Origin of the sequence: Pseudomonas putida W15Oct28 (assembly GCF_000708715.2) — a bacterium.
Classification (GTDB): domain Bacteria; phylum Pseudomonadota; class Gammaproteobacteria; order Pseudomonadales; family Pseudomonadaceae; genus Aquipseudomonas; species Aquipseudomonas putida_R.
In genome coordinates, this window is the sequence record NZ_JENB01000038.1 from 1 (window position 1) to 46,970 (window position 46,970).

The window sequence follows — 46,970 nt, forward strand, 5'->3', positions numbered from 1 at the left end:
GTCGGAAACCCGCGCCATCGCGCCATCGCGTTAGCGGGCTGGCGGGCTGGCGGGCTGGCGGGCTGGCGGGCTGGCGGGCTGGCCACCAGGTTGCTGAAATTTCAATGATTGAAAATCTATCGCACGGCTGCATGAGAGCAGATTCTTGCCGGTGCGGTAAGGATAAGGTTCGGTGTTCAAGAAGCTGCACAATTCACCCCGGTTCACCTGATTCACCAGTTCACTAAGCTGGGCGCCCTGCCGCTAACAAAGAGCCGCGGGTTTCCTGCCCCGTATGCTGCCCAGACTCCCAGGGTCCCCCGGCTGGTTTCAGAAAATGGGAGATCGGGACTACCTCTACCGCTGAAGGCTTGAACATATAGGGGCAGGGGGTTCCTAGCTAGCCAACTCTATCCAGCGGTGTAACAGGTGTAATCCGTGTAACAAGAGCTACTAATCTATTGATTTTAAAGGCCGAAAGCATAGTTACACGCTAGTTTGTCCGCTCGTGCCTAGCAGTGTAACGGTCGGATCGGTGTAACCGCCGACAATGAGGTTCTGTGACTGAGCACTGACAATAGATCGTTACCATTCTATTTTCCGTGAACACCACGGCACGCGGGCATGTAAGCTGTTCAGGAGGCCCACTGCCTACTCTCTCAGGATCGTTCGCGATTCATCACCAATCCTGACAGAGAGCACCATGACTACATCTATCCGCCGAGCAACATCCCTTCGCCCTGGACAGTTCAGGCACCTGATCCGCGTAGCATCCGTGACTAGCCGCTTACCAGAGCGCGACGTGATGCTTTTGTGGCTCACACACACGACGGGCATGCGCGTCACCGAGCTGGCCTTACTAGAGGTCGCAGACGTTCTGTATCCCAGCGGTGCCATCAAACCCGAAGTGTATCTACGCGCAGAAATCACCAAGGGCTGCCGACCGCGCAATGTGTACCTTACCCATCCACGATGCCTTTCCGCCCTGGAAGGCTGGATCGCCGTTCGCTTGCGGCGCCGCTGGGGCATTTCCGGTGCTGACGAATACCGGGGGCTGCGCCCAAGCTCAAAGCTGGTCACCACACACAAGGGCCAGGCCTTTGAGCTGGCGTTCAAGCATCGTGAGCTGAGCACCGGGCCTCAGGTGCACCAGGCTTGTGATTCGCCGCAACAAACGATCAGCAGGCTCTATCGGCAGGCTGGTATCAAACAAGGTTCGTCTCACAGCGGCAGGCGTTCTCTTGCTGCAAAAGTCTTGGCCGCGACCGGAGACGTGGAGACGTGGAGACGTGGAGACGTGGAGACGTGGAGACGTGGAGACAGTACAGACGATCCTCAGACATCCGAAGCTTGACCACAGCAAACCCTACTTGAACGTTGATCGGGTCGTAATCAGGCGAGCTTTTGAGATCGCACTTTAGGTTGCTAATTATTCGCAACGCTTGGGAAAGGGATGGTATATTTTTGGCAATCTAACCGGCAAAAATTATTGCCGAAAAAAGGTATCGCCCTTTATCTATAAGGGCTCACGTCAGGTAGTTAAACGGCAAATGTCATTCACACCGTTCATTCTTCAAGACACGGCCCCCGAGGAGCTTCAGGACCAGATCGTCAAGGTCATGCTTCTCGATGCCGAACTCAACGCCAAGATCCCGCGCCCGCTGCTCGTGCCGATGACCAACCTGCTGCGCGTGGTGAACTCTTACTACTCCAATAAAATCGAGGGCAACTCCACGGTACCGGCAGACATCCTCCGGGCCGAGCAGGCCCAGGACGCGCCGCGAGAGGTCAAAGCTAGCAAGGACTTTTTGGAGATCAAGCGCCATATTGAAGCCCAGCGCCGCCTCACCGATGACCCAATCGACCCGGTTGCGGTCTGCACTCGGGACACCATCTCTCGCCTGCACCGCGAGTTCTACGTCGGTGCGCCCGAGGAAATGCTGGATATCCAGCTGAACGACAAGGGCGACGTGGTCCGCATGGTGCCTGGCGTATTCCGCGAGTACGGCGTCCGCGTCGGCCACCACACCCCGCCGACCGTCGAGCAGATGCAGGGCCACCTCGCCCAGTTCGAGCGCGTGTACCGGCTGGACTGGATCCATGGCCTGTCGAAGTTCCTCGCCGCCGCTGCGTCGCACCACCGGCTGATGTGGATTCACCCCTTCATGGATGGCAACGGCCGCACAGGGCGTCTATTCACCGACCAGTACCTCAAGGCCGCCGGATTCGGCGGTTATGGGCTGTGGTCGATGAGCCGTGGCTTCGCTCGCAACACCGCCGCGTACTACGACATGCTCAATGCAGCCGACCATCCCCGCAAAGGTGATCACGAGGACGGTCGGGGCATCCTGTCGGATAGTGGCCTGCTACGCTGGACCCGGTACTTCACCGAGACCGCGCTGGACCAGGTGCAGTATTTCAGCACACAGCTGGACCCGGATCAGCTCAGCAAGCGGATCGATGTGTACTTTGAGATGCGCAGCCGTGGCGCGCTTTCGGACGGCAAGGGCAACCCCCTACCCGAGCTGCGGATCGAGGCCCGGCACGTCTACAAGACGCTGCTGTACATGGGCGACCAGCCGCGAGCCGAGCTGCAGGCCAGCCTTGGCGTCGGTGAGCGCACAACCCGGGGCCTGTTGAGTCAGATGTCAAAAGAGGGCTTGATCACCCTCGACGGCCGCAAGCCGGTATCTCTGAACCTCTCGCGACACTCAATCGAGTTTCTGTTCCCCTACCTCTGGTAGGGTGCGGAATAACTGATCCAAATTAAGGGCAAAAATCCACATGTCTCAACCCCAACACGCAGCACACCCCGGGGACTGCACATTTCTTGGCACCCTGGGGCGATTCGACCTTTATTTGGGCCCTCAAGGGCTCCCAGTTTCAGTTGTGATCGCACGATGGGGAAATGGTGCCAATTTTTACCAGTGGCCGGTTGATCGTGAGCCGCGGTCGACTGTGCACCTTGAGGCTTTCGACCATGCCGTAAGCCTTGCGCGCAAGAAGGGCTACTTGGACTGATGCGGCTGATCGGCTGTGAGCATCACAGGCCAGCAAGCGCGTAGTGCTGAGGCCGTAGCAGCAGGGGAAATTTTTGAGCTTGCGAAATCGAAGAGGGAGCTTAGATGCGGGTTATCGGATGGATACTACGGGTGTTGGCGTGCGTATGGCTCTTATCTGGAGGGCTGCGTGTTGTGCTTGCATTCGTGGGGGCGAGAGCGCTTGGGCCAGGTAATCACTTGTTGATGGGGACTATCACCCTGGTTCTCGCGGTTGTGACTTTCTGGGCAAGCGGCAAGCTGTTAGATCGAGCAGACAAAGCAAAACAGGCAGTCCAGCGCAGAACGGAATAGTAGGGGAAAACGCTCATCTGCACCCAAGCCCCGGCCTAAAAACCGGGCCGAGGACGTAGAAGTGTCGTTTCCCCATAGGCAGGAGTTTCAAGATGCAGCACGTAGGCGATTTGATTGTTACCGATACCCAAGAGACTTCTGGTCAAGTTACTGGCACCACTTACGTGCGCGCTGGAGGGGTTTTGATTGCCCGTGGACAGCTATCAGGCGGGTTAATTATCGAAGCTGGCGGCCACGCCATCGTTCATGGCCTGGTTTCTCGCAACGTGTTGAATCAGGGGTCACTTGAACTGCTAGGCCAGGTTTCAGGCAAGGTAATTGGGAATCCGCCGATCAACCCAGTAAAGCCGGTCCAAATCGTCGGTAATGATCTTGAAGTTCCGTGTCGCGGCAAGACCACCTCATGGACGTACACCGTCTAGCTCGAGGAAAACGCTTAGCTGTACCCTTAAGCCCTGGCCTAGTAATCCGGGGCCAAATGAGTATAAGGGCGCCCATTTAGCGTCCTAGCATGGGAGAGAACATCGTGACGGACTACTTCAGTGATCGCGAGAGCGGGCCTGTTCCTCGTATAGATCAGGAGATATCGCCGGTTGCTTGGGCCGGTATTGTGGCTGTGGTTCAGGCATATATAGCCAATGGTGGTTTTGGCTTCCGCTTTCCGGTGAATTGTCCCGATGGAGCCGCCCCTTATGGCACTGATGAGAAAGCCCTAGGGGCCAATGTGAGGGCCTTGATGCCAGGCTTAGAATGGCCGCTTCAAACTACTCAGACAGATCCTGATTTTAGCTTTGCGCCCCCAATTCCAATGGCTCCAGCAACACTGCTAATTCTGGATTTCGTAGAGTATGTGCATGCTGTGGTAGCGAAGCCTTTTGTAGTCAAATATCACGATTATCACAACCATAATCACTTGGCTTTTAATAAAAGTGAAGGTCAGCTTGAGTTCATGGTGGACGTTAACAGTGTATTTGCACGATGCGGAGTAGCCTACGAGTTGCAATCCGATGGGCGAGTCGTACGTCTATTGCCTCTGATTTTGCGTGAGACGCTTAGTAGAGTAGTCTTCCGAACAGGGGATAAGATCTTGGATAATGGTCTCGAAGAATCTCGTGCGAAGTTTTCCTCACCAGATCCAATCATTCGCCGGGAAGCACTTGAGCGCTTATGGGACGCATTTGAACGGCTAAAATCGCTTGCTGATGCTGATAAAAAGAAATCAATTTCGTTGATTTTGGACGCTACTGCTAGCGAACCCACCTTCCGTACAATGCTTGATTTAGAAGCGAAACAACTGACTGATATAGGCAACAATTTCCTCATTCGCCATTACGAAAAGCGTCAAGTGCCGGTTATCCATACAGACCATGTTGATTACCTGTTTCACCGGCTGTTTGCGTTTATTCAACTCCTACTCAGTCGGGGTTGGGTCAACGGCATCGTACGATAGGAAAACGCACCAGGTACACCCAAGCCCCGGCTAAGACTGAGGCCTAGCACGTAGAAGGACGCTCATTTGACGCTCGTGAAGTAGGGAATCGATCTATGGCAACCATTTATGCAAAGATCTCGCATCACCCAGGCGGAAATCGGACATTGATGGTCAGCGAAAAAAACTCACAGGTTATAACCACGTTCATTCACCATCAGGGCTGATTGTAAAATGGCGATGCATTGGCGCTCTACCGAACTATCACCACCTATATTGCTCAACTTTCTAAAGAAGGGCACCCGGTTGAGTACACGGATAACAGTCCCTCGCCCTAGAAAATCCACATGACAAACTATCTTGGCTGGGGGACAGCGTAAGAATGGTGCGATTTCGCGCCTACAAACCAAATTAGGAAAACCCAATGGCGACTTACCTGCTTGTAATTACTCCAAAACCAATAGCAGACCATGACTACGAGAAGGCATTCCTGGGCCTGATAGGCTGTAATCCGGCCTATGAAGATATCGATTGGAAAGGGGTAAGCACGTTTTTCAAGGTGCCGGTTGGTGATTTTTGGGCATCGCTGATCCAAATGAAGGATCAAGCAGTCCGCGACGATAGGATGCTAACAGTTGTTTGGGCATTCGATCCCTTCGACCACCTGCAGGATCGCGATCACCATGTGTATAAAAAACTTCGTCAAGAGATCCACAATTATGTTGACGACTGGGCAAACGAGCTAGGGTCTGAGCGCACCGTGGGGTTGTACTATCACGGCCATGTTTGTTGGATTTTGGAAAACGCAAGCACTGACTTATTAACTGAAGACTTTGCTGGGTCGTTGCGTTCCCACTTCCAGGTGGTCTCTACAAAGGCCCAAGAGTAGTTATGAAGCACTATCTTGGGCAAATTCACCTCAGTCCCGACCAGAATCCCATTTCGCAGGGTGCCGCCTTGGGCTCTGTAGCAGCAGACAGTTACTGACCTCACGGAAATCGTTGGCGTCACCTTCGATAGCGAATCAGGTTTTGCCCTCATTCCTAACGTAGGGGATGTAGTCAATGCTCCCGAAATGGAAGGGCGCTGTGGGGTGTACGGCGTAGTTAAATCCCGCCTTTTTACCTACCTGCGCTCAGGTGAAGAAATCTATTGCGGCATCAACATCGCCGTTGAAGAGGTTGGCATTGATCACGGCGCGTTGATCAAAGAATAGTGGTCGCAGGCTCGCTTAGCGGGCCTGTCGAGAGTCGATTCAGCGAGTCGGCTGCCGAGAATCGCAGACAAAATGGAAATAACATGACGCAACCTGGCAAGCCGCACCCCGCGCCGGTCCGCTGATCGAGCCGCTGACCGTCACTCTAGACGGTGAAATGCTGAATCGCCTAAACGAATACCGCGAAGCGGTGTTTCGACTCTCTGACGAAGGTTGGCCGGAGGATGCGAAGGCGCACAATGGTCCGGATCTGAATCGTAAGAAGTATCGCCCTCAGCGCAAGAGGGCTGGGCACGAGCTGCTGGATTTTCTTTGCGAACAGGCGGCCACCCAGCAGCGCACCCGCACTGCCGGCTGATCCGTCTTCCATCATTTAAAAGGAGTTCCAGGTAAATAATCTCTGCACGAAAGCGCAGCCCCAGCGTAAAGCGCGTGACAGAGGTTTGAACATTTCTATTAGCAAACAGCCCGCTTATGCGGGCTGTTTCGGGGTTAGGCTTTGAGCAGGTCTGCTAGGGTGATGCCTTGAGCTCGGCCTAGCACATCGTCTCGCTGGAGCTCACTGGCAGAAGGGCCGAAGCCTGGAAGCGATAGCCTTGATAACACCATGCCAACCCCGCCGCGATGACGGTTTGCGGCCAGGATCCGAGCACCCACGGATACGAGCTGCTCAGCCAGGTGATTCCACTCATCACCGAGGGCTATCTCAGTTGCTGCCAGAGCCGCGCTCTGTGCATCGCGTCTTTGTTTCTGTGCATTGGCGATCTGAGTGTCGAGCGAGTCAATCTCTGCCTGCAAAGCACTCGTCAGCAGCTCTTGGCGCCTTGCGTGTTCATCAGCCTCAATGAGCAAGTTGCTAGCTCTCTCCATCGCGGTGCTTGCAGCCTTTTCACCCTCACTGTTACCGGTTGCTACGTTGCGAGCGTAGAGGTTAGCAGCCTCAATCTCAGCTTGCTGTGCCCTCTCGATGCCTAGATTTGATTCTTTTTGGATCGCTTGCAGGCGTTCAAGAACAAGCGTGCGAGTGCTCTCCAGTGAAGTTACCGTGTTAACTGAATCGGACATGATTTGACGAGCCTTTGTCTTGGTCTGCTTCGCATTCGCCAAGCTCTCCTGATAGCTGATCTCGTGGTCGATTCGCTCAATAGCACTGGGAATACTGCGCAGACGAGCTTCTGCATCGGACAGCTTATTCATGGCCGCCCTTCCCTCTGAGCTACCAATGCAATTGCCATGACGGTCCCAGTTACTCGGTGCTGCCTTCCACGCGGCTGTCAGACCCGGAATGCTATCTTCAAGAGAGTCACGCTCTGCAATCAATTCGTCACGCTGCTTTTTCAGTTCTTTCATGATCAACACCTAATGATTGGAAGTGGTTATGTGCGAGGCAGGCAAGGCCCCATGTTGCCGACACTACCTCGTGGGTTTAGAGGTAGTGGTTCAAGCGGCCTGTGCTTCGTTTTCAGCCGGTTCAGGGATCGTAACTACGACGTAGCAGCGCTGTAGCCCGAGGCCGGGCAGGCGCACAGAGGTGGAGGCCTTGCCATCTTTGCCTGGCTCTAATACCCGACGCCTCAGCAGCTCTTTGTTCACCGCATTGAGGTTCATGCCTCGGAAGATTTCAGAGCGCCAAGCTTCGGGAAGTACGTAATAGGTTGTCGTCGTGTGCGACGTGTCACCCATGCCGTGTTCCATCGACTTGCGAAAGCCGAGCCGGTCAATAGTGCGGGGGCCGTGTTCATCTACCTTGGCAGCCGTCGATTCCCAGCGCGTAAAGCGGCTCTCTCCAAAACGCTCAATCACCTGGCGCAGGCGTGCGAGAATCGCATCACCTTCCATGTTTCCAGCGCCACCTCGCTCAGCTAACCAGGCATTCAGGCATACGCGAGCGGAGTCGAGCGCCAGGCCGTCTGGCCACCCCGTAACGCCCAAAGCGGTGGCCAGCTCTCCCGCAGCCGCTGCCAAACCGAAGCGGGTTGCGGCCCGCTGGGCCTGGCCGCTAGCACTGACCGGGAGCGCTTCAGAAGTGAAACGCTCCACAGTGCTGCGTACCATGGCTGTATAGGCGCGCAACTTGGTCGGGTCGCAGAGGGCCGACAGGAAGGCAAGTGCAGGCGAGCCGTAAAACTTGGTCACCCGAGCCTTGAGCGCGTCTGAAAGAGCGGCGGCATCGTCGAAGCCATGCAGTTCCTCGAACAGCCCAAGCCCTTTGCTGGCATCAGCAGGGACAGCAAGCAGACGTATCTCCATACCTGCTTTCAGATCCTTATTTGCCTCGGCCATGTGCTGCGCAAGGGTCTTTTCTCCGGTGGAGAGGAACAGCAAGCGCCACTCTTGAACTGGGCGCCCGCTCATGCCCCGATCATTGGCGCGCGCCTTGCCGGTGCCGTTGCCGAGCATGTAGACCGTTTCACCGATGATCCGTGGGTCGCACATCCCGATCTCATCGAGCACCAGCAATCCGTCCGAGTGCGCCGCCGCGATACTTTCCAGGGCGTTGTCCGTAGAGCGCCAAGAGCGCACCAGACGCGGCCCACCCCAAACCGAGGCCGCCACCTGCAAATGGGTGGTCTTTCCGCCCGAGCTGTCACCGTACAGGTGGAAGCCGCCCGATTCATGTCCAAGCAGGTGCAGTACCGCTCCAGCGAAAGCCACGCACACGACGAACGCCAAGCGGTTGTTCCCAACGCACAGTGCGCCGATATGCTGCTGCCACTGTTCTAGCGTGCCTATTTGGGTAATGGGTGGGAGCTGGGCGCCGGCTTCGTAGAAGTGCAGGTATTCAGTGCTAGCACCGATCTGCCGATCAGGCACCAGGTAAGCATCCCCATGCCAGCCCAGGCGAGTGACCAAGCGGGCGCGCTCGGAGCCGTCATAGCCTTGCAAATAGCTTTGCAGGTCGTTGCGCGAGTTGCGAGCAGTCCGTACGGGCGCAAGGCGTAGCCCCATATCAACCAGTGGCGCGAGCACTTCCTTGCCAAAGTCGCCCGCCATCGCCCTGGCCGGAATGTTGAGGCGCTTGTTGGCACCATCCGGGTCATCGAACTCCACCAGCAGGCCCCAGCCGTGGCCCTTTTCGTCACGGGTGCGAGCCAATATCTCTAGCCGTGAACAAACTGGGCGTGCTTCGCCATCCTCACCGGCATAGAACACCCCATCCTTTGTGACACGAAAGCCGCTCGGGGCCGGGGCGGTTTTCTTCTCGGATTGGGGCTTGGCCTGGCCAGTGGCCTTACTCTGCTTGGTGGGTGTGGGCGTGGCGGCAGGCGCTAGTGCAAACAGCTCCCCGGTGCGTTGCAGCTCCGACAAGTGTTGGGCTGTCCAGCCTTTGGATTGGGCATCCGCTGCATCGTCACCTTCGCGCCACTCACCGCCCGGCGCGAAAGTGGGGCGATCACCGTCCATCCCTGGGAGTTGCCCGAACACCGCCAAGGCTACTGTCTGCACCGAGGCAGCTCCAAGCTTCCGCAGGTGATTGGCCAAGGCATCCATGCACTTCAAACCTGGGGCGTCGTTGTCTGGCCACAGCAATACGTCACGCCCGACTAGCGCTGCGAAATCAGCCTTCTGCCAAGAGTTCGTCCCGTTAGGCCAGCAGGTGGCAACATGCTCGGGCAACAGCTCGGCAGCGGCATCAGCGGCCTTCTCACCCTCGCACAGTACAACTGGTGCCGTGGGACATTTAGCCAGGTCATCAAGGCGCAGAAGCGGGCGTGGCTCCGATAAGCCCTGCCAGCGCCAAGCCAGCGAGCCGTTAGTAGAGTGTTTACACCAAGTGAGGGGCGCGAAGACTTTGCGCGACCTGCCGTTCTCATCCGGGTCGAGGTCGAAGCGATACAGCACCATAAGCGCCTGACCGCTGGCCTCACGGTAGATCCAAACTTTGGAGGGTTTACCGTGCTGTTTGTGTTTTTGCAGCACCCTCTGCATTGCTTGGTCAGGAATGGGTAACACTGGCACCCACTCTGACATTTGAGCGTGGCCAGTGGATGGTGCGAAATTGGTGCTAATAGACGCCTTAACGCCGAGGAAGGCCGCTAGTTTGTTGCAAGACTCTACATCGGTGCCGCGATCAAGGTAGCGCACCAGGTCAATCAGATCACCGCCTTTGTCGCCGGTTGCGAAGTCGCACCAAGTGCCTTTAGCCAAGTTGATCTTAAGCGAGCCTGCATGTTTGTCAGCTCGTGTAGGGTTGGGGGCTGTGTATTCCTTGCCACCATCTACCCGTTTGCCGCCTGGCAACCAATTAGAAAGGACTTGCTCGATTGACTGGAGGGAGGCGTGTTTAACTTCGGCGAAGCTGGGGCGCTTGCTCATTTCCCCCCTCCATGCACCAATTGGTACGTGGTCCTATCGCCATGCAAAGCCAACGACCGAATCAGTCCCACGGTGCCTTGGACGTCCCAAATAACATTCGCTATTACTGAGTCAGACAGCCTCTCAACATCCGGACCGGAATTGAACTGCGCCATGAGTAAGTGCAAAACGGCGTCGACGCGGGAACAAGCCGCAGTGATGGCATCAATTGGCACACCGGCAGCATTGGTGGCGCATACGGATAGAAGGTCTTCAGGTAGACGCCCCTTGAGTCCCTTGGACGCAGATTTCATTGCGCACCCCCGACGGCTTCCAGGGAGCGGGCAATGCTCATATGTCGGTTGTAGCGTGCGAGGCGGGTAGCAAGGCTGGATTTTGCGTGTAGAGCGGCGAGAGCCATTGCCCGGTGGGCGGTGGCGCGGATTTTGGACGGATTGAGGGCGGGCATGTGTGGTACTCCAAGTTAGCTGGAGCTGCCACTGATCGTCGCCAAACGATTTTGGGTGGCAGCTGTGCGCAGGTTGGCGAACCGGGAACTTGGAACCCGGCAGGCCCGAAGGCCTCCCACGCACAGCCGCCATAACACGAAACGGCAGACACAAAAAAAGCGCCTGCTGTCGGATGGGGCGCCTATGCGCCAAGTATATCGGATCGCCAAACCCGGTCACTGAATTTGCAGCGACGGACGGAGCATAGCTTGACGATTTGATAAGAGCAATACGCAAGGCTTGCGCGATCACGCACGACGCCATAGATTGAGGGGGCATACGAATGTACCTCTAACGCCTCCGGTTGCACCCGGGGGCGTTTTCGTTAGTGCTTAGCGACGACGGGGCGGACCAGAGACAGCCAACTCAGATGCTGGCCATTGCGAGACTCTGAGCGCATGTGCTCCAAGGCGGCGGGATTGGCCAGCAGGTTGGGGATTAATTGCCGCGCGTCTTCGATCACTACGCCCGATGGCACCTCGACGGCCAGCATCACCCATTCCAGCGACGGCCAAGCCAAGAGCAGAACGTGGGCACCCTCGGCTACAGCACGATCACGCAAGGCGCGTAGGCGATCACGGCCCATGGCAGCTGTAGGCCGAGCACCTTCTAGTACTCCGGCAGCATCGAGAACTGTGTGTGGTAAGAAGATAGGTGTCATGCCGCCACCTTATTGCGAGCGGCAATGCGGGCACGAGTCCAATCCAACACCTCAGACAAAACCCAGGCAACGGGTGCACCGCGAGCGGTGCTATCAGTAAGTTTGACCGGCTGCGGAAAACCGCTTTCAGGCTGGCTCATCAGCTTATAGATCGTCGGGCGCGCAAGACCTACCAGGGCGACCACATCGGTTATGCGGATCAGCCGAGTCGCTGGGTCAAACCCAAGTGAGTTCGTATCGTCGAGGTTGGCGCTTGGTTTTGAAGGAGAGAGAGGAGCAGCATTTGCGATGCTACGAGCTGTCATAGCTAGTTCCCTGTATTGGTATGAACAGGGCCCACTATTTATGCCGATTCACTGGGGAAAGAAACAGGGGAATTTCTAGCCGTCTGGAGTTATCCCCATATCACTCCTATGGCGCACCGACGACGTAGCTTGATGACATTCCTCTCCGACGAACGGTAGTGGTCGATGCCAGCGCGATGCTTTGCTTTCAAAGAGGGGTCAGTTACCACCCTGATCAAGCCAGGTAGCCAGATCATGAAGGTAAACCACGCGCTGAATGCGTCCACCCCAGTCGCCTTTCACCACCCGCAACGTTAGCCGCCCTTTGCCTAGCTCCCTTAGAAGTGCAGGTGTGCCCAAATGCTGTAGATAGTGCTGTCGCACGATCTCAAGCGGTAAGTACGTGCTGCCGTAACGTTTCAAAAGCATGTCGTATGTTTGGCTATCAACCATTTGCCCTCCCCCCGCGCCCCATGCCTGAGGGCTGAATCCCGCGCCAATCGGAGATTATGTGTCCAAGCGAAGAGCTGCCAGCAGGAAGAGCTGGGCTTTTCGGCTGTTACACTGTTCCGCCGTGTTACACCGGGTGTAAGCCGAGACTACGCAAGGTGTAACAACGATATTGCCAAAGAATTTCAACAAGTTGTCGCCTGCCGCTACACCAGTTACACCTGCTACACCGCCATTGAAGAGGGCGAGCATCGTCCCCGGTCGCATGCCATCTATTTCATGATTGGTAACCGCCCATGGGCGAAATCGTAGGGGGTAATTGCATCCTTGCGATTGGCATCCAAGTAATCGGCCCACCACTGCACCATAAGCCTCCGCTCTTGTATGTGCTCAGCCTTGTGGATGTAGGCGGCACGCACCGTATTTCTCTCCTGGTGGCTCATTTGCCGCTCGACAGCGTCTTTACTCCAAAGCCCAGACTCAACCAGTGCGGAACAGGCCATTGTCCGAAAGCCATGGCCGCATACCTCTGCTTTGGTGTCATACCCCATTCGGCGCAGCGCTTTGTTCACGGTGTTCTCGCTCATGGGTTTCCAGTGATTGTGGTCACCCGCAAACACCAGATCGAAACGACCAGTGAGGTTACGAATTTTCTCCAGTACCTCTACAGCCTGTCGGCTGAGCGGCACCAGGTGTGGAGTGCTCATCTTGGAGCCTCGATGGGAGTTCTTCACACCCTCAATAGCCACCCTTTCGCCAGGGATTTCCCACATCAGCCTCCCCATGTCTATCTCTCCCCAGCGAGCGAAGCGGAGCTCGCTGGAGCGGATGAACACCAACATGGTCAGCTGCACCGCGAGCTTGGTCAGGCCGCGCCCGCTGTCGGCATCTATCCGCTGAAGAAGCTCAGGTAAGCGTTCGAATGGCAAAGCAGGCCGGTGCGCTGTTTTGCGGGTGGCCGTGGCGCCTTGCAGGTCGATTGCAGGGTTGAAATCCAGATGGCCATGCTGGACCGCCATGCGGAGGATGCCCGTCATGTACTGCCGTAGGCGTGCAGCCGTATCCAAGGTATCCCGCTTTTCTGCCGCTTTCAGCGGAACAAGCAGATCTCGTGTTTTCAGTTCCGCGACAGGACGATCAGCGAGAGAGGGCAACAGGTGGGACTCGATACGTCGCCAAACGGTGGAGGCATGACCAGGTGTCCATTTACGAGCGCAGGCCGCGTGCCATTCCTGAGCCAGCAAACGGAATGTATTCGCCCGAGCGTTCGCCGCTTCCTGTTTTTCCAAGCGCGCCTGCTCGATAGGGTCTTTCCCAGCAGCAAGAAGCTCAAGCGCTTGAGCGCGTCGCTCCCTGGCCGCCTTCAAGCCGAGCGCCGGATAGTTGCCAAACGTAGCTAAACCATCACGGCCATCAGGTTTGGTGTATTTCATACGCCAGGTCTTGACCCCTGACGGCTTCACCAGCAGGTAGAGGCCTTTGCCATCGAACAGCTTGTAATCCTTCTCCCGAGGCTTGGCCGCATCACATTTGGGATCGGTGAGAGGCACCACTGTGCGCGCCATAGGGATACGTTTCCTTGTCGAACCGAGATATCCCTAACCATATCCCTAAATCGCGTAGATGCCCAGAGACAAAACGAGACAGGCAGAAACAACAAAGCCCGCGCTAGGCGGGCTTTTCGGGGTGTTTCGTAGACAGTCATAGACTTCTGGAAACTGGTCTCTGGTGCCGGAGACAGGAATCGAACCTGCGACCTTCGCGTTACGAGTGCGCTGCTCTACCGACTGAGCTACACCGGCGTGTAGCGCAACGTACCACTGCTCACACCCGCAACGCAAACCCCTGTTTCCGCTAGTTTATTGCCCTGCCCTCAAGCCCCCTTGCACCCCTTGGGCGCCAGGTCTTCCTCGATGTCGGTGGTGCACGCCCAGCCGCTGGCCGAACGCGTCAGGGTCAGTGCCTTGCCCATCACATTGGCCGGTGCATCCACCAGCGTGCAGGCAATCTTCCCGCTGCCATCCGCCGCCTTGCCCTCGGCCGTAATCGCGCAATGCGCCGTCGCCGGCTGGCCACCCAGTTCGGCCACGCCCGCTACGTCTTTCCCGTCATTCAACCGCAAATCCATCGCCGTTTTCAGCGCGCTGATTTCCAGCAATCCGGCCGCTGCCTTGGAGCGGGCCTGGTGGTTGGTGTACATCGGTAAGGCGATGGTCGCCAGAATGCCGATGATCGCGACAACGATCATCAGTTCGATCAGGGTGATACCGCGTTGCCCTTTCATGAACGTATTTCCTTTTTAATTCGCTTACACATTGAGGTCAGTTGCGCCCCAACCGGCAGCGGCGCAGTAGGCCTGAACAGACACCTTTTGTCACCCCTGCCCGCTTGGGCGTCATCTTCGCTGAACTACTCTAGTGAGCATCATGGACGCGTGCCCTTGCATGGACGCGGCAAGCTGTTTCCAGGCTTGTCGCCGGGGCAATAAAAGGACCTTTGCATGGCTTCGACTTCACTGCTTTACCGCTGGCACGGCACCGACGCCAACGGCACGCCGGTCAGCGGCCAAACGCCTGGGCGCAGCCCGGCTTATGTACGCGCCGGGCTGATTCGCCAGGGCATCACGGTGGCCAGTTTGCGGCCGGCCAGCGGGCTGACGTTGAGGTTGCCGAAGCGGCGGGCGAAGGCGGACCCGGCAGGGTTCAGCCGGCAGTTGGCGACGTTGCTCAAGGCCGGGGTGCCGCTGTTGCAGGCGTTCGAGGTGATGGGGCGCAGTGGTTGCGATGCGGCGCAGGCGGCATTGCTGGGTAGATTGAAACAGGATGTGGCGTCGGGCCTGGGGCTGGCGGATGCGTTGCAGCGGCACCCGGCATGGTTCGATGCGTTGTACTGCAACCTGGTGCGGGTGGGTGAGCAGTCCGGCACGCTCGACCGGCAGCTGGAGCAACTGGCGGGCATGCTGGAGCAGCATCGGGCGCTGCACAAGAAGGTGCGCAAGGCGATGGTCTACCCGCTGCTGCTGTTGCTGACGGGGTTGGGGGTGTCGGCGATATTGTTGCTGGAGGTGATCCCGAAATTCGAAAGCATGTTCGCTGGCATGGGCGCGGCGTTGCCGGCATTTACCCAGTGGGTGATCGACTTGTCCACAGGGCTGAGCCGGTTTGCCCCGCTGTTGCTGGTGATGGGGGTGGGGCTGGGTTTGGCCGTGCGCCAGCTTTACCGGCAGCATGCGCCAGCGCGCCTGTGGATATCTCGGCGGGTGCTGGGCTTACCGGTGTTTGGCAAGTTGCTGAGGGAGGCGGCGCTGGCGCGGTTTGCGCGTAGCCTGGCAACGTCGTACGGCGCCGGGGTGCCGTTGCTGGATGCGCTGGGCACGGTGGCCCGGGTAACCGGGGGCGAGCTGCATGAGCAGGCGGTGTTGCGGCTGCGCCAGGGCATGGCCAATGGGCAGGGGCTGAACCAGGCGATGGCGGGTGAGCCGCTGTTTCCACCGTTGCTGGTGCAGCTGACAGCCATTGGGGAGTCCAGCGGCACGCTGGACCAGATGCTGGATAAAGCCGCCAGCCATTACGAGGAACAGGTCAGCCAGGCGCTGGACCAGTTGACCAGCCTGCTGGAGCCGGCCATCGTGCTGATCCTGGGCCTGCTGGTGGGTGGCCTGGTGGTGGCGATGTACCTGCCGATCTTCCAGTTGGGTAGCTTGATCTGAACATGACTTTATGGACTTTGCTGGCTGAGCAGCCGGCGTACTTCCTTACCCTGGCCACGGTGCTCGGCCTGCTGGTGGGCAGCTTTCTGAACGTGGTGGTGTATCGCCTGCCGATCATGCTGGAGCGCCAATGGCAGCGTGAAGCGCAAGAGGTATTGGGGCTGCCGGTTGCGCAGCACGAACGCTTCGACCTGTGCCTGCCGGCATCCCGCTGCCCGCATTGCGCGCATCAGATTCGCGCGTGGGAGAACATTCCGGTGCTCAGCTACCTGGCGTTGCGCGGGCGTTGCTCATCCTGCAAGGCCCGTATCAGCCCGCGCTACCCGCTGGTGGAGGTGGCCAGCGCGCTGCTGTCGCTGGTGGTGGCCTGGCGCTTTGGTGCTTCGGCCGAGGCCTTGCTGGCACTGCCGCTCACCTGGTGCCTGCTGGCCCTGAGCCTGATCGATGCGGACCACCAATTGCTGCCGGATGCGCTGGTGTTGCCGATGCTGTGGCTTGGGCTGATCGTGAACGCCTTTGGCCTGTATGTGCCACTGGCCGACGCGCTGTGGGGCGCGGTGGCCGGGTACCTCAGCCTGTGGACGGTGTACTGGGTGTTCAAGCTGGTCACCGGCAAGGAAGGCATGGGCTATGGCGATTTCAAGCTGATGGCGCTGATCGGGGCCTGGGGCGGCTGGCAGGTGCTGCCGTTGACGCTGCTGCTGTCGTCGGTGGTGGGGGCGGTGGTGGGCCTGTGCCTGCTGCGTTTGCGCCGGCATGCGATGGGCACGGCGATACCGTTTGGCCCTTATCTGGCGATTGCGGGGTGGATTGCTGTGCTCTGGGGTGATGAAATATACGCCTCTTACATGCAACTGCTTGGATACTGATGGCCACTGCAGCCTTTACCCCCTGGATTCTCGGCCTGACCGGCGGCATTGGTAGCGGCAAGAGCGCTGCTGCCGAGCGCTTCGTCGAGCTTGGCGTGCACCTGGTCGACGCCGACCAGGCGGCGCGCTGGGTTGTCGAACCTGGCCGCCCGGCCTTGGCCAGCATCGTCGAACGCTTCGGCCCGGGTGTGCTACAGGCGGACGGCCAGCTTGATCGCGCCGCCCTGCGCCAGCTGATCTTCGCCGACCCGGCGCAGCGCAAATGGCTGGAGCAACTGCTGCACCCGCTGATCGGGCGGGAGATTTTCAGCTACCTGGCCAAGGCGCAGTCGCCGTATGCGGTGTATGTGTCGCCGCTGCTGATTGAATCGGGCCAGTACCAAAAGACTCAACGCGTGCTGGTGATTGATGCGCCGCAGGAGCTGCAGATAGCCCGTACCCTGGCGCGCGACAACACCAGTGCCGAACAGGTGCAGGCGATTTTGCAGGCCCAGCTGGCCCGTGAGGAGCGCCTGCGCCATGCCGATGATGTGGTGGTCAACGACGGCGACCTGGCCGCGCTGCATGAGCAGATTGACCGCCTGCACCACTTTTACCTGACTTTGAAAGGAGGCCAGCCATGAGCCAGCCGTTGACCGTCGATTGCCCTACTTGTGGCGCACCTGTGGAATGGGCTGAGAAAAGCGCGTTCCGGCCGTTTTGTTCGGACCGCTGCAAACTGATCGACCTGGGCGCCTGGGCGGCCGAGGAGCACAAGATTGCGGGGTCGGAAGAGTCCGAAGATGAGCTCTATTCGGGGGACCTGGAGCCGCGGCACTGAGCTGATTGCAAGGTGGCTGTGCCGGGCCTCTTGCCCCAGACCAAATCCTTGAGACTGGCGCGGTACCTGTAGGAGCGGCCTTGTGTCGCGATGGGCTGCAAAGCAGCCCCAGCAATTGTTGCTCCAACGCCAAAAACGGGGGCCGCTTTGCGGCCCATCGCGACACAAGGCCGCTCCTACAGGGTCCCTCACTATTTTCTAGACCGCGTGCTCACCGCTCATCTTCTTTCCAGGGCGCCTGCAGATACCGTGTGCGGTTGAAGGTTTCCAGCCATTCCGGGCAAAACACCACCAGCGCACTGATCACCATGCCGTTGATGAACGCCTCGGGGAACATCATCAGCCACAGGTAGCCGACAAAGTCGCTGAGCCACTCCGGCAGGGCAAAACGCCCATCCAGCCACAACAACCCTAGCGCCGCAGGCACGCAAACCAGTACGGTCAGCGCTGCCGGGAAGAACCCTGAACAGAAGATATAAACGAACAGGTTTCGCGGCTGGGCGCGCTCGACCGCTATCGCGCACACCTCGGTAATCAGCACCGGCAAGCCAACCAGCAACAAGCCATTCACCCCCAGCGCCGCCAGGTCCTGGCGCCCCAGCGCCAGCAAGCCAAGCTGGGCCATGAACCCGCCCAGTACCGCCAGCGGCCAGTCCAGCAACAGGGTGACCGCGGTCATGCCAATGAAGTGGTACGACACCCCGGTATCAAAATCGCGCCTCACCAGCCACAACGCGAACAGGCAGAACACGGTGCCAAACAGCAAATGCTGGCGGCGCCGGTCGGTGAACAGTTCAACCCAGCGAACCCGGCTTACCGCCCAGATCAGCAACGGCACAAAACCCAGCCAGCCAAGGGTAAGGGTGGTGCCGGACAACACCTGCGCGCTGATCACCTGAACAATACCCTTTGCAGCCATGTGGATAAGATCGAGTCTACACCCATTCTCCCTTTCTTTCGGCTGCGGTAGGCTGGCGCCCTCATTCGATGCAGGAAGCATTGGCCATGCCGGAAGGAATCAACCCCGCCCTGCTGCTGGCAGCGGCACTCAACGCCATCATCGGCGTACTTCACCTGGCCGTCATCGCCGTCGGGCCGCGCTGGTACCGTTTGTTCGGGGCTGGCGAGCGCATGGCGGTGGCCGCCGAAAAAGGCCGCTGGTACCCGGGGCTGATCACGGCTGCCATCGCCTGCGTGTTGCTGGCCTGGTCGGCCTATGCACTGTCGGCTGCCGGGGCAATCGGGCGGCTGCCGCTGCTACTGCCAGCCATGTGCCTGATCACCCTGGTGTACCTGCTACGCGGCCTGCTGGGGCCCAGATTGCTGGCGGGTACCGGGCGTTCGCAGCGGTTTATCGTGGTCAGTTCGCTGATCTGCCTGGGCTTCGGCCTGGTGCACCTGGTCGGGCTGGTGCAGCAGTGGCCGGTACTGGGCTGATTCCCACGCTTAAACAGCATCTTACCGTCATCGATTAGCGGCTAAGCTTGTCTGCATGGATGACTCAGACTACCTGCGCCTGCTTACCATCCAGGCCGAACAAGCCAATGCCTTTCTCTCCAACGCCCGCAAGTGGGAGCGGGAGCGTTGGGTGTGCCAGCGACTGTTGCAGGGGTTGAACATCCCTTACCGCAGCGAGGACTTCACCCCGGCCGGGCAGGAGCCGCCAGATGTGCTGTTTCGCGATGCGGCCTTCGAGGTGTTTTTCGTGCTCGACGAGGGCCGCCGGCTGAACGATGAGTGGCGCGAAGAGCTGCAGCGCCGGCGCAGTGCGTTTTCCCTGGCGCAACTGGTGCGCCGTGAAGCGCGCCCGCGGCGCATCAGTGCCACCGAGCTGCTGGCGCGCCTGGCGCCGACCTTGCGCAAGAAGGCGCACAACTACCGGGAACGCGGGCTGGAGCTGAACGAGCTGGACATCATCGCCTTCGCCAGCCTCAAGCGTGAAGTGCTCGACCTCAATACCCACTTCCCGCCGCCCACCGAATACCTGCGCCAGGGCTGGCGCTCGCTGTCGCTGGTGGGGCCGACGTTTGCCCGGGTGCTGTTCGCCCACCCCGATGCGCCAGACTTCCTGCGTGGCAACCTGGGCCGCAGCATTGTTTTTGATGTAGGCATCAGTCTTTGATCCAGTGCAGCGAGTGTTTGCGATGGCGTACACTCGGCGCCAGAGATAGAAAGCATTATCATTTGTTCCAAGCGCCTGCACGAACGCTGTAGCGTTTGCGCAGTCACAAACGTCTACCTGACGAGGCCCACCATGACCAGCCGCCTGAATCCAGAAGATCAGCGTCGTGTCGATGAGTATCTGCGAGCCCCCCAGCACCAAGTCGAGCGCAGGCCCTTCCGGCCGTGGCTGCTCCTTGTGCTGGTGGTGGCCGTGACCATCGGGTTGGGTCTCATCAGCCGCCTGCTGAGTGGACTGGTGCTATGAGCTGCTTTGCGCTCGCCCTCCCCTCGTGCAGTTTGCGGCCGGCCCCCAGGGCCACGAATTCCGTAAACCTTATGAGATATCCCCATGACTCATCGCATCGTGATTGTCGGCGGCGGCGCCGGCGGCCTGGAACTGGCGACCCGCCTGGGTAAAAGCCTGGGCAAGCGCAAGCAGGCCGAAATCACCCTGGTCGACGCCAACCTCACGCACATCTGGAAGCCACTGCTGCACGAAGTGGCCGCCGGCTCGCTGAACTCCTCGGAAGACGAACTGAACTACGTGGCCCAGGCCAAGTGGAACCACTTCAACTTCCAGCTGGGGCGCATGAGTGGCCTGGACCGTGAAGGCAAGCGGATTCAACTGGCCGCCACCCTCGATGATGAGGGCCGCGAGCTGCTGCCTGCGCGCACCCTGGGCTACGACACGCTGGTCATTGCCGTGGGTTCCAACACCAACGACTTCGGCACCTTGGGCGCGGCGCAGCACTGCTTGTTCCTCGACACGCGCAAGCAGGCCGAGCGCTTCCATCAGCAGTTGCTCAATCACTACCTGCGCGCCCACGCCGGTGACGTGGCCAGCGAGCAGATCAGCGTAGCCATCGTCGGCGCCGGTGCCACCGGTGTAGAGCTGGCGGCCGAGCTGCACCACGCCGCCCACGAACTGGCGGCCTATGGCCTGGACCGCATCCAGCCTAAGGACATGCACATCACCATCATCGAGGCCGGCCCGCGCGTGCTGCCGGCCCTGCCGGAGCGCATCAGCGTGCCGGTGCACAAGACCCTGGAAAAGCTCGGGGTGAAGGTGTTGACCAACGCGGCTGTCAGTGAAGTGACCGAGGACGGCCTGAAAACCAAGGACGGCGAGGTGATCCAGGCCAGCCTGAAAGTGTGGGCGGCGGGTATCCGTGCGCCGGGCTTCCTGAAGGACATCGATGGGCTGGAAACCAACCGCATCAACCAGCTGGTGGTGCGCCCTACCCTGCAGACTACCCGCGACGACAACATCTTCGCCTTCGGTGACTGCGCCGCCTGCCCGCAACCGGGTAGCGACCGCAATGTGCCGCCACGTGCCCAGGCGGCGCACCAGCAGGCTTCGATGCTGGCGCAAAGCCTGAAGGCGCGGTTGGAGAACAAGACGCTGCCGACTTACGAGTACAAGGACTACGGCTCGCTGGTATCGCTGTCGCGCTTCTCGGCGGTGGGCAACCTGATGGGTAACCTGATGGGCAGCGTGAAGCTGGAAGGCTGGCTGGCGCGGATGTTCTACGTGTCGCTGTACCGCATGCACCAGATGGCGTTGTACGGGTTCTTCCGTACGGCGTTGATGATGCTGGGGAGCAAGATTGGCCGGGGTACTGAGCCACGCCTGAAGCTGCACTGAAGATTGTCGGGGGCGCTTTGCGCCCCTTTCGCGACACAAGGCCGCTCCTACAGGGGATCGCGTGTTCCTGTAGGAGCGGCCTTGTGTCGCGATGGCCTGCAACGCAGGCCCAAAATCTGACAGGCAAAGAAAAAGGGCATCTCTTTCGAGATGCCCTTTATTCATGGTGGGTCGTGTAGGATTCGAACCTACGACCAATTGGTTAAAAGCCAACTGCTCTACCAACTGAGCTAACGACCCTAAAAATGGTCGGGGTGAGGGGATTCGAACTCCTGACATCCTGCTCCCAAAGCAGGCGCGCTACCGGACTGCGCTACACCCCGGGTCTTTCAAAAAAAAGGGCATCTCTTGGAGATGCCCTTCTTTACATGGTGGGTCGTGTAGGATTCGAACCTACGACCAATTGGTTAAAAGCCAACTGCTCTACCAACTGAGCTAACGACCCGGAAAATGGTCGGGGTGAGGGGATTCGAACTCCTGACATCCTGCTCCCAAAGCAGGCGCGCTACCGGACTGCGCTACACCCCGAGATGGCTCCGCGACCTGGACTCGAACCAGGGACCCAATGATTAACAGTCATTTGCTCTACCGACTGAGCTATCGCGGAACTGAACTTCGGTACAACTTACCGATGTGCTACTCCGAAGGCTGTGTTCGCTTCGGACTCTTTAGCTTCGCTGCTTTCGCTTTGTCGCTGCTGAGGCCGGCTATTCTACATTCTTCGTTTTGCTTGTCAACCACTTTTTTTCATTCAACTTACTGATTTGTAAGTTGTTTTGCGGTCACCGATGTTGCTGGTGATTCGCTTAGTGCCTGACAACGCGGCGTATATTAGGGTCACTCGAATTTTGATGCAAGCAAAAATTTCAAAAATTTCAGCAAGTTATCCTGAATTCCCCGGAAGCCCCGGTTTTACTGGGTTGTGCCGGCCTCTTCGCGGGAAAACCCGCTCCCACAGGGGCCCCACAGCGCCTGTGAAGAGGCAAAAAAAAGCCCCGCAAAAGCGGGGCTCATGGTGAAGCAAATTACCCAAAGACGATTTCGTCGCCTTCCACCGTCGCGGTAATCGACGTACCCGGTACAAACTGGCCAGCCAGAATCAGCTGCGCCAGCGGGTTTTCGATCCAACGCTGGATAGCACGCTTCAGCGGCCGTGCGCCGTACACCGGGTCGTAACCCACGGCAATCAGCTTGTCCAACGCCTCCGGGCTCAGGCTCAGCGACAGTTCGCGCTCCAGCAGACGGCTGCGCAGGCGGCCCAGCTGGATCTCGGTAATGCCGGCGATCTGCTCGCGGCCCAGTGGCTCGAACACCACCACTTCGTCGATACGGTTGATGAACTCCGGACGGAAGTGCGCGCCCACTGCATCCATCACCGCCGCACGCTGTGCCTCGCGGTCGCCTACCAGTTCCTGGATCTGCGCCGAGCCCAGGTTGGAGGTCATCACGATCACGGTGTTGCGGAAGTCCACGGTGCGCCCGTGGCTGTCGGTCAGGCGGCCGTCTTCCAGCACCTGCAGCAGCACGTTGAACACATCCGGGTGGGCTTTCTCCACCTCATCCAGCAGCACCACCGAGTAGGGCTTGCGCCGTACGGCCTCGGTCAGGTAACCGCCCTCTTCGTACCCTACGTACCCTGGTGGTGCACCGATCAGGCGAGCCACGGAGTGTTTCTCCATGAACTCGGACATGTCGATGCGCACCATTGCCTCTTCGGTGTCGAACAGGAACTCGGCCAGCGCCTTGCACAGCTCGGTCTTGCCCACACCGGTTGGGCCGAGGAACAGGAACGAACCACTTGGCCGGCTTGGGTCAGACAGCCCGGCACGCGAGCGGCGCACGGCGTTGGCCACGGCGGTTACCGCCTCGTTCTGGCCGATCACGCGTTGGTGCAGCAGCGCTTCCATTTTCAGCAGCTTCTCGCGCTCGCCTTCCAGCATCTTGGACACTGGGATACCGGTCCACTTCGACACCACCTCGGCAATTTCTTCCTCGGTCACCTTGTTGCGCAGCAACTGGTTTTCGGTCTTGCCGTGCTGGTCGACCATCTGCAGGCTGCGCTCCAGGTCGGGGATTACCCCGTACTGCAGCTCGGCCATGCGGCTCAGGTCGCCTTTGCGACGGGCGGCTTCCAGTTCCTGGCGGGCCTGTTCGATCTTTTGCTGGATCTGCGCAGAGCCCTGCACTTCAGCCTTTTCCGATGCCCAGATTTCTTCCAGGTCGGAATATTCACGCTCCAGCCGCTCGATTTCTTCGGTCAGCTTCTCGAGGCGTTTTTTCGCCGCTTCGTCTTCTTCCTTCTTCAGCGCCTGCGATTCCACCTTCAGCTGGATCAGGCGGCGATCAAGGCGGTCGAGCACTTCCGGCTTGGAGTCGATCTCCATGCGGATGCGGCTGGCCGCTTCGTCGATCAGGTCAATCGCCTTGTCCGGCAGCTGGCGGTCGGTGATGTAGCGGTGGCTGAGCTTGGCCGCTGCGATGATGGCACCGTCGGTGATGGCCACCTTGTGGTGCACTTCGTAGCGCTCTTTCAGGCCACGCAGGATCGCGATGGTGTCTTCCTCGCTCGGCTCCTCTACCAGCACCTTCTGGAAGCGGCGCTCCAGGGCGGCGTCCTTCTCGATGTACTGGCGGTACTCGTTCAGCGTGGTGGCGCCAACGCAGTGCAGCTCGCCGCGCGCCAAGGCTGGCTTGAGCATGTTGCCGGCGTCCATGGCGCCCTCGCCTTTGCCGGCGCCGACCATGGTGTGCAGTTCATCGATGAACAGGATGATCTGGCCTTCCTGCTTGGACAGCTCGTTCAGCAGCGATTTGAGGCGTTCTTCAAACTCGCCGCGGTACTTGGCACCGGCAATCAGCGCGCCCATGTCCAGCGCCAGCAGGCGCTTGCCCTTGAGGCCGTCAGGCACTTCACCATTGATGATGCGCTGGGCCAGGCCTTCGGCGATGGCGGTTTTACCCACGCCAGGCTCACCGATCAGCACCGGGTTGTTCTTGGTACGGCGTTGCAGCACCTGCACGGTACGGCGGATTTCGTCGTCACGGCCGATCACCGGGTCCAGCTTGCCTTCTTCGGCACGCTTGGTGAGGTCGACGGTGTACTTGTCCAGCGCCTGGCGCGACTCTTCGGCGTTGGGGTCATTCACTGCCTCACCGCCACGCAGGTTGGTGATGGCGTTTTCCAGGGCCTTCTTGCTCACGCCCTGGCTCAGCAGCAGCTTGCCGAGCTTGCTGTTCTCGTCCATGGCAGCCAGCAACACCAGTTCGCTGGAAATGAACTGGTCGCCCTTCTGCTGGGCCAGGCGGTCGGCCTGGTTAAGCAGGCGCGCCAGGTCCTGCGACATGTTCACGTCGCCGGTGGGGTTCTGGATTTTCGGTAGCTGGTCGAGCTCTTTCACCAGTGCCTGGCGCAGGGTGTTGATGTCGAAGCCAACCTGCATCAGCAGCGGCTTGATGGAACCGCCCTGCTGTTCAAGCAGTGCCTGCATCAGGTGCACGGGCTCGATGGCTGGGTGGTCCATGCCAACGGCCAAGGATTGAGCATCGGATATTGCTAATTGCAGCTTGCTGGTCAAACGGTCTATTCGCATGGTGTACCTTCCTTTAAAGGGCAGGTCGGAGCGATGGACAGCGCCTGTTTATGAAGAAACCTGCCTGAGATGACCTTATAGATAAGGCTGATTCTGGAAGATTCAAGCGTAGCGGGGTTGACCGGGGTCAACCTGTTGGATTAACGGGGGCCATTCGCGGGCATGCCCGCTCCCACAGGTACACCACCGCCTTCAAAGGTTGCGAATTCTCTGCGGGAGCGGGCGAGCCCGCGAAGAGGCCGGTGCAGGCTAGCGAGGTTGCAGCCACACCAGGGAAGCAAACCGCCCACCCTGCGGGGTACGGCGATAGGAGAAGAACCGCGCATCACTGACCGTGCACAAGCCGCCGCCATACACGGCAGTTACGCCAAGGGCAGCCAGGCGAATGCGCGCCAGCTCGTAGATATCCGCCATCAGCTTGCCTGGCCGTTCGCCGTCGACAAATGCCCGGGCGGCTTGCGGGTGCACGGCGGTAAAGGCATCACGCACTTCCAGCCCCACTTCAAAAGCCTGTGGGCCGATGGCCGGGCCCAACCACACCAGCACCTCTTCAGGCGGCAGTGCCAGGCGGTCCAAGGTGGCTTCCAGCACGCCGCCGGCCAACCCGCGCCAGCCAGCATGTGCCGCCGCCACGCGAGTACCGGCACGGTCGCAGAACAGCGCAGGCAGGCAATCGGCGGTCATCACGGTACAGGCAATGCCTGGCTGGTCGGTCCAGCTGGCGTCGGCCTCGGCCACCACGGCCGGGTCGGCATTCGCCACCACCAGCCCATGTACCTGCTTGAGCCAGGCCGGCTGGATCGCGAACGTGTCGCTGAGGCGACGGCGGTTCTCGGCAACGGCAGCAGGGTCGTCCCCTACGTGGTCGCCAAGGTTGAAGGTTTCGTAGGGCGGCAGGCTGACGCCGCCCTGACGGGTGGTGACACAGGCGCGAACCGAGGCCGGGGCCGGCCAGTCGGGAAACAGCAGCGACTGCGTCAGGCCACTCATCCGATAAAGCTCTCGCGGTCTTCGTTCAGCAGCGACAGCAACCAGAGGAAGTCATCAGGCAGTGGCGATTCCCACTTCATGATTTCACCGGTGATCGGGTGCGCCAACGCCAGGAAGCGCGCATGCAGCGCCTGGCGCGGGAAGGTTTTCACCGCCTCGACCATGGTTGGGCTGGCAGCCGGTGGAATGCGGAAGCGCCCACCGTACGTCTGGTCGCCGACCAGCGGGAAACCAACATGGGCCATGTGCACACGAATCTGGTGGGTACGGCCGGTTTCCAGCTTCACCCGTACGTGGGTGTGCGAGCGGAAGCGCTTGAGCACGCGGTAGTGGCTGACCGCCGGCTTGCCGCCGTCGGTGACTGCCATGCGCTGGCGCATACCGCCGTGGCGGCCGATAGGGGCGTCGATCTTGCCACCGGAAGTGACCACACCAATCACGATGCACTCGTAGATGCGGCTGACTTTGCGGCTTTGCATCTGCTCGACCAGTCGGGTCTGCGCCTGCAAGGTCTTGGCGACCACCATCAGGCCGGTGGTGTCTTTATCCAGCCGGTGAACGATACCGGCGCGCGGTACGTTGACGATGTCTGGCACGTGGTGCAGCAGCGCATTGAGCAGCGTACCACTGGCATGACCGGCGGCCGGATGCACAACCAGCCCGGCAGGCTTGTTGATTACCATGATGTGGTCGTCTTCGTAGACGATATCCAGTTCGATATCTTCTGCGATCCACTCGCCCTGGGCCTCTTGCTCGGCCTGCAGTGCTAGCAGCGAGCCACCATAGACGGTGTCTCGAGGGCGCACAACGGCGCCATCGACCGTCAGGCGGCCCTCTTTGATCCACGAAGTAAGCCGCGAACGCGAGTACTCAGCGAACAATTGGGCGGCGACCTGGTCGAGGCGTTGGCCGCCCAGTTCGGACGGTACCTCTGCGCTAAGTTGAATGATCTCGGACATGCTCGATTCGGCGGGCGCACAGCCTTTGGTTTCGGCTGCGAGCTTGTGGTTAAATACGGCTTCTTTTGTCCCGGGGTTGGCCGGGGCGCTCATCATAACAGGACGGCACCGCCCAAGACAGCGGCCGTCAAAGGGACGCAAGCCGCCATGCAAGTGAAACACCTGCTGCTGATCGCCATCCTCGGGCTTACCGCGGCCTGTTCCTCTAATAAAGAGGTCATTGACGAGAACCTCAGCGAAGCCGAGCTGTACCAGCAGGCGCAAGCTGACCTGGACAACTCCAGCTACACCAGCGCCGTGAACAAGCTCAAGGCCCTGGAATCGCGCTACCCGTTCGGTCGCTATGCCGACCAGGCGCAGCTCGAGCTGATCTACGCCAACTACAAGAACTCCGAGCCCGAGGCTGCCAAGTCGGCTGCCGAGCGCTTCATCCGCCTGCACCCGCAGCACCCGAACGTCGACTACGCCTACTACCTGAAAGGCCTGACCTCGTTCGACCAGGACCGCGGCCTGCTGGCGCGCTTCCTGCCGCTGGACATGACCAAGCGTGACCCGGGTGCCGCCCGCGACTCGTACAACGAGTTTGCCCAGCTGACCAGCCGCTTCCCTACCAGCCGCTACTCGCCCGACGCCAAGCAGCGCATGATCTACCTGCGCAACCTGCTGGCCTCGTACGAAATTCACGTGGCCGACTACTACCTGGGCCGCCAGGCTTATGTGGCCGCCGCCAACCGTGGCCGCTACGTGGTAGAGAACTTCCAGGAAACCCCATCGGTCGGCGACGGCCTGGCGGTGATGGTCGAGGCGTACCAGAAGATGCACCTGGACGAACTGGCCGCCACCAGCCTGGAAACCCTCAAGCTCAACTACCCGGACCACCCGAGCCTGGTCGACGGCGAGTTCCAGCCCAAGCAGACCGAGTCTGACGGGCGCGGCTGGCTGTCCAAGGCCACCCTGGGCCTGATCGAAACCGACACCCCGCTGCCGCCGGGCGAAACCCGCGCCAACCAGGACGTGGTCAAGCAGTTCCAGGACGCGCGTGACGAGATGCCGCAAGAGCTGCTGCCGAAAGACGAAAACGGTGATTCGATCGTGCCAGAAGGCCCGAAAGAAGCCGAAAAAGACCGTTCCTGGTTCAGCTACATGACCTTTGGTCTGTTCGACTGACACACGGCGGTAAATGAAAGGGAGGCCTTGGGCCTCCCTTTTTTATTGGCCGCGTCCTAGACTGTCAGCTTCTTCAATCGACAAGCTGGACACCATGGTTCGCCTACTTTTCTGGATCGCCCTGATCGCCGCCGCGTTCTGGCTGTGGCGCAAGTTCAAAGTCAGCCAACAGTCGCACCCCGAGGCGAAACTGGATGCACCACTGCAGATGGTGCGCTGCGCCCATTGCGGCGTGCACCTGCCCAACGACCGGGCGCTGCAGCAGGGCAAAGAGTGGTATTGCAGCCAGGCGCACCTGCAGCAAGGCCCAGGCCGCCAGGGCTGAACACAAAGCCTTTGTAGGAGCGGCCTTGCAGGGGCGCCGGACCGGTCGGATAGGGCCGCAAAGCGGCCCCGGCAATATCAGCTTTGATGCAGAAATCCTGGGGCTGCTTTGCAGCCCTTTCGCGACGCAAGGCCGCTCCTACAAGGGATCGCGTAACTTCAGCTCAACCGCGTTGCTGGCGCATACGGCGCCGGGTCGATGATTGGCTCGGCCCCGGTCAGCAAGTCGGTAAACAGCTGACAGGAAGCCGGCGCCAGCACCAGCCCGTTGCGGTAGTGACCGCAGTTCAGCCACAACCCCTCGTACCCTGGCACCGGCCCGATGTAGGGAATACCCTCCGGCGAGCCCGGCCGCAGCCCCGCCCAGTGCCCCACCACCGTGGCCCCTTCGAGCCCTGGCAGCAACTCCACCGCCGATGCCTTCAGGCTTTCCAGCGCATCTTCGGTCGGGGTCTTGTCATACCCGGCATGTTCCAGCGTGCTGCCAACCAGAATGTGGCCATCCCGCCGCGGGATCGCATAGCGCCCTTTGGCCAGCACCATGCTCGGCAAAAAGTCCTCAGCGCACTTGAACAGGATCATCTGGCCCTTCACCGGCTCTACCGGCAGTTCAAGGCCAAGGGTACGCAGCAGGTCGCCACTCCAGGCGCCAGCACTGAGCACCACCTCATCCGCCGCCAGTACGCCTTCGGCGGTCTGCACACCGGTCACGCGCCCGCCCTGCTGAACAAAGCCGGTGATCTGGCAGTTTTCGCGCAAGGTGACGTTCGGCAGCGCCAGCAGCGCGGCCTTCAGCGATTTCACCAGGCGCGGGTTGCGCACGTTGGCCACACCGGCCATGTAGATGGCGCGCTTGAAGCCCGGGCCCAGCACCGGCACTGCGTCGTAGGCTGCCGAGATATCCACGGCACTTAGCGGCCGCTGCTCACGCTCGGCCCAGGCCAGCGCTTCGGCTTCGTCATCCAGGTCGAGCCAGTACAGGCCCGTGGTGTGCACTTCGGGGTCGACGCCGGTGCTGGCGAACAAGCGCTCGCCCAGCTGTGGATAAAAGTCCTGCGACCAGTGCGCCAGGGCGGTGACTGCGGCGCTGTAGCGCCACGGGTACAGCGGCGAAACGATGCCACCACCGGCCCACGACGACTCACGGCCGACTTCGCCCTGATCACACACCACCACCTGCCCGACCTTCGCCGCCAGGTTGAACGCCGTCAGCAGGCCGATCACCCCGCCGCCGACCACCACTACTTGCTTGCTCATCTGTCGATCCAACACCTGAAGTAAAACCGCGATGCACCGGGCATCATTCAACCTTCAGCTTCCCCAGCAGTGCTCGCTGCCACCAACGGCACCCGGATTGCGCTGCACGCCGGCCTGGTCGAGCTGGAAATCGCCACAGCGGTCCTGCGCCATCAGCCCATGGGGCAGCCGCCGGGCGCGCAGCGTGAAGGTGTCGCTGTCGCGCTGGGCCTGCAGGCTGTAGTAGCGGGTACCGTCGGGCAAGGCCGGGTCGCCCTCGGCATATTGGCCGGTGCGCACACGGTGGCGCTCCAGGCGCAGGGCGGCATCATGCAGCAGGCCAACCACTTCGCTGCGTGCGGCTCGCCGAAGCTGGTCGCTGTAACTGGGGTAGGCAATGGCTGCCAGAATGCCGGTCACGGCCAGCACAATCAACAACTCGATCAGGCTCAAGCCTTGCTGCATGTCAGTCTCCTCTCAGTCTTTGCCGCCAGGTGATGCGCCGGGTTGTGTCGCCGGCCACGGCGTAGACGGCTTCCAGTACGTGCCGTGACTGGGTTTGCTTGCTGACAGCGGTTATCCGGAACAGGGTGGCCTGGGCGCGCTTACTCGGGCCAAGATTCTGCAGGTGGAAATAGCCATGTTGCGTGCCCTGCCACTGCCCGGTCAGATCGTGCGGTCGAGCGGGTGGCATGCACGCGGCACACAGATCAGGAGGTGCACGCTTGAGCTCGCCCTCCCCTGCTTGCAACACAGCCTCAGCTTCTTCGAGCGCCAGCAGACCATCGCGCATGTGGCCGGTCATTCGTGCTTCCATCAAGGCATTGCTCAGGGCCGAGGTCGCCAGCAAACCGAGCAGCAGGCTCAGTACCAACGCCGACAGCAGCACGACACCGCGTTGACGCTTCATGGCCGCGGCACAGGGTTGCGCAGCGCCACACTAAGCGCATGGCGTTGTTCGAGTTTGAGGGTGGGCTCGTATAACGTCAGCGTGATGTCTACCCTCTCCCCCCGCGGCGTTTGCACACGTTCGAAGCGCGCCTCTCGCACATTCTCGACCAGCGGTTGGAAGTTGCCTTTTCGCTTGAACCTCAGCCTGTTGTCATGGAACTGGTAGACGTACTGGCTTATGGGAAACGTCAGTGGGTAGCCCTCTATTGGCTTTTCATCCACGCGCACTTTTTCGATGCAGTCCGTCTGCAAAACCCAGTCACCCTTGCCAGCCTGTCCGGGCAACTCCGCCACAACCAGGCTGAGGGTAGTGGCTTCAACCTCCAGGGGGCGGGCGAAAGCCTGCCGCGCGGCCGGGTCCTCGAAGTCGCCAGGCTTTATCTGCAGGCACCCAAACATCCCCGCCATACGGATATCCTGCGCCATGCGCAGCAATGCAAGTCGCGCCTCATCCTGCATGCGTACTGCCGTACTTTGCAGGCGCCAGGTCTGGTGTGCCGAAGCGAAGAGCTGACCGGCCGCAGCAAGCAGCATCAACCCGATGGCCAGCGCCATCACCATCTCAAGCAAGCCGAACCCACCCTGGCAGCGCCTCATCGCCGCCTCCGCTCATGCTCGCTGTGCGTGGCCAATGCCGCCTGTCCATCGCGACGCGCGCTGTCTACAGCCTGCAATGCCTGCAACTGCATCGCTGCCGTTGCGAACATGCCCACGGCCACAACCACGACTGCCAACAACACTTCCAGGAGCGTCATGCCCCGTTGCCTTGCGTGCATCCCTGCACCTCCCGCGACTTTTCCCGCAATAGCCTTGAAACCAGCCGACTAGACCGCCTGGCCAGCGAACGTGAAGCTATAGCCAAGCACTTCCAGGGAGGAATGCACGGTGAAGCAACGAGGCGTAACACTGATTCAAATGTTGTCGGCCTTGGCCGTGGCCGTATTGCTGACACAGCTCGGCGTGCCGGCCTACGCCAGGATGAGCGACGACCTACACCGGGCAGCAGCGACCCGCGATTTGGCGCAGGCACTGCGCAGTGCGCGCAGCCACGCCATGCTGCAAAGCCAGCCGGTGCTGGTGCAGGCGCTGGACGGTAATTGGGGGAATGGTTGGCGGGTGGTGCTGGAGCACAACCAGCAGATGCTGCGCGAGCAGCGCCTTTCGAGGCCGCTGAAGATTACGAGCAATCGCGGGGAGCAGTTCAAGTTCAGTGCGCTGGGCGTTCCACTGGGGCCGACCAACAATTGGCTGGGTGCAACCCTGGAAGTTTGCGAACGCTTGACTCCAACCAGCCAATATCGAGTAAGGCTGGCATCAACCGGCAGGGTCAGGGTACTCACGGGAGAGCCCGAAGACTCCCAATGCAGAAACAATACTCACTAGCCTACGCGGTTATTGTAGGAGCGGCCTTGTGTCGCGAAAGGGCCGCAAAGCGGCCCCGACAATATCAGCTCTAACGCTGAGATCCTGGGGCTGCGTTGCAGCCCTTTCGCGACACAAGGCCGCTCCTACACACAACAGTTCCCACAGTGGGAACTGGCAGCGCCGTCAGATCAGCGAGCGAACCCGCAGCTCTTTGGGCATCGAGAAGGTGATGTTCTCTTCACGCCCGTCCAGCTCTTCAGCACCCGTAGCGCCCCAGGCCTTGAGCTGCTCGATCACGCCACGCACCAGCACTTCAGGGGCCGAAGCACCGGCAGTGATGCCGATGCGTGCTGCCTGTTCAAACCAGCCCTGTTGCAGGTCCTCGGCACCATCAATCAGGTAGGCCGGGGTGCCCATGCGCTCGGCCAGCTCGCGCAGGCGGTTGGAGTTGGAGCTGTTCGGGCTGCCGACTACCAGCACCACGTCGCACTCCCCCGCCAGTTGCTTGACGGCGTCCTGGCGGTTCTGGGTGGCGTAGCAGATGTCGTCCTTGCGCGGGCCGCCGATGTTCGGGAAGCGCGCACGCAGGGCGTCGATGACGCGGCTGGTGTCGTCCATCGACAAGGTGGTCTGGGTCACGAAGGCCAGGTGGTCAGGGTCGCGCACCTGCAGCTTGGCAACATCATCTTCGTCTTCGACGAGGTAGATGGAACCGCCGTTGCTGGCGTCGTACTGGCCCATGGTGCCTTCGACTTCCGGGTGCCCTTCGTGGCCGATGAGAATGCACTCACGGCCGTCGCGGCTGTACTTGGCCACCTCGATGTGCACCTTGGTCACCAGTGGGCAGGTGGCATCGAACACTTTCAGGCCACGGCCAGCCGCTTCCTGGCGTACTGCCTGGGAAACACCGTGGGCACTGAAGATGACGATGACATCGTCCGGCACCTGGTCCAGCTCTTCGACGAAGATGGCACCGCGGTTGCGCAGGTCTTCCACCACGAACTTGTTGTGCACCACTTCGTGACGCACATAGATCGGCGGGCCGAAGACTTCCAGCGCACGGTTGACGATCTCGATCGCCCGGTCGACCCCCGCGCAGAAGCCGCGAGGGTTGGCGAGTTTGATTTGCATGCTCGGCTCCAGGCTTACAGGGCCTTCACCTCGAGGATCTCCACCTCGAAGGTCAGGGTCTTGCCAGCCAGTGGGTGATTGAAGTCGATGGTCACCTGGTCGTCATCAAACGCTTTGACCACACCCGGCAGCTCGGCGTTGGCGGCATCGTTGAAGATGATCAGCAGCCCGTCGGACAGCTCCATGCCCTCGAAGTTGGACCGCGGCATGACTTGCACGTTTTGCGGGTTGGGCTGGCCGAAGGCGTTCTCCGGGGCCACTACCACAGTACGCTTGTCGCCGGCCTTGAAGCCGAACAGCGCGCTTTCGAAGCCCGGCAACAGGTTGCCATCGCCAACCTTGAAGGTGGCCGGGGCTTTGTCGAACGTGCTGTCGACGGTGTCGCCGTTTTCCAGGTGCAGCGCGAAGTGCAGGGTGACTTCGGTGTTCTGGCCGATACGGGTGTCAGTCATGGACCGGATCCTCGGACTTCTTGCTCTTGAACATATCCAGCGCCAGCATCACCGCACCAACGGTGATGGCGCTGTCGGCCACGTTGAAGGCCGGGAAGTAATGGCGGTTTTGCCAGTGCACCAGGATGAAGTCGACCACATGGCCCAGCACGACGCGGTCGTACAGGTTGCCAATGGCGCCACCCAGCACCAGTGCCAGCGCCACGGCCAGCCAGGTCTCGTTGCGCCCCAGGCGCTTGAGCCACACCACCAGCACGGCACTGACCACCACGGCGATCAGGGCGAACAGCCAGCGCTGCCAGCCAGCGCCATCCGCGAGGAAGCTGAAAGCGGCGCCGGTGTTGTAGGCCAGGGTCCAGCTGAAGTAGTCAGGGATGACCACAATCTGTTGGTACATGGTCAGGGCGTTGTTGAAATACAGCTTGGTGGCCTGGTCGAGGACCAGGACCAGCACGCTCAGCCAAAGCCATGCAAGGCGCCCGAAGCGCCCCACTGCCGGGTTAGGCATAGTGACGCACCTCGCCCGAACCGGTCAGGTTGTCGACGCAACGGCTGCAGATTTCCGGGTGCTCCGGGTGGCTGCCAACGTCGGCGCGGAAGTGCCAGCAACGGCCGCACTTGGCGTGGCCGGACTTGACCACTTTCAGCTTGAGGCCTTCGACTTCGGTGGCCACGGCGTCTGCCGGCGCTTGCACGAACGGCACCACGCTGGCGGCCGAGGTAATCAGCACAAAGCGCAGCTCGTCGCCCAGCTTGCCCAGGTCGGCGCTCAGGCCTTCGTCGGCGTACAGGGTGACTTCGGCCTGCAGGTTGCCGCCGATGACCTTGGCGGTACGCTGGTTTTCCAGCTCCTTGTTGACCGAGGCCTTCACCGCCATGACGCGGTCCCAGTAGGCGCGGTCCAGCTCGGTGCCTTCCGGCAGCTCGCTCAGGCCCTGGTACCAGCCGTTGAGCATTACCGACTCGTTGCGCTCGCCCGGCAGGTACTGCCAGATTTCGTCAGCGGTGAACGCCAGGATCGGCGCGATCCAGCGCACCAGCGCTTCGCTGATGTGGTACAGCGCAGTCTGGCAGGAACGGCGGGCGACACTGTTGGCGCCGGTGGTGTACTGGCGGTCCTTGATGATGTCGAGGTAGAAGCCGCCCAGCTCCTGTACGCAGAAGTTGTGCACCTTGGAGTAGACGTTCCAGAAACGGTACTCGCTGTAGTGCTCTTCCAGCTCGCGCTGCAGCAGCAGGGTACGGTCCACGGCCCAGCGGTCCAGTGCCAGCATGTCTTCCGGGGCCAGCAGGTCGCGGGCCGGGTCGAAGCCGGACAGGTTGGACAGCAGGAAGCGCGCGGTATTGCGGATACGGCGGTAGGCGTCGGCGCTGCGCTGCAGGATCTGCTCGGAAACCGCCATTTCACCGGAATAGTCGGTGGCCGAAACCCACAGGCGCAGGATGTCGGCACCCAGGGTGTTGTTGACCTTTTCCGGCTCGATGGTGTTGCCCAGCGACTTGGACATCTTGCGGCCGTTCTCGTCCACGGTGAAGCCGTGGGTCAGCAGCTCGCGGTACGGCGCGTGGTTGTCGATGGCGCAACCGGTGAGCAACGACGAGTGGAACCAGCCACGGTGCTGGTCGGAGCCTTCCAGGTACAGGTCGGCGACCGGGCCGGTGGCGTGGCCGATGTCGTGCGAGCCACGCAGCACGTGCCAGTGGGTGGTGCCGGAGTCGAACCACACGTCCAGGGTATCGGTGATCTTGTCGTACTGGCCCGCTTCTTCACCCAGCAGTTCGACGGCATCCAGCTTGAACCAGGCCTCGATACCTTCTTGTTCAACGCGCTTGGCCACCGCTTCCATCAGTTCGACGGTACGTGGGTGCAGCTCGCCGGTCTGCTTGTGCAAGAAGAACGGGATCGGCACGCCCCAGTTGCGCTGACGCGAGATGCACCAGTCAGGGCGGTTGGCGATCATCGAATGCAGGCGCGCCTGGCCCCAGGCCGGCACGAACTTGGTCTCTTCGATGGCTTTGAGGGCGCGCTCACGCAGTGGCTCGCCAGTGCTTGGCTGCTTGTCCATGCCCACGAACCACTGCGCGGTGGCGCGGTAGATCAACGGGGTCTTGTGGCGCCAGCAGTGCATGTAGCTGTGGCTGATGGTTTCGGTGTGCATCAGCGCACCGGCTTCGCTCAGTTTCTCGACGATGGCCGGGTTGGCCTTCCAGATGAACTGGCCGCCGAAGAACTCCAGCGACTCGACGTACACGCCGTTGCTCTGCACCGGGGTGAGGATGTCGTCGTTGACCATGCCGTAGCGCTTGCAGGTGACGAAGTCGTCTTCACCGTAGGCAGGCGCGGAGTGAACTACACCGGTACCGGCGCCCAGTTCGACGTAGTCGGCCAGGTAGACAGGCGACAGGCGGTCGTAGAACGGGTGGCGGAAGTTGATCAGCTCCAGGGCCGAACCCTGGGCAGTGGCGATGACCGAGCCTTCCAGGTTGTAGCGCTTGAGGCACGACTCGACCAGCTCTTCGGCCAGCACCAGCAGACGCTCGCCAGTATCGACCAGGGCATACTTGAACTCCGGGTGGATGTTCAGCGCCTGGTTGGCGGGGATGGTCCACGCGGTGGTGGTCCAGATCACGATGGCGGCTGGCTTGGCCAGCGCCTCCAGCCCGAAGGCGGCAGCCAGCTTGGCCTCATCGGCAACCGGGAAGGCCACGTCGATGGTCTGGGATTTCTTGTCGGCGTACTCGACTTCCGCTTCAGCCAGGGCCGAACCGCAATCGAAGCACCAGTTCACAGGCTTGAGGCCCTTGAACACGAAACCTTGCTTGACCATCTCGGCCAGGGCGCGGATTTCACCGGCCTCGTTGGCGAAGTTCATGGTCTTGTACGGGTTGTCCCACTCACCCAGCACACCCAGGCGAATGAACTCGGTCTTCTGCCCTTCGATCTGCTCGGCGGCGTACTCGCGGCACAGCTCGCGGGTGCGGTCGGCAGACAGGTGCTTGCCGTGGGTAACCTCGACCTTGTGTTCGATCGGCAGGCCATGGCAGTCCCAGCCCGGTACATACGGCGCATCGAAGCCGGACAGGGTCTTGGAGCGGACGATCATGTCCTTGAGAATCTTGTTCAGCGCATGACCGATGTGAATCTTGCCGTTGGCATAGGGCGGGCCGTCGTGCAGGACGAACTTGGGACGATCCTTGCCAATTTCGCGCAGCTTCTGGTACAGGCCAATGCTGTCCCAGCGCTGCAGGATCTGCGGTTCGCGCTGAGGCAGGCCGGCCTTCATGGGGAAGGCGGTGTCCGGAAGGTTAAGCGTGGCTTTGTAGTCGGTCATTTCAGGCTCTTCGTTAGCGGTTGAGCGTGCCAATGTGCACGTGCGGCGGCGATATCCGCATCGATCGCCGACTTCAGCGCCTCCAGGGAGGCGAATCGCTGCTCTTCACGCAGCTTGTGGTGGAACTCCACCGTCAGACGCCGGCCATACAGGTCGCCGGCAAAATCGAGAAGATGAATCTCCAGGTGCGGGCGCCCATCACCGGCAACGGTGGGACGCACGCCAATATTGCCTACACCCGGCCAGGCCTTGCCGTCGATTTCGATGCTGGCCAGGTAAACCCCGGACAGCGGCACGCGGCGGCGCTTGAGCTGGATGTTGGCGGTAGGTGTGCCGAGCTGGCGGGCCAGCTTCTGGCCATGCAGCACGCGGCCAGTGATGCTGTAAGGGCGGCCCAGCAGGTGCTCGGCCAGCTCGAAGTTACCTTCGGACAGGGCCTTGCGCACTTCGGTGCTGCTGACCCGCAGGCCGTCCTGGATGACCGTGTTGGCGGCCTCGACAGTGAAGCCGTACTGCTTGCCGGCCTCGATCAGGAAGGCGAAGTCGCCCGCGCGGTCGCAGCCAAAGCGGAAGTCATCGCCCACTTCGAGGTGGCGCACGCCCAGGCCGTCGACCAAGATGGCCTCGACGAAGGCATCGGCGCTGAGCTTGCTCAGGCGCTGGTTGAACGCCAGGCACAACACCCGGTCGATGCCCTCGGCGGCCAGCAGTTCGACCTTGTCGCGCAGGCGGGCCAGGCGCGCCGGTGCGGTATCGGGGGCGAAGTACTCGCGTGGTTGCGGTTCGAAGATCACCACGCAGGTCGGCAGGCCCAAGGCCTGGCCGCGCTCGCGCAGGCGCGCCAGGATAGCCTGGTGGCCGCGGTGAACCCCGTCGAAGTTGCCAATGGTGGCGACACAGCCCCGGTGCTCGGGGCGCAGGTTGTGAAGACCTCGAACCAGCTGCATAACGCACTTCTTGCTCATAAAGTGGCCGATTATAACCACACCCGGGCGCCGGTGACAGGCAGCAGCGCCCAAGGGCGGCGTGGAATATGAAAAACCGACGCCTGACCCGCCTGAAGCCTCAGTGCAGGGCCTTGCGAGCGAAATGCCGGGGCCGGAAGCCGCACAGGTACAAGCAGCCGAAATACGTCACGACACCTGCCAGGATCAACGCCCCAAGCCGCAGGAAGCGCTCAAGCATGATGCCCTGCTCCCAGGCCGGCATATAGTGCATGCCCGCCAACAGTACTGCCGACATCAGCACCACTGCCAGGACAAGCTTGAGCAGGAACATTGCCCAGCCTGGCTGCGGCTCGAACAACTGCTGGCTGCGCAGCTTCCAGAACAGCAAGCCGGCATTCAGGCAGGCACCGAGGCTGATCGCCAATGCCAGGCCGGCATGTGCAAGCGGGCCGACCAGGGCGAGGTTGAACAGCTGCGTGCAGACCAGGGTGAAAATCGCGATCTTCACCGGTGTACGGATATTCTGCTGCGCATAGAAGCCGGGTGCCAGTACCTTGACCAGAATGATCGCCAGCAAGCCTACGGAATAGGCCATCAGCGCCCGCTGGGTCATGGCCGCATCAAACGCACTGAACTTGCCATATTGAAAGAGCGCAACGGTCAGCGGCTCGGCAAGAATGGCCAGGGCCAGGGTGCAGGGCAGCACCAGCAGGAAGCACAGGCGCAGGCCCCAGTCGAGAATCCGCGAGTACTCTTCGCGGTCCTTGTTGGCGTAGGTCTTGGCCAGGGTCGGCAGCAGGATGGTGCCCAGGGCCACGCCCAGCACGCCTGACGGCAACTCCATGAGGCGGTCGGCGTAATACATCCACGACACCGAGCCGGCCACCAGGAAAGAGGCGAATATGGTGTTGATGATCAGCGAGATCTGGCTCACCGACACCCCGAGAATCGCCGGCAGCATCTGCTTCAGTACCCGCCACACACCCGCGTCCTTGAGGTTAAGACGCGGCAGCACGAGCATGCCGATCTTCTTCAACGCTGGCAGCTGGTACAGCAACTGCGCCAGGCCACCCGCCAGCACGCCCCAGGCCAGGGCCATGATTGGCGGGTTGAAGTACGGCGTCAGCAGCACGGCGAAGGCGATCATCGCTACGTTCAACAGGGTCGGCGTGAACGCCGGTACCGAAAAACGGTTCCAGGTATTGAGGATCGCACCAGCCAGGGAAGACAGCGAGATCAGCAATATATAAGGAAAGGTCACCCGCAACAGGGAGGTGGTCAGCTCGTATTTTTCCGCGTTGTCGACAAAGCCCGGGGCTGTTGCCCACACCACCCACGGCGCCGCGAGGATACCGATGGCAGTCACCAGGGCGAGAACGAGGGTCAGCAGGCCGCTGACATAAGCGATGAAGGTACGTGTCGCCTCCTCGCCCTGCTGGGTCTTGTATTCGGCCAGGATCGGAACAAAGGCCTGAGAAAAAGCGCCCTCGGCGAAAATGCGCCGCAGCAGGTTGGGCAGTTTGAACGCGATGAAGAAGGCATCAGTGGCGACGCCGGCACCAAAGATGCGAGCCAGGATGGTGTCGCGAACGAAGCCCAGCACCCGTGAAATCATGGTGATCGAGCTTACTGCAGCCAGGGATTTGAGCAGGTTCATCGAAAAGATTCACGCCAATGGCAGAGGACGCTGCCAGACAGCGTCCGAATGTGCGATACTCCCGCGCCTTCGCAGGGGAGCCAAAAATTCCCGAGTGTACAGGTCGCGCAGCAGAAAGGAATCTTTCCCTCTTGTTGGCGCACCGCTCGGCGGAACCTTGCAGGTGGCCTTGACAATCGATCTCTTGATCGGCATGATTCGCGGCCTATTTTGTTTGCTATTTACCTAAAGTCTTTCGAGGAGCTCGACGGTGGCCAACACACCTTCCGCCAAGAAACGTGCAAAACAGGCTGAGAAGCGTCGCAGCCACAACGCCAGCCTGCGTTCCATGGTCCGCACCTACATCAAGAATGTAGTTAAAGCCATTGACGCAAAAGACGCCGAAAAAGCGCAAGCCGCTTACGTTCTGGCTGTACCTGTAATCGACCGTATGGCCGACAAAGGTATCATCCACAAGAACAAAGCTGCTCGTCACAAAGGCCGTCTGAATGGCCACATCAAGGCGCTGAAAGAAGCTGCAGCTGCCTAAGCGACGCGCTATTCGAAAAACCGACCCTAGGGTCGGTTTTTTGTTGCCTGCGATTTATGCACCAGCGCCAACCCGCTTTGTGTAGGAGCGGCCTTGTGTCGCGATCGGGCTGCGCAGCAGCCCCTCGGTATTGGCGTCGACACTGATATTGCTGGGGCTGCTGCGCAGCCCGATCGCGACACAAGGCCGCTCCTACACGAAGCAGGGCGGCGTTGGCCTTGAGTTACTTGGCTATCTGAATCTTCGGCGCCCACTGCAGCCAGTCATCCTCTGCCTTGTCGAACAAGGCGAAGGTCTGCTGCGGCCGTGCCGGGTTGCCCATCTGCTCGCCATCCGGCGTAGCAAAAGCAATACCGCCATCGATCAGGGTTTCCACCGACTCGGTACGCACCGTAGCCCCCTTGAACAGCCCCCAGTCGAAACCGAAGCCACTGCTGTTCCAGAAGCGGCTGCCACCGCGTACCAACGCTGCATAACGCGGCTCGATAAGGATATGGATGAGCACGCGGTCAGCGCTCTGGCCCAACTCGAAGCCCGTTACCTTGCCGACCGCAACCTCACGGTAAGTCACTGGCACACCCGGCTTGATCGAACCACGGCGCGGGGCACTGAGCGTCAATGGCAAGCCCACCTCCGGCCCAGCCACTTGCGGGGCATCGGCCAAGGCGATGAAATCGCGCTGCGGGCCACGGTCCTTGGCTGCCGGCTGCACCTCCAGGTACTGCCCGCCAATCAGGGTGTCAAGGTTCTCGGTGCGCACCAGGCCCAAGGCTGGCTTGACCACCCAGAACTGCGTACCGGCACGGGCAATACGGCCCGCCGCCTCGGTGATACGTGCCCGCAGCAGCACTGCCTGCAAGTCATCGGTCAGGTCGACGCTCTCGATACTGCCCACATCCAGGCCACGGAAGCGGATCGGAGTACCCGGCTTCAGGCCATCCGCACGGTCTACACGAACGGTGATCAAGGTACCCGCGCGGTTTACCGCTTCCTGGCTGTCATGCAGGCGGAAGCGCGGAATGTGGCGTTTCAACGCCACGTCGGGCCGTGGCGTGTCGAACGCAATACCGCCGGCCATCAGCGTTTGCAGTGACTCACTCTTGATCTTGATGCCCGACAGCCCGCCGGTCAGGGTAATGCCACTGACGTTCCAGAAGCGCGAAGAGCCGTTGACCAGCTTTTCGTATTCCTTCTCGATATGCACACCGATCAGGATACGGTTGCTGTTACGAGCAAACTGATAGCTCTGCACGCTACCCACCTTGACCTGGCGGTACATCACCGGGCTGCCGATTTCCAGCGAGCCCAGGGTATCGGCGAACAGCACCATGTGCAGGCCCGGCGCCTTGAGGTCAAGCGGCGGCGCCTTGGCGCGGGCCTCGAACTCACGCTCGGGCCGTTCGCCCTTCTCACCTGGGCGAATGGCGATGTAGTTACCTTTGACCAGCGCTTCCAGGCCGGTGATACCTGCCAGGGAAATCGACGGTTTGACCACCCAGAACTGCGTGCCCTCGACCAGGTAGTCCTCGGTCAGCGGGTCAAGCGTCAGCTCGGCCGATGCGCTGGACAGGTTGTCTTCCATCTTCAGGGCCTTCAACGAGCCCACCTGGATGCCCTTGTACATGACCGGCGTGCGGCCTGCCTGCAGGCCCTCGTAATCGCTCAGCTTCACCTTTACCCGGATACCCGCCTGGGCGGCGTCGAAGTCTTCATACAGGCGGAACGGCAGGCTCGGGTCGGTGGGCGGGCTGTCCTTGCGGTATTCCGGTGTGGCAAAGGCGATACCACCGGCCACGATGCTCGACAGCGACTCGCTGCGCACCTTCACACCTGACAGCGAAGCATCGATGCTGACGCCGCTGGCGTTCCAGAAACGCGTGTGCTTGCGCACCAGGCTGGCGTAAGCAGGCTCGATGAACACCTTGATCTCGACGGTGCTCTGGTCCTCGGACAGGCGATAGCTTTTCACCCGACCCACCTGGATCTGCTTGTAAAAAATTGGGCTGTCACGGTTAAGCGAACCCAGCCTGTCGGCTTTGAGGGTCAGATGCAGACCAGGCTCCGAATCCGAGAGCGGCGGCGCTACCTTCAGCGCGGTAAAGCGCTTGGTACGCTCCCCCTCCCCCGGGCTGACGGCGATGTAGTTACCCGACACCAGTGTTTCAAGGCCGGTAATACCCGCCAGGCTGACACTCGGCTTCACCAGCCAGAAGCGCGTGCCCTTGGTCAGGTGTGGTTCGGCGTCCTTGTTCATCTCGATGGTGGCGATCACCCCTTGATTGTCGCCCTGGGCGTCAAGCACCAGGCTTTTCACTTTGCCTACCGGCATGCCCTTGTAGATGACTTCGGTCTTGTTGGCGACGATGCCCTCGCCCGACTCGAAGCGGACTTCAATTTCCACGCCGGCCGCGCTGTAGGCCTGCCACGCGAGCCAGCCTCCGATCATCAAGGCGATCAAAGGCAGGATCCAGATGGCCGACCAGTTCGAGGCTGGGCGGGTTTTAGCCGTTGGCAGGTCACTCATGGTCGTCATCCGACTCCGTGTTATCCCAAATCAGTCGGGGATCGAAAGTTAAAGCGGCAAGCATTGTCAGGATCACCACAGTTGCGAAGGCGACAGCGCCCAGATTGGCTTCGACACTGGCTATTCTGCCGAAATTCACCACTGCCACCAGGATGGCGATGACGAAGATATCCAGCATGGACCAGCGCCCAATGAATTCGATGAAGCGGTACATCCATATCCGTTGCCGCGCCGAAAGCGGCTGGCGACGCTGAACGGAGTACAACAGCAAGCCAATGCCCACCAACTTGAACGTGGGCACCAGGATACTGGCAATGAACACCACGGCGGCAATGGGCACCATGCCGTGCTTGAGCAAGGTGACGACGCCGGACATGATCGTGTCAGGGCTGCCCTGCCCGAGCGTACTCACGGTCATGATCGGCAGCAGGTTGGCCGGTATGTACAGGATCGAGGCGGCAATCAGCAGCGCCCAGGTACGCACGATACTGTTCGGGCGGCGAGCATGCACAATGGCGCCGCAGCGCGTGCAGGTCTGCGAAGTGCTATCTGGCACTTGCCTGTTCAGTTCATGACATTCATTGCAGACAACAATGCCTGCATCAATCGCCCGCATGCAGGTCCTCCCCCGATAGCGCACTCCAGATCTGGTGCGGTGACATCACCACTTCAAGCCATACCTGGACCAATAACAGACTGATGAAGCAGAACAGCCCCAGGCCCACGGTCAGTTCGGCCAGGTCCACCAGCTTGACGATGGCCACCAGCACACCCATGAAATAGACCTCGAGCATGCCCCAGTCACGCAAGTGGTGATAGATGCGATAGAACAGCAGGCCGAAGTTACGCCCCACGTTCAAGCGGATACTCAGCAGTACCGCCAGCTGGCAGAGCAGTTTTGCCAGGGGGATGGCCATGCTGCATAGGAATACGACTACCGCTACACCCCGCATCTGCGAATTGTACAGGCCCAGTACGCCGCTCCAGACCGTATCGTCAGAGGTCTGGCCAAGCAGGTGCAGCTGCATGATCGGTAGAAAATTGGCAGGTACGAACAGCAACAGCGCGGTCAGTACCAGTGCCAGGCTGCGATTGACTACATTGTGCCGGTGGGCATAGAGCTCGTAGCCGCAGCGTGGGCATAGGGCTTTTTCATCGTGCTGGAGCACAGGCTTGCGCAGCAGCAGGTCGCATTCGTGACAGGCGACAAGCTCGTCCAACGGCAATTGGGCCAGGGCTTCGGGTTCGACAGGATTGGGCATATAGCGCTTCTGGATAGGTGCGTGGGCCTATTCTAGTGCTCTGGCTCGCATTGTGGGAGGCGACTTACCAGAAGGGATAAGCGATTCCTGTAGGAGCAGCCTTGTGCTGCGAAGAGGCCATTGCAGCCAAAGATATCTTTAGCCTTACCGGCCTCTTCGCAGCGCAAGGCTGCTCCTACACGGGTTCGGGCAGGGCTTGGGATTTTTTAGCCGGAAAGACAAAACCCCTACCTGCATGCGCAGATAGGGGTTTTGCGAAATGAATCTTGACGATGACCTACTCTCACATGGGGAAACCCCACACTACCATCGGCGATGCATCGTTTCACTACTGAGTTCGGGATGGGATCAGGTGGTTCCAATGCTCTATGGTCGTCAAGAAATTCTGTAGCCAGAATGTCCAGATGGACAGCCCAGCGAATTCGGATATGTGATATTTGTGGTTTGTTGCGAACTTTCGGTTCGTATCATCTTCACCACCACAATTTGGCGCCTTACGCTCAAATTGCTTGGGTGTTATATGGTCAAGCCTCACGGGCAATTAGTATTGGTTAGCTCAACGCCTCACAGCGCTTACACACCCAACCTATCAACGTCGTAGTCTTCGACGGCCCTTTAGGGGATTCAAGATCCCAGTGAGATCTCATCTTGAGGCAAGTTTCCCGCTTAGATGCTTTCAGCGGTTATCTCTTCCGAACATAGCTACCCGGCAATGCCACTGGCGTGACAACCGGAACACCAGAGGTTCGTCCACTCCGGTCCTCTCGTACTAGGAGCAGCCCCTCTCAAATCTCAAACGTCCACGGCAGATAGGGACCGAACTGTCTCACGACGTTCTAAACCCAGCTCGCGTACCACTTTAAATGGCGAACAGCCATACCCTTGGGACCGGCTTCAGCCCCAGGATGTGATGAGCCGACATCGAGGTGCCAAACACCGCCGTCGATATGAACTCTTGGGCGGTATCAGCCTGTTATCCCCGGAGTACCTTTTATCCGTTGAGCGATGGCCCTTCCATACAGAACCACCGGATCACTAAGACCTACTTTCGTACCTGCTCGACGTGTGTGTCTCGCAGTCAAGCGCGCTTTTGCCTTTATACTCTACGACCGATTTCCGACCGGTCTGAGCGCACCTTCGTACTCCTCCGTTACTCTTTGGGAGGAGACCGCCCCAGTCAAACTACCCACCATACACTGTCCTCGATCCGGATAACGGACCTGAGTTAGAACCTCAAAGTTGCCAGGGTGGTATTTCAAGGATGGCTCCATGAGAACTGGCGTCCCCACTTCAAAGCCTCCCACCTATCCTACACAAGCAAATTCAAAGTCCAGTGCAAAGCTATAGTAAAGGTTCACGGGGTCTTTCCGTCTAGCCGCGGATACACTGCATCTTCACAGCGATTTCAATTTCACTGAGTCTCGGGTGGAGACAGCGCCGCCATCGTTACGCCATTCGTGCAGGTCGGAACTTACCCGACAAGGAATTTCGCTACCTTAGGACCGTTATAGTTACGGCCGCCGTTTACCGGGGCTTCGATCAAGAGCTTCGCTTGCGCTAACCCCATCAATTAACCTTCCGGCACCGGGCAGGCGTCACACCCTATACGTCCACTTTCGTGTTTGCAGAGTGCTGTGTTTTTAATAAACAGTCGCAGCGGCCTGGTATCTTCGACCGGCATGGGCTTACGGAGCAAGTCCTTCCTGTGTCGGTTTGGGGTACGGTTCCCAGTTATCTGAAGCTTAGGAGCTTTTCTTGGAAGCATGGTATCAACCACTTCGTCGCCTAATGGCAACTCGTCATCAGCTCTCGGCCTTAGAATCCCGGATTTGCCTAAGATTCCAGCCTACCACCTTAAACCTGGACAACCAACGCCAGGCTGGCCTAACCTTCTCCGTCCCTCCATCGCAATAACTGGAAGTACAGGAATATTAACCTGTTTTCCATCGACTACGCTTTTCAGCCTCGCCTTAGGGACCGACTAACCCTGCGTCGATTAACGTTGCGCAGGAAACCTTGGTCTTTCGGCGTGCGAGTTTTTCACTCGCATTGTCGTTACTCATGTCAGCATTCGCACTTCTGATACCTCCAGCAAGCTTCTCAACTCACCTTCACAGGCTTACAGAACGCTCCTCTACCGCATCACCTTCTCCGTCCCTCCATCGCAATAACTGGAAGTACAGGAATATTAACCTGTTTTCCATCGACTACGCTTTTCAGCCTCGCCTTAGGGACCGACTAACCCTGCGTCGATTAACGTTGCGCAGGAAACCTTGGTCTTTCGGCGTGCGAGTTTTTCACTCGCATTGTCGTTACTCATGTCAGCATTCGCACTTCTGATACCTCCAGCAAGCTTCTCAACTCACCTTCACAGGCTTACAGAACGCTCCTCTACCGCATCAGCTTCTAAGCCAACCTCCTAGCTGTCTAAGCCTTCCCACATCGTTTCCCACTTAACCATGACTTTGGGACCTTAGCTGACGGTCTGGGTTGTTTCCCTTTTCACGACGGACGTTAGCACCCGCCGTGTGTCTCCCATGCTCGGCACTTGTAGGTATTCGGAGTTTGCATCGGTTTGGTAAGTCGGGATGACCCCCTAGCCGAAACAGTGCTCTACCCCCTACAGTGATACATGAGGCGCTACCTAAATAGCTTTCGAGGAGAACCAGCTATCTCCGAGCTTGATTAGCCTTTCACTCCGATCCACAGGTCATCCGCTAACTTTTCAACGGTAGTCGGTTCGGTCCTCCAGTCAGTGTTACCTAACCTTCAACCTGCCCATGGATAGATCGCCCGGTTTCGGGTCTATACCCAGCGACTAAACGCCCTATTAAGACTCGCTTTCGCTACGCCTCCCCTATTCGGTTAAGCTCGCCACTGAATATAAGTCGCTGACCCATTATACAAAAGGTACGCAGTCACCTAACAAAGTAGGCTCCCACTGCTTGTACGCATACGGTTTCAGGATCTATTTCACTCCCCTCTCCGGGGTTCTTTTCGCCTTTCCCTCACGGTACTAGTTCACTATCGGTCAGTCAGTAGTATTTAGCCTTGGAGGATGGTCCCCCCATATTCAGACAAAGTTTCTCGTGCTCCGTCCTACTCGATTTCATTGATAAGAGATTTTCGTGTACGGGGCTATCACCCACTATGGCCGCACTTTCCAGAGCG

At 60.0% G+C, this 46,970-nt stretch carries 43 protein-coding genes, 6 tRNA genes and 2 rRNA genes; 18 read left to right on the plus strand and 33 right to left on the minus strand.

The window, feature by feature from the left end:
• Positions 1 to 814: 814 nt before the first annotated feature.
• The 6 genes from AK81_RS21595 (at position 815) to AK81_RS29810 (ending at position 6,335) form a co-directional block, all read left to right on the plus strand.
• On the plus strand, positions 815 to 1,333 hold the full coding sequence (locus AK81_RS21595; RefSeq protein ID WP_430298494.1) for a site-specific integrase: 519 nt from the start codon (positions 815 to 817) through the stop codon (positions 1,331 to 1,333).
• 196 nt (positions 1,334 to 1,529) lie between these two features.
• Positions 1,530 to 2,723, plus strand: coding sequence for a Fic family protein (locus AK81_RS21600; protein WP_043202343.1), 1,194 nt, complete (start codon positions 1,530 to 1,532; stop codon positions 2,721 to 2,723).
• Between the two features lie 701 nt (positions 2,724 to 3,424).
• Positions 3,425 to 3,754 (plus strand): hypothetical protein, encoded by a 330-nt coding sequence (locus tag AK81_RS21605; RefSeq protein WP_043202345.1) that lies wholly within the window; start codon positions 3,425 to 3,427, stop codon positions 3,752 to 3,754.
• Positions 3,755 to 3,858: 104 nt separating this feature from the next.
• The gene (locus AK81_RS28630; protein WP_081042127.1) at positions 3,859 to 4,782 is read left to right on the plus strand and encodes an AbiJ-NTD4 domain-containing protein; all 924 of its coding nucleotides are present in this window, start codon (positions 3,859 to 3,861) and stop codon (positions 4,780 to 4,782) included.
• A 403-nt stretch (positions 4,783 to 5,185) separates the two neighbouring features.
• The gene (locus AK81_RS21610) at positions 5,186 to 5,650 is read left to right on the plus strand and encodes a hypothetical protein (RefSeq protein WP_043202347.1); all 465 of its coding nucleotides are present in this window, start codon (positions 5,186 to 5,188) and stop codon (positions 5,648 to 5,650) included.
• Positions 5,651 to 6,134: 484 nt separating this feature from the next.
• The gene (locus tag AK81_RS29810; RefSeq protein WP_154100826.1) at positions 6,135 to 6,335 is read left to right on the plus strand and encodes a hypothetical protein; all 201 of its coding nucleotides are present in this window, start codon (positions 6,135 to 6,137) and stop codon (positions 6,333 to 6,335) included.
• A 134-nt stretch (positions 6,336 to 6,469) separates the two neighbouring features.
• On the opposite strand, the gene AK81_RS21620 is transcribed toward AK81_RS29810, so the two are convergent.
• The 8 genes from AK81_RS21620 to AK81_RS21645 all read right to left on the minus strand — a co-directional run bounded on the left by AK81_RS21620 (position 6,470) and on the right by AK81_RS21645 (position 14,461).
• On the minus strand, positions 6,470 to 7,327 hold the full coding sequence (locus AK81_RS21620; RefSeq protein ID WP_043202351.1) for a hypothetical protein: 858 nt from the start codon (positions 7,325 to 7,327) through the stop codon (positions 6,470 to 6,472).
• Positions 7,328 to 7,417: 90 nt separating this feature from the next.
• Positions 7,418 to 10,294, minus strand: a complete 2,877-nt coding sequence (locus AK81_RS21625) for a DUF927 domain-containing protein (protein ID WP_043202352.1) — start codon at positions 10,292 to 10,294, stop codon at positions 7,418 to 7,420.
• A gap of 813 nt (positions 10,295 to 11,107) precedes the next feature.
• Complete coding sequence (locus AK81_RS30510; RefSeq protein WP_241496110.1) at positions 11,108 to 11,275, minus strand: hypothetical protein; 168 nt, start codon at positions 11,273 to 11,275, stop codon at positions 11,108 to 11,110.
• A gap of 164 nt (positions 11,276 to 11,439) precedes the next feature.
• A complete protein-coding gene (locus AK81_RS28640) occupies positions 11,440 to 11,748 on the minus strand; it encodes a helix-turn-helix transcriptional regulator (protein WP_043202354.1) in 309 nt (102 codons plus the stop codon).
• A gap of 198 nt (positions 11,749 to 11,946) precedes the next feature.
• Complete coding sequence (locus tag AK81_RS28645) at positions 11,947 to 12,180, minus strand: pyocin activator PrtN family protein (protein WP_081042126.1); 234 nt, start codon at positions 12,178 to 12,180, stop codon at positions 11,947 to 11,949.
• Between the two features lie 269 nt (positions 12,181 to 12,449).
• The gene (locus tag AK81_RS21635; RefSeq protein WP_043202355.1) at positions 12,450 to 13,742 is read right to left on the minus strand and encodes a tyrosine-type recombinase/integrase; all 1,293 of its coding nucleotides are present in this window, start codon (positions 13,740 to 13,742) and stop codon (positions 12,450 to 12,452) included.
• A 161-nt stretch (positions 13,743 to 13,903) separates the two neighbouring features.
• A tRNA-Thr gene (locus AK81_RS21640) sits at positions 13,904 to 13,979 on the minus strand.
• A gap of 71 nt (positions 13,980 to 14,050) precedes the next feature.
• Positions 14,051 to 14,461: a pilin gene (locus AK81_RS21645; RefSeq protein WP_043202356.1), complete on the minus strand. Its 411-nt coding sequence runs from the start codon at positions 14,459 to 14,461 to the stop codon at positions 14,051 to 14,053.
• Positions 14,462 to 14,677: 216 nt separating this feature from the next.
• Between AK81_RS21645 and AK81_RS21650 the strand changes: the two genes are divergently transcribed.
• Genes AK81_RS21650 through yacG form a run of 4 tightly spaced genes read left to right on the plus strand, consistent with a single transcriptional unit; the run spans position 14,678 to position 17,575 of the window.
• Entirely contained in the window at positions 14,678 to 15,886 is a 1,209-nt protein-coding gene (locus tag AK81_RS21650) for a type II secretion system F family protein (protein ID WP_043202357.1), read from the plus strand.
• Between the two features lie 2 nt (positions 15,887 to 15,888).
• Positions 15,889 to 16,755: a prepilin peptidase gene (locus AK81_RS21655; protein ID WP_043202358.1), complete on the plus strand. Its 867-nt coding sequence runs from the start codon at positions 15,889 to 15,891 to the stop codon at positions 16,753 to 16,755.
• Positions 16,755 to 17,378 carry a dephospho-CoA kinase gene (gene coaE, locus AK81_RS21660; RefSeq protein WP_043202360.1) on the plus strand — a complete coding sequence of 208 codons (624 nt, stop codon included), beginning with the start codon at positions 16,755 to 16,757 and terminating at the stop codon, positions 17,376 to 17,378. The genes AK81_RS21655 and coaE overlap by 1 nt, the downstream gene beginning before the upstream one ends.
• Positions 17,375 to 17,575, plus strand: coding sequence for a DNA gyrase inhibitor YacG (gene yacG, locus AK81_RS21665; RefSeq protein WP_016501579.1), 201 nt, complete (start codon positions 17,375 to 17,377; stop codon positions 17,573 to 17,575). The genes coaE and yacG overlap by 4 nt, the downstream gene beginning before the upstream one ends.
• Before the next feature lie 211 nt (positions 17,576 to 17,786).
• Here yacG and AK81_RS21670 read toward each other — a convergent pair whose 3' ends face one another.
• Positions 17,787 to 18,494 carry an energy-coupling factor ABC transporter permease gene (locus AK81_RS21670; RefSeq protein ID WP_043202361.1) on the minus strand — a complete coding sequence of 236 codons (708 nt, stop codon included), beginning with the start codon at positions 18,492 to 18,494 and terminating at the stop codon, positions 17,787 to 17,789.
• 86 nt (positions 18,495 to 18,580) lie between these two features.
• Between AK81_RS21670 and AK81_RS21675 the strand changes: the two genes are divergently transcribed.
• From AK81_RS21675 to AK81_RS21690, 4 genes are all read left to right on the plus strand, one after another.
• Entirely contained in the window at positions 18,581 to 19,012 is a 432-nt protein-coding gene (locus AK81_RS21675; protein WP_043202363.1) for a hypothetical protein, read from the plus strand.
• Between the two features lie 55 nt (positions 19,013 to 19,067).
• The gene (locus AK81_RS21680; RefSeq protein ID WP_019473259.1) at positions 19,068 to 19,697 is read left to right on the plus strand and encodes a DUF1780 domain-containing protein; all 630 of its coding nucleotides are present in this window, start codon (positions 19,068 to 19,070) and stop codon (positions 19,695 to 19,697) included.
• A 132-nt stretch (positions 19,698 to 19,829) separates the two neighbouring features.
• Positions 19,830 to 20,003 (plus strand): DUF3094 family protein, encoded by a 174-nt coding sequence (locus AK81_RS21685; protein WP_013970765.1) that lies wholly within the window; start codon positions 19,830 to 19,832, stop codon positions 20,001 to 20,003.
• 84 nt (positions 20,004 to 20,087) lie between these two features.
• Complete coding sequence (locus tag AK81_RS21690; RefSeq protein ID WP_043202366.1) at positions 20,088 to 21,383, plus strand: NAD(P)/FAD-dependent oxidoreductase; 1,296 nt, start codon at positions 20,088 to 20,090, stop codon at positions 21,381 to 21,383.
• A gap of 164 nt (positions 21,384 to 21,547) precedes the next feature.
• On the opposite strand, the gene AK81_RS21695 is transcribed toward AK81_RS21690, so the two are convergent.
• The 8 genes from AK81_RS21695 to rluD all read right to left on the minus strand — a co-directional run bounded on the left by AK81_RS21695 (position 21,548) and on the right by rluD (position 26,922).
• Positions 21,548 to 21,623 (minus strand) — tRNA-Lys (locus AK81_RS21695).
• A gap of 6 nt (positions 21,624 to 21,629) precedes the next feature.
• Positions 21,630 to 21,706: transfer RNA gene (locus AK81_RS21700), tRNA-Pro, on the minus strand.
• Between the two features lie 46 nt (positions 21,707 to 21,752).
• A tRNA-Lys gene (locus AK81_RS21705) sits at positions 21,753 to 21,828 on the minus strand.
• Positions 21,829 to 21,834: 6 nt separating this feature from the next.
• Positions 21,835 to 21,911: transfer RNA gene (locus tag AK81_RS21710), tRNA-Pro, on the minus strand.
• Between the two features lie 3 nt (positions 21,912 to 21,914).
• A tRNA-Asn gene (locus tag AK81_RS21715) sits at positions 21,915 to 21,990 on the minus strand.
• 418 nt (positions 21,991 to 22,408) lie between these two features.
• Positions 22,409 to 24,973 carry an ATP-dependent chaperone ClpB gene (gene clpB, locus AK81_RS21720; protein ID WP_043202368.1) on the minus strand — a complete coding sequence of 855 codons (2,565 nt, stop codon included), beginning with the start codon at positions 24,971 to 24,973 and terminating at the stop codon, positions 22,409 to 22,411.
• A gap of 249 nt (positions 24,974 to 25,222) precedes the next feature.
• A complete protein-coding gene (gene pgeF, locus AK81_RS21725; RefSeq protein WP_043202369.1) occupies positions 25,223 to 25,963 on the minus strand; it encodes a peptidoglycan editing factor PgeF in 741 nt (246 codons plus the stop codon).
• Positions 25,960 to 26,922 carry a 23S rRNA pseudouridine(1911/1915/1917) synthase RluD gene (gene rluD, locus AK81_RS21730; RefSeq protein WP_043202406.1) on the minus strand — a complete coding sequence of 321 codons (963 nt, stop codon included), beginning with the start codon at positions 26,920 to 26,922 and terminating at the stop codon, positions 25,960 to 25,962. The genes pgeF and rluD overlap by 4 nt, the downstream gene beginning before the upstream one ends.
• Positions 26,923 to 27,069: 147 nt before the next feature.
• On the opposite strand from rluD, the gene AK81_RS21735 reads away from it, so the two are divergent.
• Positions 27,070 to 28,089, plus strand: coding sequence for an outer membrane protein assembly factor BamD (locus AK81_RS21735; protein WP_043202370.1), 1,020 nt, complete (start codon positions 27,070 to 27,072; stop codon positions 28,087 to 28,089).
• Positions 28,090 to 28,183: 94 nt separating this feature from the next.
• Positions 28,184 to 28,414, plus strand: coding sequence for a PP0621 family protein (locus AK81_RS21740; RefSeq protein WP_016484789.1), 231 nt, complete (start codon positions 28,184 to 28,186; stop codon positions 28,412 to 28,414).
• Between the two features lie 158 nt (positions 28,415 to 28,572).
• Here the strand turns inward: AK81_RS21740 and thiO are convergent, their stop codons facing one another.
• From thiO to AK81_RS21765, 5 genes are read right to left on the minus strand one after another with little or no spacing between them, the layout of a single operon-like run.
• Entirely contained in the window at positions 28,573 to 29,670 is a 1,098-nt protein-coding gene (thiO, locus tag AK81_RS21745; RefSeq protein ID WP_043202372.1) for a glycine oxidase ThiO, read from the minus strand.
• A 54-nt stretch (positions 29,671 to 29,724) separates the two neighbouring features.
• Entirely contained in the window at positions 29,725 to 30,114 is a 390-nt protein-coding gene (locus tag AK81_RS21750) for a type IV pilin protein (protein ID WP_043202374.1), read from the minus strand.
• A gap of 1 nt (position 30,115) precedes the next feature.
• Entirely contained in the window at positions 30,116 to 30,559 is a 444-nt protein-coding gene (locus AK81_RS21755; RefSeq protein ID WP_043202377.1) for a hypothetical protein, read from the minus strand.
• On the minus strand, positions 30,556 to 31,197 hold the full coding sequence (locus AK81_RS21760) for a PilW family protein (protein ID WP_043202379.1): 642 nt from the start codon (positions 31,195 to 31,197) through the stop codon (positions 30,556 to 30,558). Before AK81_RS21760 ends, AK81_RS21755 begins: the two co-directional genes overlap by 4 nt.
• Positions 31,194 to 31,376, minus strand: coding sequence for a prepilin-type N-terminal cleavage/methylation domain-containing protein (locus tag AK81_RS21765; protein ID WP_043202381.1), 183 nt, complete (start codon positions 31,374 to 31,376; stop codon positions 31,194 to 31,196). Before AK81_RS21765 ends, AK81_RS21760 begins: the two co-directional genes overlap by 4 nt.
• Before the next feature lie 109 nt (positions 31,377 to 31,485).
• Here AK81_RS21765 and AK81_RS21770 point away from each other — a divergent pair, with 109 nt between their 5' ends.
• A complete protein-coding gene (locus AK81_RS21770; protein ID WP_043202383.1) occupies positions 31,486 to 31,983 on the plus strand; it encodes a GspH/FimT family pseudopilin in 498 nt (165 codons plus the stop codon).
• Between the two features lie 165 nt (positions 31,984 to 32,148).
• Here the strand turns inward: AK81_RS21770 and ispH are convergent, their stop codons facing one another.
• The 6 genes from ispH to murJ form a co-directional block, all read right to left on the minus strand.
• Positions 32,149 to 33,096 (minus strand): 4-hydroxy-3-methylbut-2-enyl diphosphate reductase, encoded by a 948-nt coding sequence (gene ispH, locus AK81_RS21775; protein WP_043202385.1) that lies wholly within the window; start codon positions 33,094 to 33,096, stop codon positions 32,149 to 32,151.
• Positions 33,097 to 33,110: 14 nt separating this feature from the next.
• A complete protein-coding gene (gene fkpB, locus AK81_RS21780; protein ID WP_019473245.1) occupies positions 33,111 to 33,548 on the minus strand; it encodes an FKBP-type peptidyl-prolyl cis-trans isomerase in 438 nt (145 codons plus the stop codon).
• On the minus strand, positions 33,541 to 34,056 hold the full coding sequence (gene lspA / locus AK81_RS21785) for a signal peptidase II (RefSeq protein WP_043202388.1): 516 nt from the start codon (positions 34,054 to 34,056) through the stop codon (positions 33,541 to 33,543). The genes fkpB and lspA overlap by 8 nt, the downstream gene beginning before the upstream one ends.
• Positions 34,049 to 36,880: an isoleucine--tRNA ligase gene (gene ileS / locus AK81_RS21790; RefSeq protein ID WP_043202391.1), complete on the minus strand. Its 2,832-nt coding sequence runs from the start codon at positions 36,878 to 36,880 to the stop codon at positions 34,049 to 34,051. The genes lspA and ileS overlap by 8 nt, the downstream gene beginning before the upstream one ends.
• Positions 36,877 to 37,827 carry a bifunctional riboflavin kinase/FAD synthetase gene (ribF, locus tag AK81_RS21795; protein ID WP_043202393.1) on the minus strand — a complete coding sequence of 317 codons (951 nt, stop codon included), beginning with the start codon at positions 37,825 to 37,827 and terminating at the stop codon, positions 36,877 to 36,879. The genes ileS and ribF overlap by 4 nt, the downstream gene beginning before the upstream one ends.
• Before the next feature lie 118 nt (positions 37,828 to 37,945).
• Complete coding sequence (murJ, locus tag AK81_RS21800; RefSeq protein ID WP_043202395.1) at positions 37,946 to 39,484, minus strand: murein biosynthesis integral membrane protein MurJ; 1,539 nt, start codon at positions 39,482 to 39,484, stop codon at positions 37,946 to 37,948.
• Between the two features lie 250 nt (positions 39,485 to 39,734).
• On the opposite strand from murJ, the gene rpsT reads away from it, so the two are divergent.
• On the plus strand, positions 39,735 to 40,013 hold the full coding sequence (gene rpsT / locus AK81_RS21805) for a 30S ribosomal protein S20 (protein WP_003247625.1): 279 nt from the start codon (positions 39,735 to 39,737) through the stop codon (positions 40,011 to 40,013).
• A gap of 223 nt (positions 40,014 to 40,236) precedes the next feature.
• On the opposite strand, the gene AK81_RS21810 is transcribed toward rpsT, so the two are convergent.
• The 5 genes from AK81_RS21810 to AK81_RS21830 form a co-directional block, all read right to left on the minus strand.
• Entirely contained in the window at positions 40,237 to 42,537 is a 2,301-nt protein-coding gene (locus AK81_RS21810; RefSeq protein WP_043202397.1) for a PqiB family protein, read from the minus strand.
• A complete protein-coding gene (locus tag AK81_RS21815) occupies positions 42,530 to 43,153 on the minus strand; it encodes a paraquat-inducible protein A (protein ID WP_043202399.1) in 624 nt (207 codons plus the stop codon). Before AK81_RS21815 ends, AK81_RS21810 begins: the two co-directional genes overlap by 8 nt.
• On the minus strand, positions 43,140 to 43,799 hold the full coding sequence (locus AK81_RS21820; RefSeq protein WP_043202401.1) for a paraquat-inducible protein A: 660 nt from the start codon (positions 43,797 to 43,799) through the stop codon (positions 43,140 to 43,142). The genes AK81_RS21815 and AK81_RS21820 overlap by 14 nt, the downstream gene beginning before the upstream one ends.
• 264 nt (positions 43,800 to 44,063) lie before the next feature.
• Positions 44,064 to 44,179, minus strand: a 5S ribosomal RNA gene (rrf, locus tag AK81_RS21825).
• A 140-nt stretch (positions 44,180 to 44,319) separates the two neighbouring features.
• Positions 44,320 to 46,970, minus strand: a 23S ribosomal RNA gene (locus AK81_RS21830); the annotation flags it as partial.

Excerpts from the sequence above, each read along its gene's own strand:
- AK81_RS21595 (WP_430298494.1), top strand. The coding sequence starts at position 815 with ATGCGCGTCACCGAGCTGGCCTTACTAGAGGTCGCAGACGTTCTGTAT.
- AK81_RS21600 (WP_043202343.1), top strand. The coding sequence starts at position 1,530 with ATGTCATTCACACCGTTCATTCTTCAAGACACGGCCCCCGAGGAGCTT.
- AK81_RS21605 (WP_043202345.1), top strand. The coding sequence starts at position 3,425 with ATGCAGCACGTAGGCGATTTGATTGTTACCGATACCCAAGAGACTTCT.
- AK81_RS21610 (WP_043202347.1), top strand. The coding sequence starts at position 5,186 with ATGGCGACTTACCTGCTTGTAATTACTCCAAAACCAATAGCAGACCAT.
- AK81_RS29810 (WP_154100826.1), top strand. The coding sequence starts at position 6,135 with ATGCTGAATCGCCTAAACGAATACCGCGAAGCGGTGTTTCGACTCTCT.
- AK81_RS21620 (WP_043202351.1), bottom strand. The coding sequence starts at position 7,327 with ATGAAAGAACTGAAAAAGCAGCGTGACGAATTGATTGCAGAGCGTGAC.
- AK81_RS21625 (WP_043202352.1), bottom strand. The coding sequence starts at position 10,294 with ATGAGCAAGCGCCCCAGCTTCGCCGAAGTTAAACACGCCTCCCTCCAG.
- AK81_RS30510 (WP_241496110.1), bottom strand. The coding sequence starts at position 11,275 with ATGCTGGCCGTCGAGGTGCCATCGGGCGTAGTGATCGAAGACGCGCGG.
- AK81_RS28640 (WP_043202354.1), bottom strand. The coding sequence starts at position 11,748 with ATGACAGCTCGTAGCATCGCAAATGCTGCTCCTCTCTCTCCTTCAAAA.
- AK81_RS28645 (WP_081042126.1), bottom strand. The coding sequence starts at position 12,180 with ATGGTTGATAGCCAAACATACGACATGCTTTTGAAACGTTACGGCAGC.
- AK81_RS21635 (WP_043202355.1), bottom strand. The coding sequence starts at position 13,742 with ATGGCGCGCACAGTGGTGCCTCTCACCGATCCCAAATGTGATGCGGCC.
- AK81_RS21645 (WP_043202356.1), bottom strand. The coding sequence starts at position 14,461 with ATGAAAGGGCAACGCGGTATCACCCTGATCGAACTGATGATCGTTGTC.
- AK81_RS21650 (WP_043202357.1), top strand. The coding sequence starts at position 14,678 with ATGGCTTCGACTTCACTGCTTTACCGCTGGCACGGCACCGACGCCAAC.
- AK81_RS21655 (WP_043202358.1), top strand. The coding sequence starts at position 15,889 with ATGACTTTATGGACTTTGCTGGCTGAGCAGCCGGCGTACTTCCTTACC.
- coaE (WP_043202360.1), top strand. The coding sequence starts at position 16,755 with ATGGCCACTGCAGCCTTTACCCCCTGGATTCTCGGCCTGACCGGCGGC.
- yacG (WP_016501579.1), top strand. The coding sequence starts at position 17,375 with ATGAGCCAGCCGTTGACCGTCGATTGCCCTACTTGTGGCGCACCTGTG.
- AK81_RS21670 (WP_043202361.1), bottom strand. The coding sequence starts at position 18,494 with ATGGCTGCAAAGGGTATTGTTCAGGTGATCAGCGCGCAGGTGTTGTCC.
- AK81_RS21675 (WP_043202363.1), top strand. The coding sequence starts at position 18,581 with ATGCCGGAAGGAATCAACCCCGCCCTGCTGCTGGCAGCGGCACTCAAC.
- AK81_RS21680 (WP_019473259.1), top strand. The coding sequence starts at position 19,068 with ATGGATGACTCAGACTACCTGCGCCTGCTTACCATCCAGGCCGAACAA.
- AK81_RS21685 (WP_013970765.1), top strand. The coding sequence starts at position 19,830 with ATGACCAGCCGCCTGAATCCAGAAGATCAGCGTCGTGTCGATGAGTAT.
- AK81_RS21690 (WP_043202366.1), top strand. The coding sequence starts at position 20,088 with ATGACTCATCGCATCGTGATTGTCGGCGGCGGCGCCGGCGGCCTGGAA.
- clpB (WP_043202368.1), bottom strand. The coding sequence starts at position 24,973 with ATGCGAATAGACCGTTTGACCAGCAAGCTGCAATTAGCAATATCCGAT.
- pgeF (WP_043202369.1), bottom strand. The coding sequence starts at position 25,963 with ATGAGTGGCCTGACGCAGTCGCTGCTGTTTCCCGACTGGCCGGCCCCG.
- rluD (WP_043202406.1), bottom strand. The coding sequence starts at position 26,922 with ATGTCCGAGATCATTCAACTTAGCGCAGAGGTACCGTCCGAACTGGGC.
- AK81_RS21735 (WP_043202370.1), top strand. The coding sequence starts at position 27,070 with ATGCAAGTGAAACACCTGCTGCTGATCGCCATCCTCGGGCTTACCGCG.
- AK81_RS21740 (WP_016484789.1), top strand. The coding sequence starts at position 28,184 with ATGGTTCGCCTACTTTTCTGGATCGCCCTGATCGCCGCCGCGTTCTGG.
- thiO (WP_043202372.1), bottom strand. The coding sequence starts at position 29,670 with ATGAGCAAGCAAGTAGTGGTGGTCGGCGGCGGGGTGATCGGCCTGCTG.
- AK81_RS21750 (WP_043202374.1), bottom strand. The coding sequence starts at position 30,114 with ATGCAGCAAGGCTTGAGCCTGATCGAGTTGTTGATTGTGCTGGCCGTG.
- AK81_RS21755 (WP_043202377.1), bottom strand. The coding sequence starts at position 30,559 with ATGAAGCGTCAACGCGGTGTCGTGCTGCTGTCGGCGTTGGTACTGAGC.
- AK81_RS21760 (WP_043202379.1), bottom strand. The coding sequence starts at position 31,197 with ATGAGGCGCTGCCAGGGTGGGTTCGGCTTGCTTGAGATGGTGATGGCG.
- AK81_RS21765 (WP_043202381.1), bottom strand. The coding sequence starts at position 31,376 with ATGCACGCAAGGCAACGGGGCATGACGCTCCTGGAAGTGTTGTTGGCA.
- ispH (WP_043202385.1), bottom strand. The coding sequence starts at position 33,096 with ATGCAAATCAAACTCGCCAACCCTCGCGGCTTCTGCGCGGGGGTCGAC.
- fkpB (WP_019473245.1), bottom strand. The coding sequence starts at position 33,548 with ATGACTGACACCCGTATCGGCCAGAACACCGAAGTCACCCTGCACTTC.
- lspA (WP_043202388.1), bottom strand. The coding sequence starts at position 34,056 with ATGCCTAACCCGGCAGTGGGGCGCTTCGGGCGCCTTGCATGGCTTTGG.
- ileS (WP_043202391.1), bottom strand. The coding sequence starts at position 36,880 with ATGACCGACTACAAAGCCACGCTTAACCTTCCGGACACCGCCTTCCCC.
- ribF (WP_043202393.1), bottom strand. The coding sequence starts at position 37,827 with ATGCAGCTGGTTCGAGGTCTTCACAACCTGCGCCCCGAGCACCGGGGC.
- murJ (WP_043202395.1), bottom strand. The coding sequence starts at position 39,484 with ATGAACCTGCTCAAATCCCTGGCTGCAGTAAGCTCGATCACCATGATT.
- AK81_RS21810 (WP_043202397.1), bottom strand. The coding sequence starts at position 42,537 with ATGAGTGACCTGCCAACGGCTAAAACCCGCCCAGCCTCGAACTGGTCG.
- AK81_RS21815 (WP_043202399.1), bottom strand. The coding sequence starts at position 43,153 with ATGCGGGCGATTGATGCAGGCATTGTTGTCTGCAATGAATGTCATGAA.
- AK81_RS21820 (WP_043202401.1), bottom strand. The coding sequence starts at position 43,799 with ATGCCCAATCCTGTCGAACCCGAAGCCCTGGCCCAATTGCCGTTGGAC.